This window comes from Vogesella sp. EB (assembly GCF_001037925.1).
Lineage (GTDB): Bacteria > Pseudomonadota > Gammaproteobacteria > Burkholderiales > Chromobacteriaceae > Vogesella > Vogesella indigofera.
Genome location: NZ_LFDT01000024.1, coordinates 1 through 50,075, shown reverse-complemented (window position 1 = coordinate 50,075; position 50,075 = coordinate 1). Strand labels below are relative to the sequence as shown.

Below are 50,075 nucleotides of genomic sequence, written 5' to 3'. Positions count from 1 at the left end.
GAAGACCTATCAGGACAGCCCGGTAGCGGANAACGGCGGACCTGTGCTGGTCGGCGCCCAGTTACCTAGTTGCTGATCGGAAATGGCGCTGGCACGGCTTCGGCTGGGCGGAGCTGCCGGACTGGCTGGTGGCGCGCTACGGCGCCGGGCTGCACGCCTTGCCGGTGGCCGGCTGGCCGCGGCGGCAGCGTATCGACGCGGTGTGGGCGCGGCCGCGGCCGCTGGGCGCCGCCGCGGCGTGGGTGTTGCAGCGTCTGCTCACGCCACCCGCGGCTTGATGCAGTGCGGCCAACCTTGCGGAATGGCGTCCAGCAGCTGGCGGGTGTACGGGTGCTGCGGCGCGGCGTACAGGGTGTCGGCGTCGGCCAGCTCCACGCAGCGGCCGTGCTGCATCACCAGCACCTGGTCGGACAGGTGCTTCACCACCGCCAGATCGTGCGAGATGAACAGGTAGGACAGGCCCAGCTCGTCCTGTAGCGACTGCAGCAGGTTGAGCACCTGCGCCTGCACCGACACGTCCAGCGCCGACACCGACTCGTCGCAGATCAGGATTTCCGGGTGCATGGTCAGGCAGCGGGCGATGGCGATGCGCTGGCGCTGGCCGCCGGAAAACTCGTGCGGATACTTGGCCAGTGCCTTGCGCGGCAGCCCGACGTGTTCCAGCCAGTCGCCGGCCAGCTGCAGCCGCTCCGCCGCATCGCAGCCGATGCCGTGCAGCAGCATCGGCTCGGTCAGGATCTGTGCCACGGAGAAGCGCGGGTTGAGCGAGGCGTACGGGTTCTGGAACACGATCTGGATGCGGCGCTTGTAGTCGCGCAGCTGGCGCGGCGTCAGCGCCAGCATGTCCTCGCCCTCGAACAGCACCCGCCCGGCGCTGGCCTGTTGCAGCCGCATCAGCGCCAGCCCCAGCGTGCTCTTGCCGCAGCCGGATTCGCCGACGATGCCCAGCGTGCGGCCGCGCATCAGCGTGAACGACACCTCGTCCACCGCGCGCTGGCTATGGCGACCGCCAAACCAGCCGTGGCGGCTGTGGTAGTCGACGCAGAGGCCCTGCACCTCGAGGATCACCCGGTCGTCCGCCTGGTAGCCGCGCTGGCGTTGCGGCGGCTCGAAGTAGCAGCTGTCGCCGAGGAAGTCCTTGATCACCGGCAGCCGCGCCGGGCGCTGTGCCAGGTGCGGGCGGCAGCGTAGCAGCGCCTTGGTGTAGGCGTCCTGCGGCGCCTCGAAGATCTGCTGCACCGGCGCGTGTTCGTGGATGCTGCCGTGGTGCATCACCACCACCTCGTCGGCGAACTGGCCGACCAGCTCCAGATCGTGGCTGATGAACAGCACCGCCATGCCGTGCTTTTTCTGCAGCCCGGCCAAGAGCTGCAGGATCTGCTGCTGGATGGTGACGTCCAGCGCGGTGGTCGGCTCATCGGCGATCAGCAGCTTCGGCTCGCAGGCGATGGCCATCGCGATCATCACCCGCTGCTGCTGGCCGCCGGACAGCTGGTGCGGGTAGCTGCTCATCTTGCGGTCCGGCGTCGGCAGGCCGACTTCCTTCAGCAGCGCCACCGCGCGCTGGTACGCCGCCTTGCGGCCAACCCTGGTGTGCAGCATCAGCGTCTCGATGATCTGCTCGCCGATGCTGTACACCGGGTTGAGCGAGCTCATCGGCTCCTGGAACACCATGGCGATGTCGCCGCCGCGCAGGCGGCGCAGCTCGCGGCGGCTGGCGGTGAGCAGGTTGCGGCCGCCGAACAGGATCTCGCTGTCGGGGTCGATGTGGCAGCCGTGCTCCGGCAGCAGCCGGGTGATCGCCATCGCGGTCACCGACTTGCCGGAGCCGGATTCGCCGACCAGCGCCACGGTCTTGCCGGCGGGGATGTCGAAGCTGATGCCTTTCACCGCTTCGGCGCCGTGGCCGTGTTCGTCGCGGAAGCTGACGCGCAGCTTGCGCACGCTGAGCAGGGGCGGGGTGGGGTTCACGATGTCACCTTCGGGGCCTGGTTCACGTTGGGTGCCTGTTCCACTGTCGGGGCTATTTCACTTTTGGATCGAGCGCGTCGCGCAGGCTGTCGCTGAGCAGCGAGAACGCGGTGACCAGCAGCGACATGCACAGGGTGACGGCGAGCATCTGCCACCAGTAGCCCTGCAGCAGCTCGGCTGGCGCCTCGGCCAGCATCGCGCCCCAGCTGACCTGGGTGACGCCGACGCCGAAGCCGAGGAAGGACAGGATCGCTTCGTACTTGATCAGCGCCACGGTGAGCATGGAAAACTGCACCAGCAGCAGGTGGCTGACGTTGGGCAGGATGTGGTGGAACATGCGGCGGCCGTGGCCGGCGCCGATGGCGTCGGCAGCGCGCACGTACTCGCGGCCCTTGTGCTTGATGAATTCGGCGCGCATCAGGCGGAAGGTGCCTGTCCAGCTGGTGAATGCCATCACCAGCACCACGGTGCCGATGCCGCGACCGCTGACCGCGGCAAACGCCAGCAGCAGCAGCATGTCCGGCACCGAGGTGAACACGCTGTAGCCCCACATCAGCAGGTCATCGAGCAGGCCGCCGAAGTAGCCGGACAGCGCGCCGAGCACGGTGCCGATGGTCAGTGCCAGCAGCGCGCCGGCGATGCCGACCTGCAGCGAGGTGGCGCTGCCCTGCAGCAGCTTTTGCAGTACGTCGCGGCCACGCTGGTCGGCGCCCAGCGGCAGGCTGTCGGCCCGGGCCTGCTCGGTGCTGCGGTACTGCGCGGACTGCTGCTGGGCGGCGGCGAGATCGGCCGCCAGCGGGTCCTCGCTGGCGGACAGGCCGGTGGCGCCGCTGCTGTCCAGCGCGGCGGCGCTGGTGGCGCGGCGGTCGGCGGCGTCGATGTCGGCGGCGTTGAGCTCGACATGGTGCGGCGCGGCGCCGGCGAACAGCGTCGGCGGCGCGTAGGGATGGGCGACCTCGTCCTGCCAGTGGCTGGCGACGAGGCCGCTCCAGGCGGCCAGCGCCAGCAGCAGGTAGGCGCCGACGATGCACAGCGCGCTAAAGCCGATGCGGTCGCGGCGCAGGCGGCGCCAGCCGATGCGCGTCAGGCTGTTGTGGTGGTGCTGGGCCGCAGGCGGCGGAGTAGAGGAGTGGGGCATGGTGTCAGTGTAGCTGCACGCGCGGGTCGATCAGCTTGTAAACGATGTCGGTCAGCAGGTTGAACAGCATGGTGGCCAGCGCGATGTAGATGGTGATCGCCTTGATCACCGGAAAATCGCTGCGCTCCACCGCCATCACCACTTCCTTGCCCATGCCGGGGATGCCGAAGAAGGTCTCCAGCAGCATGGCACCCATCATCAGGTAGGGCAGCGACATCATCAGCGAGGTCACCACCGGGATCATCGCGTTGCGCAGCACGTGCTTGAGCATGATCACCGGCTCGGACAGGCCCTTGGCGCGCGCGGTGCGCACGTAGTCGTGACCCAGTTCCTCGACGAAGCAGCTGCGGTAGAAGCGGATGTCCGGCGCCAGGCCGACGATCACCCCCAGCAGCAGCGGCAGCGGCAGGTAGTGCAGCAGGTTGTCGAGCGTGCTGTCGCTCCAGCCCATGATCGGGAACCAGCCGCCCTTGAACGCCAGCCAGTACTGGCCGGCGATGATGTAGACCAGCGCGCTGACCGACATCGCGCAGGTGGCGATCAGCGTCACCAGCCGGTCGGTGACGCTGCCGCGCAGGTAGGCGACCAGCGCGGCGATGCCGATCGCCAGCGCGGTGCCCAGCAGCAGGATGCTGCCGGTGAGCAGCAGCGACGGCCCGATGCGGCTGTGCAGCAGCGCCGACACCGGCTGCTGCGTCGACCACGAGGTGCCGAAGTCCAGCGTCAGCACCTGCCGCACGAAGATCAGGAACTGCTGCGGCAGCGGCAGGTCCAGTCCCAGCTGCTGGCGGATGCCGGCCAGCGCCTCCGCGCTGAGGTTCTTGCCGGCGAGGATGTAGGACGGATCGCCGCCCACCCAGTTGAACAGCACGAACAGCAGCAGCATCACGCCGAACAGCGTCGGCACCATCTGCCACACGCGGCGGACGATATAAGCCAGCATGATTTATCCTCCGGCCGCGCGGCCGTTCATTTCTGCAGGTCCAGGTAGCGCCAGCTGGTGTTCAGCAGCGGGTGCAGCTTCAGTCCCTTCACGTACGAGTGCGCCAGCGTGCTGCGCATGCGGATGTCGCCGAAGATCCACGGCTGCTGCGCCACCACGATCTTGTTCATCGCGTCGTACAGCTGGTTGCGCTCTGCGCCGTGCGGCAGCTTCAGCGACGCTTCGAACAGGCGGTCGTAGTCGGCATTCTTGAAGTCGGCGGCGTTGGAGTCGCCGGCATTCCTGCCGTACAGCAGCTGCATGAAGTTCTCGCCGTCCGGGTAGTCGGCGCCCCAGGCCATGCCCCACATCTGCAGTTTGCCTTGGTGGTTGGCTTTGGACAGCTCGTTCCACTTGCCCTGCCGGAAGCCGAGGCGGATCTTCAGCGTGTCGAAGGTCTTCTGCCAGTATTCGTTCCACTGCTTGTCCAGCGCGCTGGTGCCGCAGGCCAGCTCGATCGCCAGCGGCTTGCCGTCCGGGCGGGTGCGGTAGCCGTCGCTACCCACGCGATAGCCGAAGCGGTCCAGCAGCGCGTTGGCCGCCGCCGGGTCGTACTTCGGTGCGCCACGGAAGGCCGGGTTGTGGCCGGCTACCCCGGGCGGCACGATGTAGTTCATCGGCACCGCCTGGCCGCGGCGGATGCTGGCGATGGCCTCGCTGACCGGGAACGACATCGCGATGGCGCGGCGCAGCGCGATCCTGTCCTTGCTGTCGCCGCCGACCACCGGGTCCTGCATGTTGAAGAAGTGGAAGGTGACCTCCGGCAGCAGCTGGCGCTGCAGCTGGATGCCCTGCCGCGCGTACTGCTCGGCCAGTCGCACCTTGAGCGGGTTTTTCGGGTCGATCACCAGCGCGCTTTGCAGTGCGGCCTGCGGGATGCCGCTGACATCCAGCTGGCGGTTGAGGAAGGACAGCCACAACGGCTGTTCTTCCTCGATGACGGAGATCTCGATGCGGCCAACCTGCGGCAGGGTCTTGCCCTGCAGCGCCTGCACCACCGCCTTGTCTACCGGGTCGTTACCCGGCGTGGCATTGAACACCACCTTGCGAAAGCCCGGGTTGGCCTCCAGCACGATCCTGCTGCCCGGTTTCCACTCCTTCAGCAGGTAGGGGCCGGTGCCGACCGGGTGGGCGTTGGTGTTGTCGCGGTTGGCCTCGATCACCTCGCGTGCCACCGCGCCGAATGCCGGCATAGCCAGGATCGGCAGGTAATTGAAATTGGTGGCGGTCAGCGTCAGCTGCAGCGTGTAGCGGTCGAGCACCTTGATGCCTTCCAGCGGCGCGTCGTAATTCAGCGCGCCCTTGCCGGCGGCCTTCACCAGTTCGTTGCCGCCGACAAAGCGGCCGTCGACCAGGAAGCTCCACGGCGAGTGGATGCTGGGGTCGAGGTGGCGCTTGATGCTGTAGGCGTAGTCGGCGGCGGTCAGCTCGCGCTTCCTGCCCTTGAAGGCCGGATCGGTGGCGAAATGGATGCCGGGCTTGAGGCGGAAGGTGTACACCTTGCCGTCGGCGGAGATGGTGGGCAGCGCGCTGACGGTATTGGGAATCAGCTTCGCCGGCCGCGCCAGGTAGTCGTAGGTGACCAGCGGATCGAAGATGTTCTCGGTGACGGTACTGGAGTACAGGTCGGAGACCTTGGCCGGATCAAAGCCGGTTTCCGGCGCGTTCAGCGCCACGCGCAGCACCTTGTTCATGTCGGCGGCCTGCGCCGGCAGCAGCACCAGGGCGGCCAGGGTGGCCAGCAGGGCGTGTGGTTTCATGTCGGCTCCTCGGGTTTCTTTCTATTCTGGCAACAAATGCCGGCTTTTGCGCGCGCGCTGCCGTCGGGCGGTGCGGTTGCGGCCAAGGGTAAAGCAAACGGCGCGCCGGCGCAGCGTGTCAGCGCGCGGCCGGCGCCAGTCGCGCCAGCATGTCCTGCAGCAGCTCGATCAGCACCCGCACCTTCATCGGCAGGTAGCGCCGCGCCGGGTACACCACGTACACCTCGGCGCTGCGGGTGCGGTAGTCGGCGAGCAGCGGCTGCAGCTGGCCGCGCTGCAGCGCGTCTTCCAGCAGGAAGCGCGGCTGCAGCAGGATGCCCATGCCCGCCACCGCGGCGCTGACCAGCACGTCGCCGTTGTTGCTCTGCAGCGGGCCGTCCACCGCCACCGCGATTTCCTCGTCGCCGTGCCAGAAGCGCCACACCTGCGGCTGGTTGCCTTGCTGGTAGCGCAGGCAGCTGTGGCGGGCGAGGTCGGCCGGCGTCTGCGGCGCAGGGTTGGCCGCAAGGTAGGACGGTGCCGCGCACGGCAGCATGTCGATGCGCCCCAGCGGCCGCGCGATCAGGCCGCCGCCCAAGGGCTGGGTGCTGATGCGCAGCGCGAGGTCGAAGCCGTCCTCCACCAGATCGACCTGGCGGTCGGATAGCTCCAGCTCCACCTGCAGCAGTGGATGGCGGCAGCGCAGCTCGGCCAGCCACTCGCCGAGGTAGCGCATGCCAAACGACAGAGGTGCCGCCAGCCGCAGCGTGCCGCGCGCCTCCACGCTCTGCTGCATCGCGGCGGCGTCGGCTTCTTCCAGCTGCGCCAGCACCAGCGCGGTGCGTCGTGCGTAGTCCAGCCCGGCCTCGGTGAACGCCAGCCGCCGCGTGGTGCGCTGGATCAGGCGGGTGCCCAGCTCCTGTTCCAGCGCGCCGAGGTACTTGCTGACCATGGCGGTGGACATCTCCAGCCGCGCCGCCGCGGCGACGAAGCTGCCGCTGTCGTGAATGCTGTGAAACACCCGTAAGGCCACCAGCTTGTCCATGATTGTTTCTTTTTGGTTATCAATTCATTGCATGAATAGCCGTTTATTCGCTTACTGGCAAGGTGTTTAATGCAGACATCGCCACAGCGCGTGGCATCACCCACCCGAAGGAATCCATCATGATCGACCAACGTACCGCTCCTTACGCCGCCCTGATCCTGCGTCTGGCACTGGGCCTGATGTTTGTTGCGCACGGCGCGCTGAAACTGTTCGTGTTCACCCCGGCTGGCACCGTCGGCTACTTCGCCTCGCTGGGGCTGCCGGCGATCTTCGCCTACCTCACCATCGCCGCCGAGCTGGGTGGCGGCGTGCTGTTGCTGCTGGGGGTAGCCACCCGTCCGGTGGCGCTGGCCCTGATTCCACTGCTGATCGGCGCCGGCGTGCTCGGCCATGGCGGCAACGGCTGGGTGTTCAGCAACCAGGGCGGTGGCTGGGAATATCCGGCCTTCCTGGTGGTGGCGGCCGTGGTGCAGGTGCTGCTCGGTGACGGTGCCGCGGCGCTGAAGCCGGTCGGCTACAAAAAAGGCTGATTCAGCATCTAATAAATGATCCCGATGGCGGTGCCAGTGTGGCGCCGCCCTTGCTACAGGTAACGCACCATGTTCTTCGCTCCCTTGTTTCTGTCCCATGGCGGTCCGGATGTGCTGATCAACGGCTCGCCGGCACCGGCGGTATGGCGTGCTCACGCCGACAGCCTGCCGCGGCCACGCGCCATCCTGATGATGTCGGCGCACTACCTCGCGCTGCAGCCGCTGCTCGGCAGCAGCCCGCGCTGGGGCACGGTGCACGACTTCGGCGGCTTCCCGCGCGAGTTGTACAAATTGCAGTATCCGGCGGCGGGCGACGACAAGGTGCTGGCCGAGGCGATGGCGCTGCTGGCGGCGGCGGGCATCGATGCCTGTCACGACGGCGCCGAGGGGCTGGATCACGGCGCGTGGGTGCCGCTGCTGGCGATGTATCCGCAGGCCGACATCCCGGTGATCACCATCAGTACCCTGCCGCGACAGGACGCGCGCGCGCACTACCAGCTGGGGCTGGCGCTGGCGCAACTGGCCGAGCAGGGGGTGCTGATCATCGGCTCCGGCAGCATGACGCACAATCTGTACGAGCTGTCGCGCGCCGGCGGGCCGGAGCAGCCGTGGGCGAAGGCGTTTGCCGACTGGATGGCGCAGCGCCTGCTGGACAACGATATCGAGGCCTTGCTGGACTGGGAGGCGCGGGTGCCGTTTGCCAAGCAGAACCACCCCAGCGACGAACACCTGCTGCCGTTGTTCTTTGCCCTTGGCGCGGCCAAGGGCAAGGTTGGCCGCAGCCTGCACCGCGGCATCGAGCTGGGTGCGCTGGCGATGGACGCCTGGGCGTTTGACGGTGCGGCGGCCTGAGTTTTAGCGCGTCTGCGCGGTCTCGCGGGTTAGTGCGAGCCCCGCGAAAACGGCCGGGGGAAGCGGCGTTGAGCCGTGCTGAACACGCATTCCTGGATGGTATTTAACAGGTATCAACAAAGCACGGCAGAACAGCGCCGAGTCAGATCGCCTGCTGCAGCCACTGCACCAGTGGCTGCACGCGGCGCAGGTGGCGGTCGTGCGGCGGCAGCACCAGGTAGTAGCCCTTGCCGCTGTGCACGCTGCGCGGGCAGGGAGTGACCAGGCTGCCGTCGCGCAGCGCGTCCTGCACGATCAGCGGATCGACCAGAGCGATGCCCAGCCCGTGCCGCGCCGCCTCGATGCCCATCACGTCGGCGTCGAACAGCAATTCCTTCTGCCCCTTCGGCCACGGTGCCGCCAGCCACAGCTGCCAGTCGTGACGGTCGCGGCTGGTGTGGATCAGCGGATACTGCGCCAGCGCGTCCTCGGCCAGTGTCAGCGCGCCGCCCAGCAGCGACGGCGCCGCCACCGGGGTCAAGACTTCCTGGTGCAGCAGCTGCACGCTGACCCCCGGCCAGTTGCCGTCGCCGTACTGGATCGCCATGTCGAACAGCCCCCAGTCGAAGGCGGGCTTCTCTTCCCACACCGTGCTGACGCTGATGTCGAGATCGGGAAACTGTTCCTTGAAATGCTGCAGCTGCGGCACCAGCCAGCGCACCGCGATCGACGGCGGAGACTTGATGCGGATGCTGTGCTGGCGCTGGTTGAGTTGTTCGCAGGTTTCGCTGATCTTCTGGATCGCCTCGTGCAGGCCGTGCTGCAGCGTGGCGCCCTCCGGCGTCAGCGTGATGCCGCGCTGGCTGCGCACCAGCAGCGGAAAACCGAAGTGTTCTTCCAGGTTGCGCACCTGGTGGCTGACCGCACTTTGCGTCAGGTACAGCGTGTCGGCGGCTTTGGTGAAGCTTTGCAGGCGGGCAACCGCCTCAAAGATACGCAAGGCATTGAGCGGGGGCAGTTTGGTCATCGGGCAGCGGGCGCGGGTGGCTATCCGCCACAATCTGCCGTATCGGCAGCCGGCTCGTCAATGCGCACTGCAATTCTTCGCTGATGGTGCCGCAGCGCCAGGCGATCTCGTCGCAGCTCAGCGCCGGGTCGCCCCACAGCGTGACCTCGTCGCCGATGCCCACCTGCGGCTGCGCGGACAGGTCGATCGCCAGCACGTTCATCGCCACGCGGCCGACCAGCGGCACGCGCTGGCCGTTGACCAGCACCGGGGTGCCGCTGGGTGCCGCGCGCGGGTAGCCGTCGCCGTAGCCGGCACCGACGATGCCGATGCGCATCGGCTTCTCTGCGGTAAACGCGGCGCCGTAGCCGATGCTGTCGCCGGCGGCCAGCTCGCCGATGTGCACGATGCGCGCGGCAAAGCGCATTGCCGGCAGGATGCCCGCCGGCCACAGGCTGGTGTCGGGGTAGAACGGGTTGTTGTTGTACAGCAGACCGCCCAGGCGCACCGCGGCGCCGTGGGTCAGCGGCGCGCGCAGGGTGGCGGCACTGTTGGCCGCGGTAAACGGCAGCCCGGTGGTGGTGACCACCTGCATGAAGCGCTGCCACGGCGCATCCAGCCGGATCGCCAGATCGTCGGCGCAGGCGAAGTGCGTCATCAGCCCTGCTACCTCGCAGATGCCGTCCTGCTGCAATTGCTGCACTACCTCGATCGCGCGCTCCGGCACGAAGCCGAAGCGGTTCATGCCGGTATTGACCTTGACCCACACCCGCAGCGGCAGGCCGCAGGCACGCAGCCACTGCAGCTGGTGCTCGGAGCGCAGCACCACGTCCAGCTGCCAGGCGTGCGCCTCGTCCAGCTCGCGCGCCTCGATGGCGCCTTCCAGCAGCAGGATGGGTGCGTGGATGCCGGCGTGGCGCAGCGCGATGGCGTCGTCGAGGTTGATCAGCGCGAAGCCGTCGGCATCGGGCAGCGCCTGTGCCACGCGCAGCAGGCCGTGGCCGTAGCCGTTGGATTTCACCACCGCCCACACCCGGGTGCCGGGCAGCTGCTGCCTGGCGATGGCGTAGTTGTGGCGCAGGGCGGGGAGGTTGATTTCGGCGTAGGCGGTGCGGGTCATGGCGGGTCTTTCGTGCCGGGGCAGGGCGCCCCGGCGGTCGGTTCAGTAAAAATCATCACGATCTGCTGCGCTTCGTGAAACGCTACGCGGTGAGTACGGCTTCGGCATGCGGTTTATGTCTGGATAAATGCCGCTTCCTCCGCCGTTTTCGCCTTGTCTCGCGTGAGCGCGCCAGATCGTGAACACGCTCTTACTTGAACGGGTAGATGTCGTAGCTGAAGTACTTGTTCTGCACCTGCTTGTAGGTGCCGTTGTCGATGATCTTCTTCAGCGCGGTGTTCACCTTGGCCAGCAGCTCCTTGTTGCCCTTCTGCACCGCGATGCCGGAGCCCATGTAGTACTTCGGATCGTTGTATACCGGGCCGACAAAGGAATAGCCCTTGCCCATCGGTTTCTTCAGGAAGTCCTCGTCGCCGACGTTGGCGTCGAGGTAGACCGCGTCCAGGCGCTGGTTGCTGAGGTCAAGAAAGCTGTCGGTGACCTTGCCGTACAGCTTCAGCTTGACGCCCTTCGGTACCCACTTGGCGGTGGCTTCCTCGCGCTGTACCGAGGTACGCAGCACGCCGATGGTCTTGCCCTTGAACCACTTGTCGTCGATTTTGGTGCCGGACTTGGCGATCAGGCGGCCGGGGATGTTGAAGTACATGTCGCTGAAGTCGACCGCCTTGGCGCGCTCCGGGGTGATGTTCATCGAGGCGATGGCCAGATCGTATTTCTTGGCCTGCACCGCCGGGATGATGCCGTCGAAGTCCATGGTGCTGACTTCGCACTGCAGCTTGGCCTCGGTGCAGATGGCACGGGCGATGTCCGGATCGAAGCCGACGATGCTGCCGTCCGGGTTGACCTTGGAGAACGGCGGGTAGCTGACGTCGGTAACGATGCGCACGGTCTGGGCATTGGCCAGCAGCGGCAGGGAGCACAACAGGGACAGCGCGAGGACTTTGTTGCAGTTCATGGTGATCTCCGATTGTTTCTTGGTTTGGTGTTGGCGGCGGTGCCGGTGCCGTTGAAGTCAGGCTAATGATCTGGCGGCTGCGGAACAAATGATTTATGGCGATCGGTGCATGAGAGAAATTCATGCTGCACTGCGTTTGAGCGCGGTAGCTGCAGCTTGCGGCCAACGTTGGCCGCAGACGGCAAAACACCGGCGCGCGGCCGGTGTTGTCGGGGGGTAGGCGGGGCGGCTTAGTCTTCCAGCAGGCCGTCCAGCTGGTGCTTCTTCAGCAGCGCCGCGTATTCGCCGCTGGCCTTCACCTGGTCGATGGCCTTGTTGAGGCGCTGTTTCAGCTCGCCGTCCTGCTTGCGCAGCGCCACCGCCACGCCTTCGCCGAGGATCTTGTCCTTGCGGCCGTCGAATACCGGGCCGGTAAAGGCAAACGCCTTGCCCGCCGCGGTATCGAGGAAGCCCTTCTGCAGCTGCACGGTGTTGCCGAAGGTGAAGTCGGCGCGGCCGGAAGTCAGCTCCAGCATCGGGTCCTGCGCGTTGACATAGCGTTTCACGCTGGCGGCCTTGAAGTACTGGGTCACGTAGCTGTCCTGTGGCGTGCCGGTCTGCACCGCGATCACCTTGTCCTTGAGATCGGCGGTCAGCTGCGTACCCTTGCGTGCGACAAAGCGGTTCTGCATCAGGTAGTACACCTTGCTGAAGTCCACCACCTGGCGGCGCTTGTCGGTGATGTTCATCGACGACATGATCGCGTCGTACTTCTTCGCCTGCAGGCCGGGAATCAGGCCGTCCCACGGCTGGTTGACCACCTCGCACGGCGTGGCCATCGCCTTGCACAGCGCGTAGGCGAAGTCGACCTCGAAGCCGGCGACCTTGCCGCTGGCGTCGACATACTCGAACGGCGGGTAGGTGGCGTCGGTGGCGATGCGCAGCGGCTCGGCGGCGTGGCTGGCGAACGGGGCCAGCAGGCTGGCAGTCAGGATCAGGTGCTTGAGTTTCATGTTTTCTCCTTGAGACGCTTTGATGGTGCTTATCCAATGAAACGACGGTGTTGCAGCGCCGGCAGGCGGCTGCGCCAGGTCTGTTGCCCGGTGAAATCGAGTGTCGCCAGCGCGATGCCCTCGCCCTCGGCGTGGCAGGCCAGTACCTGCCCCCACGGGTCGACGATCATGCTGTGGCCGAAGGTGCGTTTGCCGCCGGGGTGGACGCCGCCCTGGCCGGGCGCCACCACGAAGGCGAGGTTTTCCACCGCGCGGGCGCGCAGCAGCAGTTCCCAGTGCGCGAGGCCGGTGGTGTGGGTGAACGCCGCCGGCGCGGTGATCAGCACCGGGGCCGGCGCCTGGCGGTACAGCTCGGGGAAGCGCAGGTCGTAACACACCGACAGTCGCGTCGGCCCCCACGGCGTGGCGGCGCTGACGACGCTGTCGCCGGCCTGCATGGTGTCGGCCTCGGCGTAGCGTTCGCGGCCGTCGTCAAAACCGAACAAATGGGTCTTGTCGTAGCGCGCCGCGCACTGCCCCTGCGGACCAAACAGCAGGCTGCTGTTGCAGAAGCGCCCCGGCTGCGTGCCCGCCAGCGGCAGGGTGCCGGCCAGCAGCCAGACGCCGTGGTGGGCGGCGGCGGCGGCCAACCTTTGCTGCAGCGGACCGGCGCCGAACGGCTCGGCAATGCTCAGCCGCGCGCGCTCGTCGGCCGGCATCAGGTAGAAGTACTCCGGCAGCGCGACGAACTGCGCGCCCTGTGCCGCGGCCTCGGCCAGCAGCGCCTCGGCCCGCGCAAGGTTGGCCGCAAGGTCGTCGCCGGACACCATCTGGATGGCGGCGGCGGTCAGTGTCTGCATCGCCATGCTCAGCCTCCGATCCGGCACAGGCGCTCGGCGCCGGCGAGCAGGGTGACGTCGTCCTTGGCGAACGACAGGCGGATCACCTGCTGGTCGGTGCCGTCGCGGTAGAACGCCGACACCGGGATGGTGGCCACGCCGTGCTCGACGATCAGGCGCTGCACGAAGTCGCTGTCGCTGTCGTCCGTCAGGTGGCCGAAGCTGGCCAGCATGAAGAAGCTGCCCTGGCTCGGGATCAGCTTGAGCGGCGAATCCGCCAGCGCCCGGCTCAGCAGGTCGCGCTTGTGCTGATAAAAATCGGACAGGCCGAGGTAGTGCGCCGGCTCCGCCATCAGCCGCGCCAGCGCGTACTGCATCGGGGTGTCGGCGGCGAACATCGCGAACTGGTGCACCTTGCGGATCTCGTCCATCAGCACCCTGGGCGCCAGGCAGTAGCCGACGCGCCAGCCGGTGACGTGGAAGGTCTTGCCAAACGAGGTCACCACCACCGAACGTGCGGCCAAGCTGGGGTGGCGGCTCATGCTGTGGTGCAGCGCGCCGTCAAACACCACGTGCTCGTACACCTCGTCGGACAGGATGATGATGTTGCTACCCTCGGTGAGCGCCTCCAGCCGGGCGATGTCGGCGGCGGAGAGTACGGTGCCGGTCGGGTTGTGCGGGGTGTTGAGCAGGATCATGCGCGTGCGCGGCGTGATGCGGGCGGCGACCTCGTCCCACGGGATGGCGAACTCGGGTGCCGTCAGCTTGATCACCACCGGGGTGGCGCCCTGCAGCTCGATCATCGGGATGTAGCTGTCGAACGCCGGTTCGAACACGATCACCTCGTCGCCGGGATGCACCAGCGCGGCGATGCTGGAGAACAGCGCCTCGCTGGCGCTGGCCATCACCGTCACCTCGTCGTCGACGTCGTAGCGCTGGCCGTACAGCGTCTCCACCTTGGCGGCGATCGCCTCGCGCAGCAGCGGCAGCCCGCTCATCGGTGCGTACTGGTTGTGGCCGGCCTGCATCGCCTCGTGCGCATAGCGCACCAGCTCGGCGCTGCACGGGAAGTTGGGCGCGCCCTGCGACAGGTTGATGGCCTGGTGTTTGGCGGCCAGCTGGCCGATCACGGTGAAGATGGTGGTGCCGACGTGCGGCAGTTTGGAGGGTACGGTGACGGAGTTGTGCATGATCTGTGGGGGCCGGTTGTGGTATCTGGCGTCCATTGAACGCCACTGCCCCTTGTGCGACAAACGATTTATCGGCATGTTATGGCTGAGAATTTTTCAGTCATGGAGGCCGCGATGTCGCGCCGCAATCTGCCGCTGTACGCCTTGTCGCTGTTCGAGGCCGCCGCCCGTCACCAGAGCTTCACCCGCGCCGCCGACGAGCTGTGCCTGACCCAGGGCGCGGTCAGCAAGCAGATGGCGCAGCTGGAGGCGCACCTCGGTTACCCGCTGTTCCACCGCTACGCGCGCAGCCTGAAACTGTCGGTGCAGGGCGAGTGCTTGCTCGGCTACGTGCAGCAGGCGCTGGGCCTGCTCGACAAGGGGGTGGCGGAGGCGGCGGCGGCCAGCGCACCGTTGCGGCTGAAGGCGCCCAGTTGCATTGCGCGCTGGTTATTGCAGCAGTTGCGTGCCTTTGCCGACGAGGCGCCGGAGATCAGCGTACAGCTCAGCGGCGTGCACGCCCACGACATTGACTTTGCCCGCGAAAACTACGATCTGGCCATCGTCTACCGGCCGCTGGTCAGCGCCGGCGAGCGCGGCGTGGTGCTGTTCGCCGAACGGCTGACGCCGGTGCTGGCGCCGTCGCTGCTGGCACAGGTTGGCCGCAAGCTGGACAGCCCGGCGGCGCTGGCCGCCTATCCGCTGCTGCACCCGTCCGCCGACCGCCGCGACTGGCGGCAATGGCTGCAGGCCAACGGCGAGCGGCAGCCGGCGCTGATGGCCGGCACCGTGTTCGACACCCTCGACCAGGCGATGAATGCGGCATTGCAGGGCTTCGGCGTCACCCTCGGCGACGTCACCCTGCTGGCGGATGAGCTGAAAAACGGGCAGGCGATCGCGCCGTTCGCCAGCTGTCTGGACAGTGGCTACGGCTATGTACTGCTGCTGCCGGAACAGGCGCCGGCGGCCGCGGCGCTGCGGCTGCAGCAGTGGTTCCGGCAACGCGTCGCGCCCGTGGCCTGAATCCTCCCCGCTAACGCCGCGATGGCAGCATGGCGCCTGCTGGCGGCCGGCAGACGGCTCAGTGCAGCCAGCGCGCGGCTAGCCAGTGGCAGAAATCCTGCACCATCGCCGCGGTCAGCTGGTGGCCGGCCGGGTACAGCTGCAATTGATGTGGCACGCCCAGCTCGTTCAGCCAGCGTTCGGCTTTTTCTGCCCACGCCAGCGGCAGCTTGTCGTCGAACTCGCCGTGCGAGATGAAGCCGGCCAGCGTCGCCAGGTCCTGCGGCGCCGCCAGCAGCGGCGCGATTTCCGGCAGGATGCGGCCGGACAGCAGGCCGAAGCCGCCGACCAGTTGCGATGAGGTCAGCGCCAGCCCGGCGCTCATGATGCCGCCCTGGCTGAAGCCGGCGATGACCGTCTGCGCGGCGCCCAGCCTGCATTCCGCCTGCAGGCTGGCCACCAGCCGCTGCAGCTGCTGGCGGCTGGCTTCCGCCTGCGCCGGGTTGATCGTCGGCCCTTGCGCGCCAAAGCTGACCTGGAACCAGCCGAACTGGCCGGGACCGAAAGCCAGCGGCGCCTGCACCAGCACCACCCGAACCCGGGCATCCAGCTGTTGCCCGAGCGCGGCCAGCTGTCCCTCGTTGCCACCCACGCCATGCAATAGCAGCAGCAACAGTTGCGGCGCGGTGGCCGTGTCGGCCGACAGCATGCGGTAGTGCAGACCGGAGGCGGCATCCTGGCGTAGTGCCGATGGCTGCTGCGAAGAAAGGGGCTGGTGGGGTGGCTGGCTGTGCATTGGCTTTCCTCGGCTGAACGGCGGCGCCATTGCTGGCGGATGACTCCGATTCTGCGGCCGGACTGGCCAAGGATAAACAGCGATGGACGAAACGGATTATTGCCATACAGGAAAGAATCGAACTGCGGCCGAGTGGCTGCCGCGGGGGAGGGGGCGTGTTCATCGCGTGGCTGGTGCTGTCCGGGCGGCACCGCCGGCTGGTGCTGACCGGCGCGGTGCGGTGGCGGGCAACAAAGAAAAAGGACTTACAGAGTGATCTGTAAGTCCTTGATTTCTTTTGGTGGGCCCTGCGGGGCTCGAACCCGCGACCAAAGGATTATGAGTCCTCTGCTCTAACCAACTGAGCTAAAGGCCCAAACGGCGGCCATTATAGCAGGATATTGGCTTACTGGTTGCCCGGCTCGTTGTCGAGGAAGCTGCGCAGGCGCTCGGAACGGGTCGGGTGGCGCAGCTTGCGCAGCGCCTTGGCTTCGATCTGGCGAATCCGCTCGCGCGTCACGTCAAACTGCTTGCCGACTTCTTCCAGCGTGTGGTCGGTATTCATGTCGATACCGAAACGCATGCGCAGGACCTTGGCTTCACGCGGGGTCAGCGAGTCCAGCACTTCCTTGGTCGCATCGCGCAGGCTGGAGTACATCGCCGCTTCCGCCGGTGCCACGGTCACCGAATCCTCGATGAAGTCGCCCAGATGGGAGTCGTCATCGTCACCAATCGGGGTTTCCATCGAGATCGGCTCTTTGGAAATCTTCATGATCTTGCGGATCTTGTCTTCCGGCATTTCCATCTTCTCTGCCAGTTCGGCCGGGTCGGGTTCGCGACCGGTTTCCTGCAGGATCTGACGGCTGATACGATTCATCTTGTTGATGGTTTCGATCATGTGTACCGGAATGCGGATGGTACGTGCCTGGTCGGCGATGGAGCGGGTAATCGCCTGACGGATCCACCAGGTGGCGTAGGTCGAGAACTTGTAGCCGCGACGGTATTCGAACTTGTCCACCGCCTTCATCAGGCCGATGTTGCCTTCCTGGATCAGGTCGAGGAACTGCAGGCCGCGGTTGGTGTACTTCTTGGCGATGGAGATCACCAGACGCAGGTTGGCCTCGATCATTTCGCGCTTGGCGAGGCGAGCTTTGGTCTCGCCGGACGACATCTGGCGATTGATTTCCTTCAGCTCGTTGATGGTCAGCATCGACAGCGTTTGCAGCTCGGCAATCTTGCTCTGCTTCTCGATGATCGCGTACTTGAAGCGCGACAGCACGTCGGACCAGGGCTTGCCGGCCGCGATTTCGCGCTCGACCCAGTCCAGGTTGCACTCGTTGCCCGGGAACTGGCTGACGAAGTGCTTGCGGTCCATGCGCACACGGCTGACACAGATGTCGAGGATTTCGCGTTCCAGCTTGCGGATGTCGTTGACGCTGCTGCGCAGGCTCTCGCACAGGCTCTCGATCTGGCGGGTGGAGAAGCGCACCAGCATGAACTGCGCGGAAATCGCGTCCTGCACCTCGTTGTACTGTTTGCTGCCAAAGCCGTGCTTGGCCAGCGTTTTCAGCAGCTGGTCGTAGAGGGTGCGGACTTCGGCGAAGTGGGCCAGTGCCTGCTGCTTCAACTCTTCCAGATTGGCTTCGTTGATGCGTGCCTGGTTGGCTTCTTCGTCCTCTTCGCTTTCTTCCTCTTCATCCTCGTCCAGTTCCTCGTCGGAGGCCGGCTCGGCGAACGGGACTTCTTCGGTAGCTTCTTCGGCGTTCGGGTCGATGATGCCTTCGATGATCTCGTCGATGCGCATCTCGCCGGCTTCAACCTTGGCGATCAGGCCGAGTACCTGCGCCACGGAGCCCGGGCATGCCGAGATGGCCTGAATCATGTTCTTCAGGCCTTCTTCGATACGCTTGGCGATGACGATCTCGCCCTCGCGCGTCAGCAGCTCGACCGAACCCATTTCGCGCATGTACATGCGTACCGGGTCGGTGGTGCGGCCGAATTCGGCATCCACGGACGACAGCGCGGCTTCCGCTTCTTCCACCGCGTCTTCATCGGCCACCGCCGGCGTCGAGTCGGACATCAGCAGGGTTTCTGCGTCCGGTGCCTCGTCATAGACCTGGATGCCCAGGCCGCCAATCATGGTGACGATGTTCTCGATCTGCTCGGTGTCGGAGACGTCCTCGGGCAGGTGGTCGTTGATCTCGGCGTAGGTGAGATAGCCACGCTCTTTGCCCAAGGCAATGAGCATACGAAGCCGCTTGCGCTGTTCTTCGATGCTCATTGGCTCGGTTGCCGGTTCGTTATTCTGTTTCTTGATGTCGGGAGAAGCCGCCATTTGGTTTCCTGCTCAAAAAAAGCCGAAAAAAACAATTGATTATATCACAACCCGGTATCACCCGTTGCGGGGGGCCGCGCCGGAGGGCGCCAGCTTCCTTGCAAGCAGGGTACGCAGCAGTTGTAACTCCTCGCTGCTCAGGTGTTCGTAGCCTTTGGCCGACAGGCCGGAAATCAGGTCGTCATCGTAACGGTCGGTCAGGCGGATAAAGCCCAGCCGGAAGTTTTCGCGGTCGTTCTGATCCGGGTTGGAGAATTCTTCCGGTTCGCGCATGGTGTCCAACAGGACGGAGTCGATCGTGAGCTCGTGTGGGCTGTGCCGGAAAAATTCTGCCAGTCGTGCTGTCGTCAGTTCGCTGTCACTGGCCTGTATTGCTTCCACGATGGCCACCAGGGTGGCCATCTCGTTTTCGTAGGGCCGATTGTCACTTACTAGGACATCGTGCGCCCACGCGGGGTTCATCAATAGCCACTTGATCTGCTTGCGCACCATCGAGCTGCTGCCGGGGCGGTTCGACTGTTCAGGTAGCTGGTAATCGCGTCGCCCCTTGCGCTCCGGACGGCTGTGTCCGGTGAGCATGTCAAATTCGTCGACATCCATGCCGGCCAGTTCGGCCAGCCTTTTTTTAATGATATAGCCCAAGGTGGGGGCGGCAATCTGTTCCAACAGGGGCTTGGCCTGACGGACCAGGTCGGCACGCCCTTCCGGGGTACTCATGTCGACGCGGGAGGTCAGCTCCTGGGTGAAATACGCCGACAGCGGCACGCTTTGTTCTTTCAGCGCGGCCTCGAAGGCCTCGCGGCCGAACTCGCGGATGTAGCTGTCGGGGTCGTGCTCTTGCGGCAGGAACAGGAAGTGCAGCGCCTTGCCGTCGACCAGCTGCGGCAGGCTGTTTTCCAGCGCCCGCCACGCCGCCTTTTGCCCGGCCTTGTCGCCGTCAAAGCAGAAGTAGACGTGGTCGGCGTGGCGCAGCAGCTTGCGCACGTGCTCGCCGGTGGTGGCGGTGCCGAGGGTGGCCACCGCGTACGCCACGCCGTACTGTGCCAGCGCCACTACGTCCATATAGCCTTCCACCACCAGCACGGCATTCGCGTCGCGGATGGCCTGGCGCGCCTCGTACAGGCCATACAGCTCGCGTCCCTTTTCGAACAGCGGCGTTTCCGGCGAGTTCAGGTACTTCGGCGCATTGGGCGCCTTGTCTTTCGACAGGATGCGGCCGCCGAAACCGATGATGCCGCCGCGCTGGTTGCGGATCGGGAACATCACCCGTTCGCGGAAGCGGTCATAGCGGCGGCCGCCGTCTTCGGCATCGATGACCAGCCCGCACTCGGCCAGCACCGGGCTCAGGTATTCGGGAAACACGCTGGCCAGGTTCTGCCGGTTGTCCGGGGCGTAGCCCAAGGCAAAGCGGGCGGCGACTTCGCCGGTCAGGCCGCGGCCCTTCAGGTAGTCGATGGCGACCGGCGCCTGTTTCAGCTGCTGCTTGTAGTAGCGGGCGGCCTGTTCCAGCGTGTCTTCCAGCGACAGCTTCTTTTCGCGCGCCGCGCGGCTGGCCTCGGGGTTGGCCGCACGTTCTTCCGGCACCGGCAGGCCGATGCCTTCGGCCAGCATCTTCACCGCGTCGACAAATGGCAGCCCCTGGTACTCCATCACGAAGCCGATGGCGGAGCCGTGCGCGCCGCAGCCGAAGCAGTGGTAGAACTGCTTGCTGGGGCTGACGGTGAAGGACGGCGATTTTTCCTTGTGGAACGGGCAGCAGGCCATGTAGTTCTGGCCTGCCTTTTTCAGCGGGACGTAACGATCCACCACGTCGACGATGTCGACGCGGGACAGCAACTGGTCTATGAAATCCTGCGGGATCATCCGGCGGGGATCAGCCTGCCAGCTTTGCCTTGATGCGGGCGGAGACGGCGGCCATGTCGGCACGGCCGGCCATGTGCGGCTTCAGCAGCGCCATCACCTTGCCCATGTCCTGCATGCCGGCGGCACCGCTGCTGAGGATGGCGCCTTCGATCATGGTGTCGATCTCGGCCTCGCTCAGCTGCTGCGGCAGGTAGGCCATCAGCACCGCCATTTCCGCCTTTTCCTTGTCGGCCAGGTCCTGGCGCTGGGCGGCTTCGTACTGGCTGATCGAGTCACGGCGCTGTTTCAGCATCTTGTCGACCACAGCGGTGATGGCGGCGTCGTCCAGCTCGATACGCTCGTCGACTTCCTTTTGCTTGATCGCGGCCATCAGCAGGCGGATGGCGGCCAGGCGTTCGGTTTCGCGGGCTTTCATCGCCGATTTCATGTCGTCTTGGATGCGTGCTTTCAGGCTCATGATCGTGTCCGTACTTGAGGGGGAAACGTTGGCCGCATGCGGCCAACGTATAAATGGCAAAACCGCAGGACAGGCCTGCGGTCTTCATGCGTACAACCGGGAAGCTTAGTACAGCTTCGGTGGCAGCATCTGGCTGCGGATGCGCTTGTAGTGGCGCTTAACGGCAGCCGCTTTCTTGCGCTTGCGTTCTGCAGTTGGCTTTTCGTAGAACTCACGAGCACGCAGTTCGGTCAGCAGACCGGTTTTTTCGATCGCGCGCTTGAAGCGACGCATGGCAACTTCGAACGGCTCGTTCTCTTTAACGCGAATATTCGGCATTTAGCGAAGGTCCTTAAAATCTTGGCTTGAGGCGTAAAACCGCCCCGAGGAAAATGAGTATTGTAAACAACGTCGTAGCTTTTGTAAAAGCCTGATGCAGGGCAAAGGGTATTTGTGTGCCTGAATGCATCATCCCTTGCGGGAAGAAATCACCCCCTCGAGTGGCGAAGACGGAGTCGCCGAATAAAAGCGTCGAGGCATGCGGCCCGCCAGATGGGCTTCGCGGCCTGCTTCGACAGCAAGTTTCATTGCCCGTGCCATACGCACGGGGTCTTGTGCTGCGGCGATGGCGGTGTTCATCAACACACCGTCACAGCCTAATTCCATACCGATGGCGGCATCGGATGCGGTGCCGACGCCGGCATCGACCAGAACGGGCACATTGGCCTGTTCGATGATCAGTTGCAGGTTCCACGGATTGAGGATGCCCATGCCGGAGCCGATCAGGCTGGCCAGCGGCATGATGGCGCAGCAGCCGATCTGTTCCAGCTCGCGTGCGGCAATCGGATCATCCGAGGTGTACACCATGACATCGAAACCTTCCTTCACCAGCGTTTCCGCGGCTTTCAGGGTTTCGCGCATATTGGGATACAGATTGTTCGGGTCGCCCAGCACTTCCAGCTTCACCAGACGGTGGTCGTCCAGCAGTTCGCGCGCCAGGCGCAGCGTGCGCACGGCATCGTCTGCCGAGTAGCAGCCCGCCGTGTTGGGCAGCAGTGTATACCGGTTTTTCGGCAGAAAGTCCAGCAGGTTCGGTTCGCCGGCAGTCTGTCCCAGGTTGACGCGGCGGATGGCGACGGTGACGATTTCGCAGCCGGAGGCATCCAGAGCGTCGGCGGTCTGCTGGAAATCCCGGTATTTGCCGGTGCCTACCAGCAGTCGCGATTGATAGGATTTTCCTGCAATGGTCAGAGCGTCCTGCACGGTATCTTTCTCCTTGGGGGTAGGTTAGCCGCCGCCAACGGCAACGACGACTTCCAGCGTGTCGCCATCGCTCAGCCGGGTGTGCGCATGCTGGCTGCGCGGCACGATTTCGCCATTGTGTTCGATGGCGATGCGCTTGCCGCGCAGGGCGAGGGTGTCGATCAGCGCGTCCAGCGTGCCGATCTCGTCAAACTGGCGCGTCTCGCCATTGATGATGAGCGTGGTCATGGTTATTGGCGTCGTTCGGCCTGCTGCACGACATTGACCTGCTGGATCGCGGTCAGCACGTTTTCCAGATGGATCAGGTTGTCGACCTGCAGGCGGAAGTGGATGTGGATGAAGCCGTCGCCACCGTGGTTTTCCTGGGTGTCGACCGTTTCGATGTTGGCCGAGGCCTGCGAGATGGCGGCGGCGATTTCGGCCAGCGCACCGCGCTGGTTGTGCGCCAGCACGCTGATGTTGACGCCGAACATGCGATCCTTCTGCGGCTCCCAGTTCACTTCCAGCAGCTTTTCCGGGTCGATGCGCGCTGCATTGCCGCAGCCCTTGCGGTGTACCAGCAGTCCCTGGCCCTTGCTGATCGCGCCGATGATGGCGTCGCCGGGGATCGGGTTGCAGCAGCTGGACAGTTGCACCGCGCCGCCCTCGTTGCCGCGGATGGTGACCGGGCCGACGTCCGGGGTCTGCCCCAGCTGTTCGCCGGACAGCTCGAACAGCTTGCGCGCGATCACGATCGCCAGCTGTTTGCCGGTGCCGATGTCGGCCAGCAGGTCGTTGAAGCTGCGCTGGCGTTCGCCCAGCGCGTGCAGCAGGCTGTCTTCCAGCTTCGGCGAGATGTCCAGCGGCGTCGGCGACAGCGCGCTGGCCGCCTGGCGCAGCAGCTTTTCGCCCAGCTGCACCGCATCCTTCTGCTGCAGCGTTTTCAGGTAGTTGCGGATGCCGGAACGGGCGCGGCCGCTCTGCACAAAGTTGAGCCACGACGGGTTGGGCTTGGCCTGGGTCGAGGTGATGATCTCGACGGTGTCGCCGTTGCGCAGCACGGTGCGCAGCGGTACCAGGTTGAAGTTGACGCGGCCGGCGATGCAGCGGTGGCCGATGTCGGTGTGTACCGCGTAGGCAAAGTCGACCGGGGTGGAGCCTTGCGGCAGCACCATGATCTTGCCCTTCGGGGTGAAGACGTAGACTTCGTCCGGGAACAGGTCGATCTTGATGTGTTCCAGGAATTCGATCGCGTCTTCGCTTTCTTCCTGCATGTCGAGGATGCTCTGCAGCCACTGGTGGGTGCGCTGCTTGGCGGCATCGATGCTGGCGTCGCCGGACTTGTACATCCAGTGCGAGGCGACGCCGGCCTCGGCGACCGCGTTCATCTCCTGGGTGCGGATCTGCATCTCCACCGGTGTGCCGTAAGGGCCGAACAGGGTGGTGTGCAGGCTCTGGTAGCCGTTGCCCTTGGGGATGGCGATGTAGTCCTTGAACTTGCCGGGAATCGGCTTGTACAGGCTGTGCAGCGCGCCCAGCGTCAGGTAGCAGCTGGCGTTGTCCTTGACCACGATGCGGAAGCCGTAGATGTCGAGCACCTCGGAAAACGACAGGTGCTTTTCCTGCATCTTCTTGTAGATGCTGTACAGGTTCTTCTCGCGGCCCTTGATGGTGGCCTCGATATTGGCCTCGCCCAGTTTCTGGGTGACGGCCTGCAGAATCTTGTTGACCACTTCGCGGCGGTTGCCGCGCGCGGCGCGTACCGCCTTGGACAGCACGCTGTAGCGGTGCGGGTGCAGGTGCTTGAACGCCAGGTCCTGCAGTTCGCGATAGACCTTGTTCAGACCGATGCGGTTGGCGATCGGCGCATAGATTTCCAGCGTTTCCAGCGCAATGCGCTGGCGCTTGTCCTCGCGCATCGCGTCGAGGGTGCGCATATTGTGCAGCCGGTCGGCCAGCTTGACGATGATGACGCGGATGTCGCGTGCCATCGCCAGCACCATTTTGCGGAAGTTCTCCGCCTGCGCCGATTCCTTGGTCTGGTATTCCAGCCGTTCCAGCTTGGACAGGCCGTCGACCAGGTCGGCGATGGTGCGGCCGAACTTCTCGCTCAGCGTCGGCTTGCTGACGCCGGTGTCTTCCAGCACGTCGTGCATCAGTGCTGCAGCCAAGCCCTGCGCATCGAGACGCCAGTCGGTGAGCATTGCCGCCACCGCCAGCGGGTGGGTGATGTAGGGCTCGCCGCTCTTGCGGGTCTGGCCCTCGTGCGCCTCGCGCGCGGTGGCGAACGCCTGCCGCAGCAGCTGCACGTCTTCCGGGCGCAGGTACTGGTTGGCCGCGTCGAACAGGGCCGCCGCCTCGGCGTCAACGAGGGCGTTGTAGTCGATGTGTTCGGCGGCGCTGTCCTGGCTCATGTTGCGGCTTACGACTTGTTGCGGGTCAGGATCTCGCGGCCGATGTGGCCGGCGGCGATTTCGCGCAGCGCGACCACGGTCGGCTTGTTGCGGCCCTGTTCCACGAAGGTGGTGGCGCCGGAGGCAACCTGGCGGGCGCGGTAGGATGCGGCCAGGGTCAGGTCAAAGCGGTTCTGGATACGGTCCAGGCAGTCGTCAACAGTAATGCGGGCCATGAATGGGTGTCTCCCTGGTGAGGTGGTGCAAAAAATAATGGGGTTGTGGCAGCGGATCTGCAAGTATCAGGCCGGCGTCTGCATCGCGGCAATCGCTGCCTGATGGTGACGGCATTGCCGCTCGCCGCGCAAGCGCTGGCTGCGAATGACGCTGATCAGGTCGAGGCGTGCCTGTTCGAAATCATCGTTGACGATCAGGTAGTCGTACTCGGCGACCTGGTCGATCTCGGCACGCGCTTCGGACAGGCGGCGGGCGATGACCTCCTCGCTGTCGGTGGCGCGGCCGCGCAGGCGGGCTTCCAGTACCGCGATCGACGGCGGCAGGATGAATACCGACACCGCGTCCGGGAACACCTCGCGCACCTGGCGCGCGCCCTGCCAGTCGATCTCCAGCAGGATGTCGCGGCCTGCGGCCAACCTTTCGCGCAGCCAGCGCTTGCTGGTGCCGTAGTAGTTGCCGTAGACCTCGGCGTACTCGAGGAAATCACCGGTTGCGATCATGTTTTCGAACGTGGCGCGATCGCTAAAGTGGTAGTGCTTGCCGTTTTCTTCACCCTGGCGCGGGGCGCGGGTGGTATAGGACACGGAGAGTTCGACACTGGGTTCAGCTTGCAGCAGCGCGCTGACCAGCGAGGTTTTGCCGGCTCCGGACGGGGCGACCACGATGAAAATCGTGCCGTTTGTTTGCGACATGGGGCTTCCTGCCAACGATCGGAAATAATATTTCAGGATACCACAAGGGCCATTGTTGGTTAAGTGCCGCGCAGCCGTGTATCTCGCCGAGCGTGAAACAACCGTTTCAGTTAAAATCGCGCGTTTTGTCAGAAACTTATCTGCGTAATTTGAGGGAGAACAAGATGCTGCTGGAAAGCTTTTTCAAGCTGAAAGAGCACGGCACCGACGTGAGAACGGAGGTCATCGCCGGCTTTACCACCTTCCTGACCATGGCCTACATCGTCATCGTCAACCCGGCGATTTTGTCGCTCACCGGCATGGATTTCAATGCCGTCTTCGTGGCCACCTGCCTTGCGGCGGCGCTGGGCACCGGCATCATGGCGCTGGTCGCCAACTACCCGATCGCGCTGGCGCCGGGCATGGGCCTGAATGCCTACTTCACCTTCACCGTGGTGCAGGGCATGGGCGTGCCGTGGCAGGCGGCGCTGGGCGCGGTGTTCATCTCCGGCATCGTGTTCCTGGCGGTGAGCCTGTTCAAGGTGCGTGAGGCGATCGTCAACGCCATTCCGCAGTCGCTGAAGTTCGCCATCTCCGCCGGGGTCGGCCTGTTCCTCGCCATCATTGCGCTGAAGAATGCCGGCGTGGTGGCCGATCATCCGGCCACGCTGGTGACGCTGGGCAACCTGCACGACCCGAAAGTGCTGCTCGCCATCCTCGGCTTCTTCATCATCGTGGCGCTGGAATACCGCCGCGTGCCAGGCTCCATCATCATCGGCATCCTGGCGGTGACGGTGCTGTCGGTGACACTGGGGCTGTCCAATTTCGAAGGCCTGTTCGCGCCGGTGCCGAGCATGGCGCCGACCTTCATGCAGATGGATCTGGAGGGCGCGCTGTCCGCCGGCCTGCTGGGCGTGATCTTCGTGTTCTTCTTTGTCGATCTGTTCGATACCACCGGCACCCTGGTCGGCGTGTCGCACCGTGCCGGCCTGCTGGACAAGGATGGCAAGCTGCCGCGGCTGAAGCGCGCGCTGATGGCCGACTCGATCGCCATTACCGCCGGCGCGGCGATGGGCACCTCGTCGACCACCGCCTATATTGAATCTGCAGCCGGCACCGCCGTCGGCGGCCGTACCGGCCTCACCGCGCTGGTGGTGGCGATCCTGTTCCTCGCCTGCCTGTGGATTTCGCCACTGGCGAAGACGGTGCCGGCCTACGCCACCGCGCCGGCGCTGTGCTACGTCGCGGTATTGATGACGCGCGGCCTGGCCGAGATCGACTGGGACGACCTGACCGAATCGGCGCCGGCGGTGATGACCGCGGTGGCGATGCCGTTCACCTTCTCCATTGCCGACGGCATCGCCTTCGGCTTCATCAGCTACGCCGTGATCAAGATCCTGGCCGGCCGCTTTGCCGACCTGAAGCCGGCGGTGCTGGTGATTGCCGGACTGTGGGTCGTGAAACTGGCATTCTTCCACTAAGGCCTTGAATTGATGGAAAACCTGAGCAACCTGGATTACTCCCGCTACCTGAAGGGCTGGATCCGCACCGTACCGAACTGGCCGAGCGAAGGGGTGATGTTCCGCGACATCACGCCGTTGCTGCAGAACCCGAAAACCTTCCGCATGCTGATCGACATCTTCGTGCACCGCTACATGGGTGAGCGCATCGACATGGTGGCCGGGCTGGACGCGCGCGGCTTCATCATCGGCTCGGTGCTGGCCTACGAGCTGAATGTCGGCTTCGTGCCGATCCGCAAGAAGGGCAAGCTGCCGTTCACCACCGTGGCCGAGGAGTACGAGCTGGAGTACGGCAACGCCACGGTGGAGATGCATACCGACGCGGTGAAGCCGGGCGACCGCGTGGTGCTGATCGACGACCTGATCGCCACCGGCGGCACCATGATGGCCGGCTACAAGCTGCTGCAGCGCCTCGGCGCGGAAGTGGTCGAGACCGCCGGCATCATCGAGCTGCCGGAGCTGGGCGGCGGCGAGCTGATGCGCGAGCTGAACATCCCGCTGTTCACGGTGTGCTCGTTCGACGGCCACTGAGCGCCGTTGCGGCCTGGGCCGACAACCGGCAGTCCCTCGCGGGGGACTGCCGGTTTTTTTATGCCCAAGGTTGGCCGCAACGGCTTGCGGCCAACCTTGGCGTGCGATTACAGCTTGAAGCGCTCGATGCGCTGCTGCAGCTCGTCCGCCAGCTGGCGCAGCTGCCCGGTGGCGCGGGTGGCGTGCAGCACCGACTGGTCGGTGCCGTCGATCATGTCGTGGATCTGCGCCACATTGCGCGCGATGTCGTGGCTGGCGCTGGACTGCTGGGCGGTGGCGCTGGCGATGCCGGCCACGGTGCGCATCACCTGCTGATTGTGGTGGTGGATGCCGGAGATGGCAGCGGCGGCGCGTTCCGCCTGCTGCACCCCGGTTTCCACCTGGCGGATGGCGGCGTTCATGCTGTCGTTGGCGTTGCGGGTCTCGTCCTGCACCTGGCGGATGCTGGCGGCGATTTCCACGGTGGCGCCGGCGCTGCGCTCGGCCAGCTTGCGCACCTCGTCGGCAACCACGGCAAAGCCGCGCCCCTGCTCGCCGGCGCGGGCGGCCTCGATCGCCGCATTCAGCGCCAGCAGGTTGGTCTGCTCGGCGATGTCCCTGATCACCTGCACCACGTGGCTGATCTGGCCGGAGCGCTGCTCCAGCCCGGCCAGCACGCTGCTGAGCTGGCGGATGGTGTCGGCGATGCGCGAGATCCCGCTGGCGGTAGCATGCACGCTGTCGGCGACCTGTTCCGCCTCCTGGCCGGCCTCGCGCACGCTGCCTTCGGCGACGCGGGCGGAGTCGGCGATGTGGCTGATGCTGACCGACAGCTGCTCGATGGCGGCGGCCGTGGCGGTGGCGGCCACCGCCTGCTGCTGCGAGCGGGTGCTGATGTCGCCGGTTTCGCCGGCCAGTGCCTGGGTGGCGTGGTGCACGGCGCCGACCCGTTCACGCACTTCCAGCAGCATCTGCCGCAGCGACTGGCTGAAACGGTTGAAGGCGCCGGCGGAGGCGCCGATCTCGTCGCGGCCGCGGATCGCCAGCTCGCGGGTGAGGTCGCCGTCACCAGTGGCCAGCGCGCTCAGCGCCTGCTGCAGCCGTGTCAGCGGGGTGGTCAGCCGCCGCAGCAGCGCGCCGAGCACCAGCAGGATCAGCAGCAGTGCGCCGAGGCTGAACAGGATGGTGTCGCGGGTGGCGGCACGGCTGTCGGCCAGCGCACGCTCCAGCGGAATCGAGATGCGCACCGCCCACGCGTTGCGGATGTTGCCGACGCGCATCGGCTCGATGTAGTGCAGCACCTGCGCGTCGTCGACGTACTGCAGGCTGGCGCCGCTGCGGATCGCGCGCCGCGCCGCCGCCGGCAGCCCCGGGTCCGCCTTGCCGACCAGCGCCTTGTCGCCAGCGCCGAGCACCATGCCCTTGCTGGAGTAGATGGTCATGAAGCCGCTGCCGTAGGGCCTGATCGCGGCGGCGACCGCCTGCAGCTGTGCCAGGCCGAAGTCGATGCCGGCGACGCCGAGAAAGCGGCCGTTATCGAGGATGGGGTAGGACAGTGTCGCCATCAGCACCTTGATGTCGTGGTCCTCGTACGGCTCGGTCAGCACCGGCTGCAGGCTGTGTTTCGGGCCGTCGTAGTACTCGCTGCCGTCGGTGTCCTCCGAACCCCATACCACGTCCTCCTGACCGCCCTTGCGGAACCAGTAGCTGCCGGCGCGGCCGCTGGCGCCGTTTTCCGGCTGCCCGGCCAGCTCGCTGTCGCGGCCGTCCAGCGCGTTCGGCTCCCAGCCGAGGAATACGCCGATGGCCTGCGGGTTGGTCTGCATCAGCAGGCGGGTGTGGGCGCCGGCAAGGGGGCGGGCATTGGCCGGCGCACCGCGCTTGAGCACCAGTGCGTAGGCGGCGAGGTCCTTGGTGGTGGTGTAGGCGCCTTCCAGGCGCTGGTTGAGCTTGGCGGCCTCGTTGGCGGCCAGCAGGCGGGTGGCGGCCAGCACGTGCTGCTCTGCCTGTTGCGCGGAGAGGCGGGCGTTGACGCCGATGATCAGGCTGAAGCCGCCGAGAACGAGCAGGCCGGTGCCGACCAGCAACTTGGCCTTGATGGTGTCGAACATGATCTTCCTTGTCGCTGCAGCGTGGTTGTGGTGGTGCGGGTCGGCTGATGATAGGCGGCGGCAAGGCGGAAGATAAAGCGATGGGTGTTTAATATTTTAAATTAACGTGCGATAAATGACGTTTGTGCAACAGTTTTGTTAAACATTAATAGCCATAAAAAACCGCCGTGGCTGCGATTGCAGCCACGGCGGTGATATCGATGTTTAATATTTAGCTCGCGACGCGGGTGATGTTGGCACCGACGGCATTGAGCTTGGCTTCGATGTGCTCGTAGCCGCGATCAAGATGGTAGATGCGGTCGACGATGGTTTCGCCCTCGGCGGCGAGGCCGGCGATCACCAGGCTGGCGGAGGCGCGCAGGTCGGTGGCCATGACCGTGGCGCCGGACAGCTTCTCCACACCCTTGACGATGGCGGTGTTGCCTTCCACCTCGATGTTGGCGCCCATGCGGTTCAGCTCCGGCACGTGCATGAAGCGGTTTTCGAAGATGGTCTCGGTCATCACCGCCGCACCTTCGGCGATGGTGTTCAGCGTCATCATCTGCGCCTGCATGTCGGTCGGGAACGCCGGATGCGGCAGGGTGCGCACGTTGACCGCTTTCGGACGGCGCTTCATGTCCAGCGAGATCCAGTCGTCGCCGCACTCGATCACGGCGCCGGTTTCGGTCAGCTTGTCGAGGATGACGTCCATGCTGCGCGGTGCGGCATTGCGCAGCACCACGTGGCCCTGGGTCATGGCGCCGGCGACGAGGAAGGTGCCGGCCTCGATGCGGTCCGGCATGATCGCGTGTTCGGCGCCATGCAGGCGCTCGACGCCTTCGATGACCAGCTTGTCGCTGCCGATGCCCTGGATCTTGGCACCCATCGCCACCAGGCAGTGGGCAAGGTCGACCACTTCCGGCTCGCGCGCGGCGTTTTCCAGGATGGTGGTGCCTTCGGCCAGCACCGCCGCCATCATCAGGTTTTCGGTGCCGCCGACGGTGACCATGTCCATCACGATGTGGGCGCCGCGCAGTTTCTTGGCGCGCGCCTTGACGTAGCCGTGCTCGATGGAGATCTCGGCGCCCATGGCAACCATGCCCTTGATGTGCTGTTCCACCGGGCGCGAGCCGATGGCGCAGCCGCCTGGCAGCGACACGGTGGCCTCGCCGAAGCGGGCCAGCGTCGGGCCCAGCACCAGGATGGACGCACGCATGGTTTTCACCAGATCGTACGGTGCTACCAGGGTGTCGAGGCTGGCGGCGGTGATCTCGAACTCGTGCACGTTGTCGGTCATCACGCGTACGCCCATGCCCTGCAGCAGCTTTTGCGTGGTGGCCACGTCGCGCAGCATCGGCACATTGGTGAGCTTCAGCGTGTCGGCGGTCAACAGGCCGGCGCACAGGATCGGCAGGGCGGCGTTCTTGGCGCCGGAAACACGGATTTCACCGTTGAGCGGGCCGTTGCCGCCTTGAATGACCAGTTTTTCCATTTTCGTGATTTAGCCTTGTTGCTGCGCCCATTCTTCCGGGCTGAGTGTCTTCATTCCCAATGCATGAATCTCGGCGCGCATGCGGTCGCCGAGGGCCTGGTACACCAACTGGTGGCGCTGGACGCGATTGCGGCCGGAGAATTCCGCGCTGACGATCACGGCGTTGAAGTGGGTGCCGTCATCGCCCTGCACGTCAATGTAGTCACAGGGAAGTCCGGCGAGAATGACTTCCTTGATATAGTCTGCACTTACCATCATGGTTCCTGTCTTTTGTTGTAATGGCGCGGCACGCAAGGTGCCGCTGCTCAATGGCGAAGCTTGTAGCCGCTGGCGATCAGCCGCATCACCCACAGCGACAGCGCGACGAAGCAGCCGCCGACCACCGCCAGCGACAGCCACGGCGAGACGTCGGCCTGGCCGAAGAAACCGTAGCGGAAGCCGTCGATCATGTAGAACACCGGGTTGAGGTGGGAGACGCTGCGCCATAGCGGCGGCAGGCTGTTGATAGAGTAGAACACGCCGGACAAGAACGTCAGCGGCATGATCAGGAAATTCTGGAACGCGGCCAGCTGGTCGAACTTGTCGGCCCAGATGCCGGCCATGATACCCAGCGCGCCGAGCACGCCGCAGCCGAGCACGGCAAAGGCCAGCAGCCACAGCGGCTGCGCCGGCAGGCTGAGGCCGAACCAAGCAGTGACCAGCAGCACGCCGCAGCCGACCACCAGCCCGCGCACGACAGACGCCAGCAGGTAGGCGCCGAAGAACGCCGGCGAGCTGATCGGCGGCAGCAGCAGGAACACGATGTTGCCGGTGATCTTGGACTGGATCAGGCTGGACGAGCTGTTGGCGAACGCATTCTGCGCCATCGACATCATCGCCAGGCCAGGGATCAGGAACGCGGTGTAGCTGACGCCGGGATAGGCCTCGACATGCTGCGACAGCACGTGCGAGAAGATCATCTGGTACAGCAGCGCGGTCAGCACCGGCGCCATCACCGTCTGGAAGCCGACCTTCCAGAAGCGCAGGATTTCCTTCTTGAACAGGGTCAGAAAGCCGTACATCAGAGTTGTCCTCCGTGCATCAGCTTGACGAAGACCTGCTCCAGATCGGTTTCGTGCACCGACAATTCGCGTACTTCCACTGCGGCCAACCTCAGTTCGCTCAATACCTGCTCCAGTTTGGCAATGTCCGGCAGCGCCAGGATGTGGCGGCCGTCCTGTTGACGCAGGCTCAGCGGCTGCAGGCTGGCCGGCAACGGCCCAGACAGCTGCAGCGACACTTCGCGCGCCGCGCTGCGCGACAGCAGGGTGTCCTTGTTTTCCAGCGCGATCAGCCGGCCTTTTTTCATCATCGCGATGCGGCTGCACAGCGCTTCGGCTTCTTCCAGATAGTGGGTGGTCAGCACGATGGTGTGGCCGGCGGCGTTGAGTTCCTTCACGAACGCCCACAGGCTCTGGCGCAGTTCGACGTCGACGCCGGCGGTTGGTTCATCCAGCACGATCACCGGCGGGCGGTGCACCAGCGCCTGCGCCACCATCACCCGCCGTTTCATGCCGCCGGACAGCGCGCGCATGTTGACGTTGGCCTTGTCGGTCAGCCCCAGCTTGTGCAGCAGTTCGTCGATCCAGGCATCGTTGTGGCGGATGCCGAAATAGCCGGACTGGAAGGTCAGCGTCTCGCGCACGGTGAAGAACGGATCGAACACCAGTTCCTGTGGCACCACCCCCAGTTTCATGCGTGCGTCACGCGCCTGCGCCACGGTGTCGTGACCCATGATGCGGATCTGGCCGCTGTCGGCGCGCGACAGGCCGGCCATGGCGGAAATCAGCGTGGTCTTGCCGGCGCCGTTGGGGCCGAGCAGGGCGAAGAACTCGCCGTGTTCTACAGTGAAGCTGATGTGATCCAGTGCCTGCAGCGACGCGAAGCGTTTGCTGACAGCATCGATGCTGATGGCGTGAGTCATGACAGAAGGGCGGAAGGCGTAAAGACGCGGAGTATAACGCTATTCAGCAGCGCATGGCAGGGGTTGCAGCCAGCAGCGCTCCTTGAAAATGCCTTCAAAATAAGGGCTTAACAGCGCGGATAGATTATTGTGAATGGTGCGGTCGTCCTGTGCCAGCAACCAGCTGTGGATCAGGCCGCCGTACAGGCTGTGCAGGCCGATGGCGGCCAGCTTGGGATCGACATCGGCACGCAGCAATTGCTGCTCCTGCGCACAGTGCAGCACCTGCTGCAGCTTGGCCTGTTTTTCCTGGGTCCAGCTGATCTGCTCCAGCAGCAACGGCGCCATTTCGCCGACCTGCTCGCAGCCGAGATGGTGGATGCCGCAGATGCGGCGGATACGCGGATTGTCGTGCAGCAGGGCGAACATGGAATGACCGTGCAGCCACAGCCGCGTCGCCGGGTTGATGCTGCTGTCGAGCAGGCGCGCGTCGAGAATTTCCAGCTCCGGAATGATGCGGTCGCACAGCGCGTTGAACAGGTCGAGCTTGTTGGAAAAGTGCCAGTAGATCGCGCCGCGGGTCAGCCCGGCGGCGGCGGCGATGTCGGCAAGCGAGGTCGCGGCGACACCTTTTTCCCAGAATACCTGTTCGGCGGTATCCAGCAGCAGGTGACGGGTTTGCTCGGCTTCTTCTCTAGTCTTGCGTGCCATGTTCTCGAAAGGGTTATTCAACGCGGCGTAAGGATAGCGTTAAAGCCACCGCTGCGCTGGTTGATTTGTTTACATACATACACGAATGTATGTATTATGGCGCAAATTTGTCGCATTGTCTGTACCGGAATTCAGAAACGCGTCCTGGCAAGCGGCTGTCCAGCACGATTGCATGCTATATAGCCAGTTGGCATTTTTTGACCGGCACGCAGCGCGCAGACAGCTGTTGCCAATGTACGACGCACACATCAAGGAGATCTCTGGTGAGTTCTTTCAATAATCATAAATGGACGCTGGCGCTGTTGCCGCTGGCAGTGATGCTGACCGCTTGCGGGCAGCAGGGCGAGCAGGCTGCCGGTCACGGGGCGATGCCGCCGATGCCGGTCAGCGTGGTGAAGATGGCCGCCGCCGATGTGCCGGTGGTCACCGAGTACGTCGGCCAGGCGGTCGGTTCGCGCGAGGTAGAAGTGCGCGCCCGCGTCTCCGGCATCCTGCAGAAGCGTGCCTACACCGAGGGTGCCAGCGTGCGCGCCGGTGACGTGCTGTTCCAGCTCGACGCCGCACCGTACCAGGCGGCACTGGAGCAGGCGGAGGCGACGCTGAAGCTGGAAGAAGCCAAGCTGATCCGCGCGCAGCAGGACCACGACCGCGTGCTGCCGCTGTTCAAGGAAAATGCCGTCAGCCAGAAGGACCGCGATGACGCGGTGGCCGCGCTGGCCAGTGCCAAGGCCTCGGTCGCCGCCGCCCGCGCCGCGATGAAGTCGGCGCAGATCAATCTCGGCTACACCCGCGTCACCGCGCCGATCTCCGGCGTGACCAGTGCCGAGGCGCGCTCCGAGGGCAGCCTGGTGCAGCCGGGCGATGCTGGCCTGCTGACCAAGATCTCGCAGCTGGACCCGATCTACGTCAAGTTCTCGCTGTCCGACAACGACGTGCTGAAGAACCAGCAAATGGCGGCCAGCGGCAAGCTGCGCCAGCCGGAAGGCGGCCGCTACATCGTGTCGCTGAAACTTCCGGACGGCAGCACCTACGGCCGTGAAGGCCGCATCAACTTTGCCGACCGCGTCATCGATCCGACCACCGGCACCTCGGCGGCGCGCGCCAGCTTCGTCAATCCTGAAGGCACCGTGCGTGCCGGCCAGTTCGTGCGCGTCGAGCTGAAGGGCGCGGTACGCCTCAATGCGCTGGTGGTGCCGCAGAAGGCGGTGCTGACCTCGCAGCAGGGCAAGATGGTGTGGGTAGTCGGCAAGGACAATACCGTCGAGGCCCGTCCGCTGCAGATCAGCGACAGCGCCAATAACGGCTTCATCGTCGAGAGCGGGCTGAAGGCCGGCGACCTGGTGATTACCGACAACCTGATCAAGCTGCGTCCGGGTGCCAAGGTGGTGCCGCAGGCGGCTGCGGCCAACGTTGCCGCCCCGGCAGCAGCCCAAGGCTAAGGCGAGGAATAACACATGTTTTCATCTTTCTTCATCCGCCGGCCGATCTTTGCCAGCGTGCTGTCGATCGTGATCGTGCTGGCCGGTTTCTTCGGCATGCGCGCGCTGCCGATCGAACAGTACCCGCAGATCGTGCCGCCGTCGGTGGCGGTGACCACCGCCTATCCCGGCGCCTCCGCCGAGGTGATCGCCGATACCGTGGCCTCGCCGCTGGAACAGGCGATCAACGGCGTCGACGACATGCTGTACATGCAGTCCAGCAGTGCCAGTAACGGCCGGCTGACCATCAACGTCACCTTCAAGATCGGCACCAATCCGGACCAGGCGTCGATCAACGTCAACAACCGCGTGCAGTCGGTGCTGTCGTCGCTGCCGGAAGAGGTGCGCCGCCAGAGCGTCAACGTGCGCAAGCAGGCGGCCACCTTCCTGCAGGTGATCTCGCTGTACTCCCCGGACAAGCGCTACGACACGTTGTTCATGAGCAACTACGCGCTGCTCAACGTGGTTGACGAGATCAAGCGCATCCCCGGCGTTGGCCAGGTCACCAACTTCGCCGGCAAGGACTACGCGATGCGGGTGTGGCTGCGGCCGGACCGTCTGGCGCAGCTGAAGCTGACGCCCAGCGACGTGGCCACCGCCATCCGCGAGCAGAACGCGCAGTTCGCCGCCGGCAAGATCAGCGCCGAACCGAACGCCGGCAAGCCGGACTTCACCTACACCATCACCACCAAGGGCCGCCTGACCGAGGCCAGCGAGTTCGAGAACATCATCGTGCGCGCGGCCGCCGACGGGGCCAAGGTGCGCCTGAAGGACGTGGCACGGGTGGAGCTGGGTGCGCTGGGCTACGACTTCTACGGCAAGCACAACGGCCGTCCTAGCATCCCGATCGGTATCAACCTGGCGCCGGGCGCCAACCAGCTGGACACCGCCAAGGCGGTACAGGCGAAGATGGACGAGCTGGCGGCGAAATTCCCGGCCGGCCTGTCCTACTCCATCCCCTACGACACCACCCGCTTCGTCGAGGTTTCGATCCAGGAAGTGATCACCACGCTGATGGAAGCGATGGTGCTGGTGTTCGCCGTGGTGTACCTGTTCCTGCAGAACTGGCGCGCGACGCTGATTCCGGGGCTGGCGGTGCCGGTGTCCATCGTCGGTACCTTTGCCGGTATGTACATGTTCGGCTACTCCATCAACACCCTGACGCTATTCGGCATGGTGCTGGCGATCGGTATCGTGGTCGACGATGCCATCGTGGTGCTGGAGAACGTCGAACGCATCATGATGAAAGAGGGCAAGCCGCCGCGCGAAGCCACCATCCAGGCGATGAAGGAAGTCAGCGGCCCGGTGGTCGCCATCGTGCTGGTGTTGTGCTCGGTGTTCATCCCGGTGGCGTTCATGGGCGGTATTGCCGGCCAGATGTACAAGCAGTTCGCCATCACCATCGCGATGTCGGTGACCATCTCCGGCATCGTGGCGCTGACGCTGACCCCGGCCTTGTGCGCGGCGATGCTGAAGTCCGAGCATCAGCACAGCAACGCCTTCTTCGACGGCTTCAACCGCCTGTTTGACCGCATCACCCAGCGCTACAGCAGCGGCGTGGCCTTCCTGATCAAGCGTTCCGTGCTGGCACTGGTGCTGTTCGGGCTGCTGATCGGCGCCTCGGCATGGCTGTTCAAGCTGATTCCGTCGTCGCTGGCGCCGGAAGAAGACCAGGGCTACGTGATCTCCGCCACCATCCTGCCCGACGGCGCGGCGATCAACCGCACCGTGGACGCGATGGACAAGCTGGACGTGGAAATCGCCAAGAACCCGGCGGTGAAGGACGTGATGAGCTTTGCCGGCTTTGACATCCTGTCCGGCTCCAACCGCACCAACACCGGTGTCACCTTCATCACCCTGAAGCCGTGGGACGAGCGCAAGGCGCCGGGTATGTCGGCGCAGGCGGTGGTCGGCGACGTGTTCATGAAGGGGGCCGGCATCAAGGAAGGGCTGGTCCTGGCCTTCAACCCGCCACCGATCTCCGGCATGTCCTCCACCGGCGGCTTCGAAGCCTACGTGCAGAACCGTGCCGGTGCCTCGGCTGCCGAGCTGGCGGCCCAGGCGCAGGCGCTGATGATGGCGGCGGCGAAACGGCCGGAACTGGCCGGCGTGCAGAGCACCTTCTCTGCCAACGTGCCACAGGTCAACGTGCAGCTGGACCGTGAAAAGGCCAAGGCGCTGGGCGTGCCGATCGACGACGTGTTCGACACCATGCAGAGCACCTTCGGCGCGCTGTACGTCAACGACTTCAACAAGTTCGGCCGCATCTTCACCGTGCAGCTGCAGTCGGAGGCCGAGTTCCGCAAGAGCGTCGACAACCTGCGTACCGTGTTCGTGCGGGCGCAGAACGGGCAGATGATTCCGCTGTCCAGCCTGGTGACGGTGGAACAGGCCACCGGTCCGGAAATCGTCGAGCGCTACAACGCCTTCCCGTCGGCCAAGCTGGTCGGCGGCCCGGCACCGGGCTACAGCTCCGGCGAAGCGCTGGCGGTGATGGAACAGCTGGCGAAGGAAACGCTGCCGGACGGCTACACCCTGGCGTGGACCGGCTCCGCCTTCCAGGAGCAATCCACCGGCGGTGCCTCGTCGACGGTATTCGTGATCGCGCTGGTGATGGTGTTCCTGATCCTGGCGGCCCAGTACGAGCGCTGGACGCTGCCGATCGCGGTGCTGACCGCGGTGCCGTTCGCGGTATTCGGCGCGCTGGTGGCCAACTGGCTGCGCGGGCTGGAGAACGACATCTATTTCCAGGTGGCGCTGGTGACGCTGATCGGCCTCGCGGCCAAGAACGCGATCCTGATCGTCGAGTTCGCGGTGCTGAAGATGGAAGAAGGGCGTTCGCTGACCGAGGCGGCGGTGGAGGCGGCCAAGCTGCGTTTCCGCCCGATCGTGATGACCTCGCTGGCCTTCATCCTCGGTTGCGTGCCGCTGGCGATTTCCAGCGGCGCCGGCTCCGCCAGCCGTCACTCGATCGGTACCGGCGTGATCGGGGGCATGTTGGCCGCAACCTTCATCGCGGCGCTGTTCATCCCCCTGTTTTTCAAACTGATTATGCAGTGGAGCCAGCGCAAGCCGGCACCACAAGGAGAACAGCATGATGCTTAAGCAAGCGCTGTTGCCAATCCTGGTCGCCGCCGCGCTGTCGGCGTGCGCGGTCGGCCCCGACTACCAGCGTCCGCAGCTGGACATGCCGCAGGCGGCGGCCAACGTGGCGCCGGTCGCCAGCGACTGGTGGCGCAGTTTCGAGGATCCGGTGCTGGACGCGATGATAGACGAGTCGCTGCGCTACAACCGTGATCTGGTGCAGGCCGCGGCGCGGGTGGAAGAAGCCGCCGCCGCCGCCGGTGTGGCGCGAGCCGGCCTGCTGCCGCAGGTCAGCGCCAGCGCCGGCAGCGGCCGCAGCCAGACCTCGAGCTACAGCAGTGGTGGCGGGGCGCTGCTCGACAGCCGCCAGGCCGGGCTGACCGCTAGCTGGGAGCTGGACCTGTGGGGCAAGCTGCGCCGCGAACGCGAAGCGGCGCTAGCCGACGTCAGCGCCAGCGAGCGCTCGCTGGCCGCGCTCAGGCTGTCGCTGGGCAGCCAGGTGGCCAAGAGCTACTTCCAGCTCGCCAGCTACGACGCCCAGCTCGCCAGCGCCCGCGCCACGCTGCAAAGCCGCGAGCAATCGCTGCAGCTGCGCCAGAAACGCTTCAACGGCGGCATGACCTCCGAGCTGGAGCTGCGCCAGGCCGAGGCCGAGGCCGCCAGTGCGCGCGCCACCGTGCCGCAGCTGGCACAGGCGGTGACGCAGACCGAACACGCGCTGGCGGTGCTGTTGGGCCGTTCGCCGCGTGACATTGCGGCCAACCTTGGCCGCGGCAAGGCCTTGTCGGCGCTGGCCGAGCCGGAGCAGATCCCGTCCGGCCTGCCGTCCGACCTGCTGCTGCGCCGTGCCGACGTGGCGGCGGCGGAAGCCAGCCTGATCGCGGCCAACGCCCGCATCGGCGTCGCCCGCGCCGCCTACTTCCCGAGCATCAGCCTGTCGGCCGGTATCGGCAGCGCCAGCACCGCGCTGACCGACCTGTTCAGCGGCCCGGCGCAGACCTGGAACTTCGCGGCCAACCTGACCGCGCCGATCTTCAACGCCGGCCGTATCGCCGCCGGTGTCGATGCCGCCAACGCGCGCCAGAAGCAGGCGCTGGCGGTGTACGAGAAGACGGTGCAGCAGGCGTTTGCCGATACCCTGGACGCGATGTCGGCGGTCAGCACCACGCGCGCCACCGAACAGGCGCAGCTGCAGCAGCTGGCCTCGCTGCGCGAGGCGCTGCGCCTGGCGCGGTTGCGCTACGACAACGGCTACTCCAGCTATCTGGACGTGCTGGACGCCGAACGCGGCGTGTTCCAGGTGGAGCAGGCGCTGTCCAGCGCTCGCCTCGCGCGGCTGTCGGCGGTGGTGTCGCTGTACGCGGCACTGGGTGGCGGCTGGCAAGCCGGCTGAGCCCGCAACGCACGATGCAAAAAGCCCGGATCGGTCGATCCGGGCTTTTTTATTGCGTCACGCGGCAGGTTTAGCCGGCGCTGTTGGCCTGCGAGCAGCCGGCCACCAGGGCCTTCAGCTCTTCCGGGCGGACCAGCTGGATGTGCTTGTGATCGACCAGGATCCAGCCCTGCTGCTGGAATTTCGACAGCGTGCGGCTGACGGTTTCCAGTTTCAGGCCGAGGAAGCTGCCGATTTCCTCGCGGCTCATGCGCAGGATGAAGTCGTTGGCGGCAAAGCCGCGGCTGGCCAGGCGCTGCGACAGGTTGAGCAGGAAGGCGGCGAGGCGTTCTTCCGCCTTCATATTGCCCAGCAGCAGCATCACCGACTGGTCGCGCACGATTTCGCGGCTCATCAGGCGGAAGAAGTGGTGTTGCAGGCTGGGGATGTCGCGTCCCAGGCTTTCCATGCGGCTGAACGGCAGCTCGCACACCTCGCTGTCCTCCAGCGCGATGGCGTCGCAACCGTGGGTGTTGGAGGAAATGCCGTCCAGCCCCATCAGCTCGCCGGACATGTGGAAACCGGTAACCTGTTCGCGGCCGTCCTGGCTGGAAACGCAGGTCTTGAAATAGCCGGTGCGCACCGCGTATAAAGAACGGAAACCTTCTCCGCTGCGGAACAGGTATTCACCGCGCTTGAAACGGCGGCTCTGACGGATAACGGCATCCAGCTGGGCCATCTCGTCACGGTTTAGCCCCACCGGCAGGCACAATTCACGCAGGCTGCAGTTGGAACAAGTGACTTTCAGCGAATGCAGGGGGGAGGACAGATCGTTCATACCGAGAGTCGATTTCCAGGGACAGATGAGCTTGCTTGATGAGCGTCAATGCAGATCAAGGCGTAATTGCGCAAATTTACCAGTCCCCCACCAGATTTCCAATCAAAATATATGATGGCTGCTCATTCTGCATTTATCCCGACCCAATGTGTTTTCGACCGGACCCTGATCGAAACACTGGAAGGGTCCGGTCCGCGTTACACCTCCTATCCGACTGCCGACCGTTTTCACGCCGGTTTCGGGGTGAATGATTATGAACATTGCCTGGCGCAGCGCGCCATTGGGGCAAACCATCGCGGCATTTCGCTGTACGTACACATCCCGTTCTGCAACACCATCTGCTACTACTGCGGCTGCAACAAGATTATCACCAAGGACAAGAGCCGCGCCGACGCCTACCTCGACTACCTGGAAAAGGAAATCGCGCTGGTGGCGGAAAAACTCGGCTGTCGCGAGAAGGTGATCCAGCTGCATTTCGGCGGCGGCACACCGACCTTCCTCTCCGATGCGCAGCTGGACCGGGTGATGGGCGTCATCAACCGCTACTTCGAGCTGCTGCCGGAAGGCGAGTTCTCGATCGAGATCGACCCGCGCAAGGTTGGCCGCGACACCGTGCTGCACCTGGGCCGTCTCGGCTTCAACCGCATGAGCGTCGGCATCCAGGATTTCGATCCGGCGGTGCAACAGGCAGTGAACCGCATCCAGAGCGAGGCGGAAACCCGGCTGGTGATCGACGCCGCGCGCGAGGCCGGCTTCAAGTCGGTGAGCGTGGACCTGATCTACGGCCTGCCGCTGCAGAGCGCGCACTCGCTGGAAAGCACCGTCAACAAGGTGATCGCGATGTCGCCGGACCGCATCGCGCTGTACAACTACGCGCACCTGCCGACCGTGTTCAAGCCGCAGCGCCGCATCAACGAGGCCGATCTGCCGTCCAGCGCCACCAAGCTCGACATCCTGCAGAACTCGGTACAGCAGCTGAGCGACGCCGGCTACGTGTTCATCGGCATGGACCACTTCGCCAAGCCCGGTGACGAGCTGACGCGCGCGCTGGAGCAGGGCCGCCTGCAGCGCAACTTCCAGGGCTACTCCACCCACGCCGATTGCGACATGATCGGCTTCGGCGTGTCGTCGATCGGCAAGGTCGGCCCCTGTTACTCGCAGAACGAAAAGGACATCGACGCCTACTACGCGGCGCTGGACGCCGGCCACCTGCCGGTGATGCGCGGTATGACGCTGACCCAGGACGACATCCTGCGCCGCAGCGTGATCCAGGCGCTGATGTGCCGCTTCTCGCTGTCGGTGGAGGCGATCGAGCAGACCTTCGCCATCAATTTTGCCGACTACTTCGCCGACGAGCTGCCGAAGATCCGCGAATTCCAGCAGATGGGCCTGCTGCACTTCGACGGCGACTTCCTTATGGTGGAGCCGAAGGGCCGCTTCCTGATCCGCAATATCGCGATGGCGTTCGACCGCCACCTGCGCGAGCGCGAAACCGGCGCGCGCTATTCGAAAACCATCTGACGCGCGCCGCACGGGCGGCGGGACGACAGGCACACAAGGTTGGCCGCAGCGATGCGGCCAACCTTTTTGTTGATGCCGGCGGCGGCGCGGGCGCTAGAGCCTGTCATCCATTTGAGCCGGATGGGGGCAGGGAAGTGCGCCTGGCTTGTTTTTCAAGACTTGGCGGCGTGTTGGTCATGCTCTGGATTGGCTTGTTGTGCCTGGTTGCCGGTTCCGAACGTCAGCGTTCCGATGCCCGAGGCTGAGAACGAGAGTAGCGCCTTGCTGCCAAGGGGAATCTGCCAGGCATTGGGTGGCGTGGGCGTCACCGGACTACCTATCGGCATTGCCATATCCAGGCGAAACACCTCATAGGCGCTGGCTTCCAGCAACACGCTGCTATTGGGGGCCACCGTTACACTACAGCCCCAGTCTATTTCTTCCAACCCCATCCCCAAGCCAATACAGACGCGATATTCTTTATTGTCATAGGGCGGTATTCGCCAGCCACTCTCGTCGTGTGTCAGGGTAATTTCATTATTAAACCGCATCGAGAATTGATCTGCATTGGCGCTGAATGGATAAGCAAGCTGATTCGGGCTGATTTCTCCCGCGGCCAGCACCGAGGCAACCCAGGATAGTGGCAATTGATTGCTAAAATCGATAATTACCTTGGTATGTACAGACTGAATTCCAGCGAGAATATAATCGGTCATCGGAGAGCTGGTGGCATAAAAAGTCAAACCAAGTTTTATATTAAGGTCACTAACGGAAGTAATCGTGATGGCTGTATCTGGCGTAGACGTCAGTAATACCCCAAAACTTTTTATGGGAGGAAAGATAATTGTATTGTTAGCGGATTCCATGCGGGATATTGCTTTCAATAACAGGACACAAACGTTTAACCGGTAAACGCTTGTGTCCCGAGTCAAGTAATGAACGGATTACTTGTGGAATTCCAGTGGTGCGCCGGGCTGGAACAAGTCCTGCACGGCCTTGGCGGAGCGATCGCCGGCGTAATCAAATTCGCACTGGAAGGATCCCTGCTGCGTCGAGCCCTTGATGTTGAAGCGCACGCCGCTAAGCAGGAAGAAGGTGAACCCGGCCATCAGCGCGCTGCCCACCGACAGCCGGCCCTTGAGGAAGGTATTGGCCATGTCGGATCGCACCACGCCGTCCACGGCATTGTCTTGCCACACCACGCTGGATACGGAGTCGAGGAAGGTTGGATCGCCTTCCAGCTGCAGCTGCTGCAGTGGTGCGGATTGCGTCAGGGCAAGCAGGTTCTCGTGTGCCTTGCAGAGCGACTGGTGGCTGTTCACCAGTGCATGCACCACGTCGTCAGCCACGCTGACGGCGGGCTTGCCGGGAGTCACGGTCCAGTCGCCGGTTTCGGTCAGCGTCACGGTGCAGTTGAACTGGCTGAATTTGTCCAGGGTGATTTCGGCCGCCTTGGTCGACACATCGGTCCATTGCGCCAGGGTGTTGTAGTCGAAATCGCCGGTGCTTACGTAGAACGAGAACTTGGGCTGGATGTGGCGGGTAACGCCCGGGTCCGGGGACCAGGTCATGCCGATATAGCCGGCTGCGGTCTGAATGCCGAAGCTCTGGTTGGCAAACCAGCCATGATCTTCATTGCTGGGTTTGTTGAAGTTGTTGGTGACGATGTCGACGAGGCCGCTGGAGCCGGCACCCACTTCCTTGAGCTGTGGTCCCTGGCGCGGTGGGCAGGTGACATAGTCCGCCTCGTACTGCTTGCCCAGAGTGGCAAGCATCGGCACGTTGGAAGTAATGGCTACGTCGAGACCAACGGCCTCGTTGCTGGCCCCTGCCGCAACCGAATATTGCACCGGCACGGTGAACAGGTTGTAACCTTGGGCATTGTTGATAATGCTCAGGCATGCGCTCGAATTCGCGAAAACGCCGGGGTCGGCTTTCATCTGCTCGGGCGGCTGCAGGAACAGCCAGAAGTTACGGGTGCTGCCCGATTTGTTGACCAGGTAGATATTGTACTTTTCAGCCATTTCCAATTCTCCAATCAGTTAGATGTGATGTTGCTGACGAATCAGCCAACTCACTATAACCATTGCATAAAAAGAAAAATGGGTCTGTTGCGGGTCAAGTTGGTATCAATTGGGCATCAGAATGATGCGTGAAAATACTGTAAAAATTTAGATAATGATTATCTGGTATTTGCCGAATAGATTATTCGGAGAATAATAGACTGACCTCGACCCCCAGGGCCTGCGCTAGGTTTTTTGCCGTTCGGTAACGTACCGGTGTCCCCAGTTCGGCCCTTTTGATCGAGGCAGTAGAAACGGGACAGCGGTTGATTCGGGCGTGTTCCGCCAGATCGTCCTGGCTAAAACACTTGTCACGTCTCAACTTCTTGAGCTTGGCAGGATCAAGCATGACTCGTCCATCGGCTACGGTTTGTTCAGACATATTTCTCGGCCCTCAACATGGCATAAGAAATCATACATTAGTCATTATCCGGCCTCTATCAGCAAAACTACCTATGGTCGCCACTTGCCATTCCTGTGCCATGGCGACATTGGCCGCGGTGCGTCATCGCCTTCGGCGAGGACCGACACCTAGGATGGATGGTGCTGGCGGTGGGGCAAGGGCAGACTTGGTCTTGGTTGCGTTGCCATCGTGCGCCGCGGCCGCGCGCAAAAAAAGCCCGCCGGTGGCGGGCTTGCTCGGGACAAGGTTGGCCGCAAGGCTTACCACACGTCCTTGTGGATCTTGGCTTCGATTTCCGGGTACTTCTTCACGTCGAACACCGGCTGCTTCACGCCGGCCTTCAGCTGTTGCTGGTAGTCCTTCAGCAGCACGAACACGTACTTGGACAGCATCACGATGGCGAACAGGTTGATCAGTGCCATCACCCCCATCGCCAGGTCGGCCATGTCCCAGACCAGCATCGAGCTGCCCAGGCAGCCGAAGACCACCATGCCCAGCACGGCCAGACGGAACAGGAAGATCACGGTCTTGTTGTTCTTGATGAACTCGACGTTGCCCTCGGCGTAGGCGTAGTTGCCGATGATGGTGCTGAAGCAGAACAGGAACATGATCACTGCCAGCAGCGTGCCGCCCCAGCTGCCCAGCGTGGCGCTCATCGCCGCCTGGGTCAGTTGTACGCCTTTCAGCTCGGCGCCGGGCACGAAGGCGCCGGACAGCAGCACGATCAGCGCGGTGCAGGTGCACACGATCATGGTGTCGATGAACACGCCGAACATCTGGATCAGGCCCTGCGATGCCGGATGACGGGTGGTGGCGGCGGCGGCGGCGTTCGGTGCCGAGCCCATGCCGGCCTCGTTGGAGAACAGGCCGCGCTTGATACCCAGCATCATCGCCTGGCTGATGGCGTAGCCGGCAAAGCCGCCGGCAGCCTGCTGCATGCCGAAGGCGCTCTTCACGATCAGCGCCAGCACGCCCGGTACTTCACTGGCGTGGGTGATGATCACGTACACGGTCATGCCCAGATACAGCGCGGCCATCACCGGCACCATCCATTCCGCCACCTGGCCGACCTTGCGCATGCCGCCGAAGATGATCGGCGCGGTCAGCAGCACCAGGCCGATGGCGACCAGGTTCTTGTCCCAGCCCAGCGCGCCTTCGGTCGCGGCGACGATGGAGTTGGCCTGCACCGCGTTGAACACCAGGCCGAAGGCGACGATCAGCGAGATCGAGAACGCCATGCCCAGCCAGCGCATGTTCAGGCCCTTCTGGATGTAGTAGGCCGGACCGCCGCGGAAGGTGTTGTCGTGGTGGTTGACCTTGAACAGCTGCGCCAGGCTGGATTCGGCGAAGGCGCTGGCCATGCCCAGCAGCGCGGTCATCCACATCCAGAATACGGCGCCGGGGCCGCCCAGCGCGATGGCGGTGGCGACGCCGGCGACGTTGCCGGTACCGACGCGGCTGGCGAGGCCGGTGGCGAAGGCCTGGAACGAGGAGATGTCGTTACTGCCGGCGACGTGGTTGCGGCCACCCAGCATTTCCTTCACGCCGCGCGGCAGCAGGCGGATCTGCATGAAACCCATGCGCAGGGTGAAGAACAGGCCGATGCCCAGTAACAGGTAGATCAGTAGCTGACCCCAGATCAGGTCATTGCCGGCATTGATCCAGCCGTGAAGTAATTCCATATGTGCTCCTAATGCGTGTCGAGCGCAACGTCGCCGGCAGCACTTGTTGCGGTGCCGGCAACATCAACGGGCTCAGGGTGTTGTTATGGTCAATTGCCGCTTCAGCGGTCTTGTGGTGCCAGGTTTTCAGCGGTGATCGCCGCTGAAGGGGCGGCATGATAGCGTAAATTGCGACGGGGGTGTGTTCGTTTGTGGTGATTCTTGGCGGGAAAAACCCTGTTTTGCGGCGGGTTTCCGGTTGTTTCGATTCGATTTGATTGAAAGTGAACCGAAACGAACGGCGGCCGGGCGGCCGCCGGGTGGCAACGCTGTCAGGGGCCGACGTAGCGCAGCAGCAGGCGGCGCAGGCGCGGCGCCCCGATCAGCACCAGCGGGAAGGCGCAGCTCCACGCCAGCAGCCAGGCGCGCAGCCAGCGGCCGACAAAGCCGGCGTCGAGGCCGGTGTTGACCGCGGTGAGGATGCCCGACATCAGGAAGGCCATGTAGCAGGACATCAGCAGCGCGAATAGCAGGGTGTGTTTGCGGGAAGGAGGGGACATGGTGGTCTCGCTACGGTGGTGGGTAGCGCATTTTATATAATGTAAAGCGACTTGACCAATGTCCGGGGTGCGGCATGCGCCCGCAAGCGCTGCCAGATCGTGCGCTCACGCGCGACAGGGCGACAACGACGGCGGAAGCGGCGTTGACACGGGGTAAAGGTGCAGGCCTGGCGCGTGCTTAAGGCCGTAGCGCCGCATGGCGAGCCGTCGCCGTAGACCTTGAGGTGCTGCTCAGGACAGCGCGCGCGGCGACATGCGGTGCAGGATGGCGATCGCCTGGCTGGTCGGCGTGCGTACCGCATCGGCCAGCGTGTAGCGGTCCAGCGCGCTGAAAAAGGCCTGCAGCGCCTCGTCCAGCATCCCTTTCAGCTGGCAGCTGCCGCGCAGCTGGCATGGCGGCTCGGCGCAGTCGATCAGCTCGGTGATGCCTTCCAGCTGGCGGATCACCTGCCCCAGCGGGTAAAGGTTGGCCGCACGCGCCAGCGCGAGGCCGCCGCCCTTGCCGCGGGTGGTGACCAGCCAGCCCTGCTGCGACATGAAGTGCACCACCTTGACCAGATGGTTGCGCGATACGGCAAAGCGCTCGGCAATCTCGCCGATGGTGACCGGCGTCGCGCGCGGCTCGTCGGTGAGGTACATCAGGACGCGCAGGCCAAGGTCGGTGAAGTGGGTCAGTTGCATGCAGGCAGTATCCGGGTAAAAGCGGGCCGCCGCTGCGGCCCGCTGTGCGCGATTATAGCGCGGTGCCACCGGTGCCGAAGGCCTCGGCATGAATGCGTGCGGCATCGACACCCAGCGCCAGCAGCGAGCGCTGCTGCGCCTGCATGAACGGCAGCGGGCCGCACAGGTAGTAGTCGGCGTCGGCGACGATCATCTCCGCCGTCAGTGTGATGCGGCCGGCGTGATGGTAGTGCACGCCCGGCTGGTCCTCGGCGCGCGGCGCTTCATAGTAGATGGCGCTGTGCAGCTGCGGATACTCGGCCGCCAGATTGGCGACGTGCTGGCGGAAGGCGTGCACGCTGCCGTCGCGGCAGGCGTGCAGGAAGCGGATCTGGCGCGGGCTGTCCTGCTGCAGCAGCTGCTCCAGCATCGCCAGCAGCGGGGTGATGCCGACGCCACCGCTGATCAGCACCACCGGCGTGCTGCGTTCCTGATGCAGGAAGAAGTCGCCCATCGGCGGCGCCAGGTCCAGCAGTGCGCCGGCCTCGATCGCATCATGCAGCACATTGGACACCATGCCCGCCGGGGTGCTGGCGCTGCCGCCCTCACGCTTCACCGAGATGCGCAGCGCCGTGCCGCCGGGTGCCGCCGACAGGCTGTACTGCCGCGGCTGCATCATGCCCAGTTCCGGCACCGCCAGCCGTACCGACACATACTGCCCCGGCAGGTAGTCCGGCAGCGCGCCGCCGTCGGCCGGCTGCAGATAGAAGGAGGTGATTTCCGCACTCTCCGCCACCTTGCGGCCAACCTTGAACGCGCGCCAGCCGCTCCAGCCGCCGCGCTGGGTGGCCGCCTGCTGGTACAGCTTGCTTTCCTCGGCGATCAGGATGTCGGCCAGCTGACCGTAGGCGGCGGCCCAGGCGGCGATCAGCTCGTCGCTGGCGGCGTCGCCCAGCACTTCGCGGATCGAGGCCAGCAGGTGGCCGCCGACGATCGGATAGTGCTCGGCCCGGATGCCGAGGCTGGCGTGCTTGTTGGCCACCAGCGTCAGCACCGGTGCCAGTACCGATGGGTCGTCGATGTGCTCGGCGTAGGCGGCCACCGCCATCGCCAGCGCCTGTTGCTGGCTGCCGGCCTGCTGGTGGCCCTGGTTGAAGATCTGCTTCAGTTCCGGATTGTGCTGGAACATGCGCGCGTAGAAATGGCGGGTGAGGGTGACGCCGTGTTGTTTCAGGATCGGGGCGGTGGCCTTGACCAGTTGACGGGTGTGCTGATCCAGCATCGTGCTTTCCTTTTGTTGTGTAAAAAATACATGTTTTTGTGCGCCAGCGGCGATACGCGGCCAACGTTCGGGCCGGGAATGGACGGTGGCGAACGCGGCGGGACAGGCTGGCTTGAAACATGTACAAATAATACATGTTTAATTTTCTCGTGTCAGCCCCGGAGCCACTCATGTCGCACACCATCGAAACCACCGCCCGCCGCACCGCCGTCACCGCCCTGTTGCTGTTCGGCGGTTGCCTGTATCTGGCCTACCAGGAAAGCGTGCCGCTGGCGCTGGGCTGGGTCATCGCCGCCCACCTGCTGCTGACGCTGTCGGCCGGGGTGTTCAAGCTGTCGGTGGTGGTGGTGATGGCCTGCCGTCACGGCCGCCGCCATGCAATGTGATTTTTCACACTCTGCCGCATTTAAGCCGCGACACCGTGCTGCCGTCTTGTACTGGTGATGGCGCAACAAGCGCTGTTCCAAACTTCCTCAATACGGAGCGATAGATCATGCTGAGCCTTCACACCAACGCCGCATCCCTGTTCACCAAAAGCAACCTGAATACCAGCCAGAACTCGCTGACGACCTCGATGACCCGTCTGGGTACCGGTTATCGCATCAACTCGTCGCAGGACGATGCCGCCGGCCTGCAGATCGCGACCCGTCTGGAAGCGCAAAGCCGTGGCATGACCGTGGCGATGAAGAACGCGCAGAACGGTATCAGCCTGTTGCAGACTGCCGACGGCGCGCTGTCCGAAGTGTCCAACATCATGCTGCGTATGAAAGACCTGGCCACCGAAGCGTCTACCGCTACCGCCACCGCTGCCGACAAGACCGCCATGAAGGCTGAATTCGATGCGCTGGGCGCCGAAATCACCAACATCATGACCAACACCAAGTTCGGTGGCGAAGCGCTGCTGACCGGCGGCAAGCTGGCCGCGGCGATGAAGTTCCAGGTGGGTGCCACTGCGGCCGAAGCCTACACCTTCAACGCCTCCGCCGACCTGACCGCCATCGGTACCGCCAACACCGCGCTGATCGCCGGCGACCTGTCGATTGCCGACCCAAGCGCCGTGATCGCACTGGCTGACACCGCCGTTGCCGCCGTTGGCACCCTTCGTTCCTCCATCGGTGCCGGCGCCAACCGCCTGAACCACATCAGCAACAACCTGGCCAACGTCAACAACAACACCCAGATCGCCAAGTCGCGCATCATGGACACCGACTACGCCAACGAAACCGCCAACATGACTTCGCGCCAGATGCTGATGCAGGCCGGCACCTCGATGCTGAAGCAGTCCGGTTCCATCGGTCAGCTGGCCATGTCGCTGATGCAGTAAGCGTTTTACCCGTTGTACCTTTAATCAGTCTGCAGCCGCCGCGAGGCGGCTGTTGTCATTGGTGCCGCGCTGGCGCCGGGGGAGGGCAGGATGGCGGAAGCGATACGGGCGGTCGGTGCGCCCAGTGCGCCCGGCGTGGTGCAGCCGGTGGCGACGGCGACGTCGCAGCACAAGCTGCAGCCGGGCGACATCCTCACGCTGCGCGTGGCGGCGCTGCTGGCCGACGGCAGCGTGCAGCTGGAAGGCGACGCGCTGCACTGGCTGCTGCGGCAATGGCCGGCGAGCCTGCCGCCGACCAGTGCCGGGCAGCGTGCTGCCGTTCCGGGTGCGTGGCC

General features: G+C 64.6%; 49 protein-coding genes and 1 tRNA gene. 14 read left to right on the top strand and 36 right to left on the bottom strand.

Translation table 11 applies throughout. From position 1 onward, the window contains the following. The first annotated feature begins 128 nt into the window (after positions 1 to 128). The gene (locus tag ACG97_RS17700) at positions 129 to 278 is read left to right on the top strand and encodes a hypothetical protein (RefSeq protein WP_156168046.1); all 150 of its coding nucleotides are present in this window, start codon (positions 129 to 131) and stop codon (positions 276 to 278) included. Here the strand turns inward: ACG97_RS17700 and ACG97_RS13035 are convergent. From ACG97_RS13035 to ACG97_RS13015, 5 genes are all read right to left on the bottom strand, one after another. Beyond that, entirely contained in the window at positions 259 to 1,971 is a 1,713-nt protein-coding gene (locus tag ACG97_RS13035) for an ABC transporter ATP-binding protein (RefSeq protein ID WP_202902780.1), read from the bottom strand. The genes ACG97_RS17700 and ACG97_RS13035 overlap by 20 nt on opposite strands. Before the next feature lie 52 nt (positions 1,972 to 2,023). Then, the gene (locus tag ACG97_RS13030; RefSeq protein WP_053068174.1) at positions 2,024 to 3,109 is read right to left on the bottom strand and encodes an ABC transporter permease; all 1,086 of its coding nucleotides are present in this window, start codon (positions 3,107 to 3,109) and stop codon (positions 2,024 to 2,026) included. A 4-nt stretch (positions 3,110 to 3,113) separates the two neighbouring features. After that, entirely contained in the window at positions 3,114 to 4,052 is a 939-nt protein-coding gene (locus ACG97_RS13025) for an ABC transporter permease (RefSeq protein ID WP_047967800.1), read from the bottom strand. 26 nt (positions 4,053 to 4,078) lie between these two features. Then, positions 4,079 to 5,851, bottom strand: a complete 1,773-nt coding sequence (locus tag ACG97_RS13020; RefSeq protein WP_047967799.1) for an ABC transporter substrate-binding protein — start codon at positions 5,849 to 5,851, stop codon at positions 4,079 to 4,081. Between the two features lie 118 nt (positions 5,852 to 5,969). Next, on the bottom strand, positions 5,970 to 6,875 hold the full coding sequence (locus ACG97_RS13015) for a LysR family transcriptional regulator (protein ID WP_047967798.1): 906 nt from the start codon (positions 6,873 to 6,875) through the stop codon (positions 5,970 to 5,972). A 119-nt stretch (positions 6,876 to 6,994) separates the two neighbouring features. Between ACG97_RS13015 and ACG97_RS13010 the strand changes: the two genes are divergently transcribed. Further along, the gene (locus tag ACG97_RS13010; protein ID WP_047967809.1) at positions 6,995 to 7,405 is read left to right on the top strand and encodes a DoxX family protein; all 411 of its coding nucleotides are present in this window, start codon (positions 6,995 to 6,997) and stop codon (positions 7,403 to 7,405) included. Positions 7,406 to 7,474: 69 nt separating this feature from the next. Then, a complete protein-coding gene (locus ACG97_RS13005) occupies positions 7,475 to 8,257 on the top strand; it encodes a class III extradiol ring-cleavage dioxygenase (protein WP_047967797.1) in 783 nt (260 codons plus the stop codon). Positions 8,258 to 8,399: 142 nt separating this feature from the next. On the opposite strand, the gene ACG97_RS13000 is transcribed toward ACG97_RS13005, so the two are convergent. The 6 genes from ACG97_RS13000 to ACG97_RS12975 form a co-directional block, all read right to left on the bottom strand. After that, a complete protein-coding gene (locus ACG97_RS13000; RefSeq protein WP_047967796.1) occupies positions 8,400 to 9,263 on the bottom strand; it encodes a LysR substrate-binding domain-containing protein in 864 nt (287 codons plus the stop codon). Then, positions 9,223 to 10,362 carry an alanine racemase gene (alr, locus tag ACG97_RS12995; protein ID WP_047967795.1) on the bottom strand — a complete coding sequence of 380 codons (1,140 nt, stop codon included), beginning with the start codon at positions 10,360 to 10,362 and terminating at the stop codon, positions 9,223 to 9,225. The genes ACG97_RS13000 and alr overlap by 41 nt, the downstream gene beginning before the upstream one ends. Before the next feature lie 190 nt (positions 10,363 to 10,552). Next, positions 10,553 to 11,317, bottom strand: a complete 765-nt coding sequence (locus ACG97_RS12990) for a transporter substrate-binding domain-containing protein (protein WP_047967794.1) — start codon at positions 11,315 to 11,317, stop codon at positions 10,553 to 10,555. Positions 11,318 to 11,547: 230 nt separating this feature from the next. Then, a complete protein-coding gene (locus tag ACG97_RS12985) occupies positions 11,548 to 12,309 on the bottom strand; it encodes a transporter substrate-binding domain-containing protein (RefSeq protein ID WP_047967793.1) in 762 nt (253 codons plus the stop codon). 29 nt (positions 12,310 to 12,338) lie between these two features. Continuing rightward, a complete protein-coding gene (locus ACG97_RS12980) occupies positions 12,339 to 13,148 on the bottom strand; it encodes a carbon-nitrogen hydrolase family protein (protein ID WP_156168047.1) in 810 nt (269 codons plus the stop codon). Positions 13,149 to 13,156: 8 nt separating this feature from the next. Continuing rightward, on the bottom strand, positions 13,157 to 14,317 hold the full coding sequence (locus ACG97_RS12975) for a methionine aminotransferase (protein WP_047967808.1): 1,161 nt from the start codon (positions 14,315 to 14,317) through the stop codon (positions 13,157 to 13,159). Positions 14,318 to 14,431: 114 nt separating this feature from the next. Here ACG97_RS12975 and ACG97_RS12970 point away from each other — a divergent pair, with 114 nt between their 5' ends. Then, complete coding sequence (locus ACG97_RS12970) at positions 14,432 to 15,319, top strand: LysR substrate-binding domain-containing protein (protein WP_047967807.1); 888 nt, start codon at positions 14,432 to 14,434, stop codon at positions 15,317 to 15,319. A gap of 58 nt (positions 15,320 to 15,377) precedes the next feature. Here ACG97_RS12970 and ACG97_RS12965 read toward each other — a convergent pair whose 3' ends face one another. Continuing rightward, on the bottom strand, positions 15,378 to 16,094 hold the full coding sequence (locus tag ACG97_RS12965) for an alpha/beta hydrolase (RefSeq protein WP_156168044.1): 717 nt from the start codon (positions 16,092 to 16,094) through the stop codon (positions 15,378 to 15,380). A 29-nt stretch (positions 16,095 to 16,123) separates the two neighbouring features. Between ACG97_RS12965 and ACG97_RS12960 the strand changes: the two genes are divergently transcribed. Continuing rightward, positions 16,124 to 16,357 (top strand): hypothetical protein, encoded by a 234-nt coding sequence (locus tag ACG97_RS12960; RefSeq protein WP_047967790.1) that lies wholly within the window; start codon positions 16,124 to 16,126, stop codon positions 16,355 to 16,357. Positions 16,358 to 16,372: 15 nt separating this feature from the next. Here ACG97_RS12960 and ACG97_RS12955 read toward each other — a convergent pair. From ACG97_RS12955 to gmk, 10 genes are all read right to left on the bottom strand, one after another. Next, a tRNA-Ile gene (locus ACG97_RS12955) sits at positions 16,373 to 16,449 on the bottom strand. A gap of 30 nt (positions 16,450 to 16,479) precedes the next feature. Then, complete coding sequence (gene rpoD, locus ACG97_RS12950) at positions 16,480 to 18,408, bottom strand: RNA polymerase sigma factor RpoD (RefSeq protein ID WP_047967789.1); 1,929 nt, start codon at positions 18,406 to 18,408, stop codon at positions 16,480 to 16,482. Between the two features lie 57 nt (positions 18,409 to 18,465). After that, on the bottom strand, positions 18,466 to 20,271 hold the full coding sequence (gene dnaG / locus ACG97_RS12945; RefSeq protein ID WP_047967788.1) for a DNA primase: 1,806 nt from the start codon (positions 20,269 to 20,271) through the stop codon (positions 18,466 to 18,468). 10 nt (positions 20,272 to 20,281) lie between these two features. Continuing rightward, complete coding sequence (locus ACG97_RS12940; protein WP_047967787.1) at positions 20,282 to 20,728, bottom strand: GatB/YqeY domain-containing protein; 447 nt, start codon at positions 20,726 to 20,728, stop codon at positions 20,282 to 20,284. Between the two features lie 105 nt (positions 20,729 to 20,833). After that, positions 20,834 to 21,046 carry a 30S ribosomal protein S21 gene (rpsU, locus tag ACG97_RS12935; RefSeq protein WP_047967786.1) on the bottom strand — a complete coding sequence of 71 codons (213 nt, stop codon included), beginning with the start codon at positions 21,044 to 21,046 and terminating at the stop codon, positions 20,834 to 20,836. A 129-nt stretch (positions 21,047 to 21,175) separates the two neighbouring features. Continuing rightward, the gene (locus ACG97_RS12930) at positions 21,176 to 21,970 is read right to left on the bottom strand and encodes a thiazole synthase (protein ID WP_047967785.1); all 795 of its coding nucleotides are present in this window, start codon (positions 21,968 to 21,970) and stop codon (positions 21,176 to 21,178) included. Between the two features lie 24 nt (positions 21,971 to 21,994). Beyond that, the gene (thiS, locus tag ACG97_RS12925) at positions 21,995 to 22,198 is read right to left on the bottom strand and encodes a sulfur carrier protein ThiS (protein ID WP_047967784.1); all 204 of its coding nucleotides are present in this window, start codon (positions 22,196 to 22,198) and stop codon (positions 21,995 to 21,997) included. Between the two features lie 2 nt (positions 22,199 to 22,200). After that, on the bottom strand, positions 22,201 to 24,363 hold the full coding sequence (locus tag ACG97_RS12920; RefSeq protein ID WP_047967783.1) for a bifunctional (p)ppGpp synthetase/guanosine-3',5'-bis(diphosphate) 3'-pyrophosphohydrolase: 2,163 nt from the start codon (positions 24,361 to 24,363) through the stop codon (positions 22,201 to 22,203). 8 nt (positions 24,364 to 24,371) lie between these two features. After that, entirely contained in the window at positions 24,372 to 24,578 is a 207-nt protein-coding gene (gene rpoZ / locus ACG97_RS12915; RefSeq protein WP_047967782.1) for a DNA-directed RNA polymerase subunit omega, read from the bottom strand. Positions 24,579 to 24,644: 66 nt separating this feature from the next. Then, positions 24,645 to 25,271, bottom strand: coding sequence for a guanylate kinase (gmk, locus tag ACG97_RS12910; RefSeq protein ID WP_047967781.1), 627 nt, complete (start codon positions 25,269 to 25,271; stop codon positions 24,645 to 24,647). Between the two features lie 164 nt (positions 25,272 to 25,435). On the opposite strand from gmk, the gene ACG97_RS12905 reads away from it, so the two are divergent. Next, positions 25,436 to 26,731, top strand: coding sequence for an NCS2 family permease (locus ACG97_RS12905; protein ID WP_047967780.1), 1,296 nt, complete (start codon positions 25,436 to 25,438; stop codon positions 26,729 to 26,731). Positions 26,732 to 26,743: 12 nt separating this feature from the next. Then, positions 26,744 to 27,301, top strand: a complete 558-nt coding sequence (locus ACG97_RS12900) for an adenine phosphoribosyltransferase (protein WP_047967779.1) — start codon at positions 26,744 to 26,746, stop codon at positions 27,299 to 27,301. A 107-nt stretch (positions 27,302 to 27,408) separates the two neighbouring features. On the opposite strand, the gene ACG97_RS12895 is transcribed toward ACG97_RS12900, so the two are convergent. The 6 genes from ACG97_RS12895 to ACG97_RS12870 form a co-directional block, all read right to left on the bottom strand. Beyond that, positions 27,409 to 29,391 (bottom strand): methyl-accepting chemotaxis protein, encoded by a 1,983-nt coding sequence (locus ACG97_RS12895; RefSeq protein WP_047967778.1) that lies wholly within the window; start codon positions 29,389 to 29,391, stop codon positions 27,409 to 27,411. A 211-nt stretch (positions 29,392 to 29,602) separates the two neighbouring features. Further along, positions 29,603 to 30,862, bottom strand: coding sequence for a UDP-N-acetylglucosamine 1-carboxyvinyltransferase (gene murA / locus ACG97_RS12890; RefSeq protein WP_047967777.1), 1,260 nt, complete (start codon positions 30,860 to 30,862; stop codon positions 29,603 to 29,605). Between the two features lie 9 nt (positions 30,863 to 30,871). Then, positions 30,872 to 31,171 carry a BolA family protein gene (locus ACG97_RS12885; protein ID WP_238377335.1) on the bottom strand — a complete coding sequence of 100 codons (300 nt, stop codon included), beginning with the start codon at positions 31,169 to 31,171 and terminating at the stop codon, positions 30,872 to 30,874. Beyond that, positions 31,168 to 31,923: an ABC transporter permease gene (locus tag ACG97_RS12880; RefSeq protein ID WP_047967776.1), complete on the bottom strand. Its 756-nt coding sequence runs from the start codon at positions 31,921 to 31,923 to the stop codon at positions 31,168 to 31,170. Before ACG97_RS12880 ends, ACG97_RS12885 begins: the two co-directional genes overlap by 4 nt. Beyond that, entirely contained in the window at positions 31,923 to 32,825 is a 903-nt protein-coding gene (locus ACG97_RS12875) for an ABC transporter ATP-binding protein (protein WP_047967775.1), read from the bottom strand. The genes ACG97_RS12880 and ACG97_RS12875 overlap by 1 nt, the downstream gene beginning before the upstream one ends. A gap of 39 nt (positions 32,826 to 32,864) precedes the next feature. Beyond that, on the bottom strand, positions 32,865 to 33,536 hold the full coding sequence (locus ACG97_RS12870; protein WP_156168043.1) for a TetR family transcriptional regulator: 672 nt from the start codon (positions 33,534 to 33,536) through the stop codon (positions 32,865 to 32,867). A gap of 242 nt (positions 33,537 to 33,778) precedes the next feature. On the opposite strand from ACG97_RS12870, the gene ACG97_RS12865 reads away from it, so the two are divergent. Genes ACG97_RS12865 through ACG97_RS12855 form a run of 3 tightly spaced genes read left to right on the top strand, consistent with a single transcriptional unit; the run spans position 33,779 to position 39,470 of the window. Further along, on the top strand, positions 33,779 to 34,954 hold the full coding sequence (locus ACG97_RS12865) for an efflux RND transporter periplasmic adaptor subunit (protein ID WP_238377334.1): 1,176 nt from the start codon (positions 33,779 to 33,781) through the stop codon (positions 34,952 to 34,954). 15 nt (positions 34,955 to 34,969) lie between these two features. Next, on the top strand, positions 34,970 to 38,098 hold the full coding sequence (locus tag ACG97_RS12860; protein WP_047967773.1) for an efflux RND transporter permease subunit: 3,129 nt from the start codon (positions 34,970 to 34,972) through the stop codon (positions 38,096 to 38,098). Next, complete coding sequence (locus ACG97_RS12855) at positions 38,088 to 39,470, top strand: efflux transporter outer membrane subunit (RefSeq protein ID WP_053068173.1); 1,383 nt, start codon at positions 38,088 to 38,090, stop codon at positions 39,468 to 39,470. Before ACG97_RS12860 ends, ACG97_RS12855 begins: the two co-directional genes overlap by 11 nt. Before the next feature lie 70 nt (positions 39,471 to 39,540). Here ACG97_RS12855 and fnr read toward each other — a convergent pair whose 3' ends face one another. Beyond that, complete coding sequence (fnr, locus tag ACG97_RS12850; RefSeq protein WP_047967772.1) at positions 39,541 to 40,287, bottom strand: fumarate/nitrate reduction transcriptional regulator Fnr; 747 nt, start codon at positions 40,285 to 40,287, stop codon at positions 39,541 to 39,543. A 111-nt stretch (positions 40,288 to 40,398) separates the two neighbouring features. Here fnr and hemN point away from each other — a divergent pair, with 111 nt between their 5' ends. Then, positions 40,399 to 41,808 carry an oxygen-independent coproporphyrinogen III oxidase gene (hemN, locus tag ACG97_RS12845; protein WP_047967771.1) on the top strand — a complete coding sequence of 470 codons (1,410 nt, stop codon included), beginning with the start codon at positions 40,399 to 40,401 and terminating at the stop codon, positions 41,806 to 41,808. Positions 41,809 to 41,960: 152 nt separating this feature from the next. On the opposite strand, the gene ACG97_RS12840 is transcribed toward hemN, so the two are convergent. The 7 genes from ACG97_RS12840 to hmpA all read right to left on the bottom strand — a co-directional run bounded on the left by ACG97_RS12840 (position 41,961) and on the right by hmpA (position 48,470). Next, positions 41,961 to 42,653: a hypothetical protein gene (locus ACG97_RS12840; protein ID WP_156168042.1), complete on the bottom strand. Its 693-nt coding sequence runs from the start codon at positions 42,651 to 42,653 to the stop codon at positions 41,961 to 41,963. A gap of 78 nt (positions 42,654 to 42,731) precedes the next feature. Then, positions 42,732 to 43,811: a hypothetical protein gene (locus ACG97_RS17875; RefSeq protein ID WP_047967802.1), complete on the bottom strand. Its 1,080-nt coding sequence runs from the start codon at positions 43,809 to 43,811 to the stop codon at positions 42,732 to 42,734. A 181-nt stretch (positions 43,812 to 43,992) separates the two neighbouring features. Beyond that, positions 43,993 to 44,199, bottom strand: a complete 207-nt coding sequence (locus ACG97_RS17695) for a helix-turn-helix domain-containing protein (RefSeq protein ID WP_156168041.1) — start codon at positions 44,197 to 44,199, stop codon at positions 43,993 to 43,995. A gap of 314 nt (positions 44,200 to 44,513) precedes the next feature. Continuing rightward, positions 44,514 to 45,935, bottom strand: a complete 1,422-nt coding sequence (locus tag ACG97_RS12830) for a sodium:alanine symporter family protein (RefSeq protein WP_047967770.1) — start codon at positions 45,933 to 45,935, stop codon at positions 44,514 to 44,516. Positions 45,936 to 46,246: 311 nt separating this feature from the next. Beyond that, positions 46,247 to 46,474, bottom strand: a complete 228-nt coding sequence (locus tag ACG97_RS12825; RefSeq protein ID WP_047967769.1) for a DUF2798 domain-containing protein — start codon at positions 46,472 to 46,474, stop codon at positions 46,247 to 46,249. Between the two features lie 231 nt (positions 46,475 to 46,705). After that, positions 46,706 to 47,155 carry an Rrf2 family transcriptional regulator gene (locus ACG97_RS12820; RefSeq protein WP_047967768.1) on the bottom strand — a complete coding sequence of 150 codons (450 nt, stop codon included), beginning with the start codon at positions 47,153 to 47,155 and terminating at the stop codon, positions 46,706 to 46,708. Between the two features lie 52 nt (positions 47,156 to 47,207). Next, the gene (hmpA, locus tag ACG97_RS12815; protein WP_255348035.1) at positions 47,208 to 48,470 is read right to left on the bottom strand and encodes an NO-inducible flavohemoprotein; all 1,263 of its coding nucleotides are present in this window, start codon (positions 48,468 to 48,470) and stop codon (positions 47,208 to 47,210) included. 116 nt (positions 48,471 to 48,586) lie between these two features. Here hmpA and ACG97_RS12810 point away from each other — a divergent pair, with 116 nt between their 5' ends. From ACG97_RS12810 to ACG97_RS12800, 3 genes are all read left to right on the top strand, one after another. Beyond that, positions 48,587 to 48,802: a hypothetical protein gene (locus ACG97_RS12810; RefSeq protein WP_047967766.1), complete on the top strand. Its 216-nt coding sequence runs from the start codon at positions 48,587 to 48,589 to the stop codon at positions 48,800 to 48,802. Positions 48,803 to 48,909: 107 nt separating this feature from the next. Then, the gene (locus ACG97_RS12805; RefSeq protein ID WP_047967765.1) at positions 48,910 to 49,740 is read left to right on the top strand and encodes a flagellin; all 831 of its coding nucleotides are present in this window, start codon (positions 48,910 to 48,912) and stop codon (positions 49,738 to 49,740) included. Positions 49,741 to 49,830: 90 nt separating this feature from the next. Continuing rightward, positions 49,831 to 50,075 (top strand): hypothetical protein (locus ACG97_RS12800; protein WP_047967764.1); only part of this gene is annotated, 245 nt, incomplete at its 3' end.

Bases quoted from the DNA above. Each gene is read 5' to 3' on its own strand.
- ACG97_RS13030 (WP_053068174.1), bottom strand. From the start codon at position 3,109: ATGCCCCACTCCTCTACTCCGCCGCCTGCGGCCCAGCACCACCACAAC.
- ACG97_RS13025 (WP_047967800.1), bottom strand. From the start codon at position 4,052: ATGCTGGCTTATATCGTCCGCCGCGTGTGGCAGATGGTGCCGACGCTG.
- ACG97_RS13020 (WP_047967799.1), bottom strand. From the start codon at position 5,851: ATGAAACCACACGCCCTGCTGGCCACCCTGGCCGCCCTGGTGCTGCTG.
- ACG97_RS13015 (WP_047967798.1), bottom strand. From the start codon at position 6,875: ATGGACAAGCTGGTGGCCTTACGGGTGTTTCACAGCATTCACGACAGC.
- ACG97_RS13010 (WP_047967809.1), top strand. From the start codon at position 6,995: ATGATCGACCAACGTACCGCTCCTTACGCCGCCCTGATCCTGCGTCTG.
- ACG97_RS13005 (WP_047967797.1), top strand. From the start codon at position 7,475: ATGTTCTTCGCTCCCTTGTTTCTGTCCCATGGCGGTCCGGATGTGCTG.
- ACG97_RS13000 (WP_047967796.1), bottom strand. From the start codon at position 9,263: ATGACCAAACTGCCCCCGCTCAATGCCTTGCGTATCTTTGAGGCGGTT.
- alr (WP_047967795.1), bottom strand. From the start codon at position 10,362: ATGACCCGCACCGCCTACGCCGAAATCAACCTCCCCGCCCTGCGCCAC.
- ACG97_RS12990 (WP_047967794.1), bottom strand. From the start codon at position 11,317: ATGAACTGCAACAAAGTCCTCGCGCTGTCCCTGTTGTGCTCCCTGCCG.
- ACG97_RS12985 (WP_047967793.1), bottom strand. From the start codon at position 12,309: ATGAAACTCAAGCACCTGATCCTGACTGCCAGCCTGCTGGCCCCGTTC.
- ACG97_RS12980 (WP_156168047.1), bottom strand. From the start codon at position 13,148: ATGCAGACACTGACCGCCGCCGCCATCCAGATGGTGTCCGGCGACGAC.
- ACG97_RS12975 (WP_047967808.1), bottom strand. From the start codon at position 14,317: ATGCACAACTCCGTCACCGTACCCTCCAAACTGCCGCACGTCGGCACC.
- ACG97_RS12970 (WP_047967807.1), top strand. From the start codon at position 14,432: ATGTCGCGCCGCAATCTGCCGCTGTACGCCTTGTCGCTGTTCGAGGCC.
- ACG97_RS12965 (WP_156168044.1), bottom strand. From the start codon at position 16,094: ATGCACAGCCAGCCACCCCACCAGCCCCTTTCTTCGCAGCAGCCATCG.
- rpoD (WP_047967789.1), bottom strand. From the start codon at position 18,408: ATGGCGGCTTCTCCCGACATCAAGAAACAGAATAACGAACCGGCAACC.
- dnaG (WP_047967788.1), bottom strand. From the start codon at position 20,271: ATGATCCCGCAGGATTTCATAGACCAGTTGCTGTCCCGCGTCGACATC.
- ACG97_RS12940 (WP_047967787.1), bottom strand. From the start codon at position 20,728: ATGAGCCTGAAAGCACGCATCCAAGACGACATGAAATCGGCGATGAAA.
- rpsU (WP_047967786.1), bottom strand. From the start codon at position 21,046: ATGCCGAATATTCGCGTTAAAGAGAACGAGCCGTTCGAAGTTGCCATG.
- thiS (WP_047967784.1), bottom strand. From the start codon at position 22,198: ATGACCACGCTCATCATCAATGGCGAGACGCGCCAGTTTGACGAGATC.
- ACG97_RS12920 (WP_047967783.1), bottom strand. From the start codon at position 24,363: ATGAGCCAGGACAGCGCCGCCGAACACATCGACTACAACGCCCTCGTT.
- rpoZ (WP_047967782.1), bottom strand. From the start codon at position 24,578: ATGGCCCGCATTACTGTTGACGACTGCCTGGACCGTATCCAGAACCGC.
- gmk (WP_047967781.1), bottom strand. From the start codon at position 25,271: ATGTCGCAAACAAACGGCACGATTTTCATCGTGGTCGCCCCGTCCGGA.
- ACG97_RS12905 (WP_047967780.1), top strand. From the start codon at position 25,436: ATGCTGCTGGAAAGCTTTTTCAAGCTGAAAGAGCACGGCACCGACGTG.
- ACG97_RS12900 (WP_047967779.1), top strand. From the start codon at position 26,744: ATGGAAAACCTGAGCAACCTGGATTACTCCCGCTACCTGAAGGGCTGG.
- ACG97_RS12895 (WP_047967778.1), bottom strand. From the start codon at position 29,391: ATGTTCGACACCATCAAGGCCAAGTTGCTGGTCGGCACCGGCCTGCTC.
- murA (WP_047967777.1), bottom strand. From the start codon at position 30,862: ATGGAAAAACTGGTCATTCAAGGCGGCAACGGCCCGCTCAACGGTGAA.
- ACG97_RS12880 (WP_047967776.1), bottom strand. From the start codon at position 31,923: ATGTACGGCTTTCTGACCCTGTTCAAGAAGGAAATCCTGCGCTTCTGG.
- ACG97_RS12875 (WP_047967775.1), bottom strand. From the start codon at position 32,825: ATGACTCACGCCATCAGCATCGATGCTGTCAGCAAACGCTTCGCGTCG.
- ACG97_RS12860 (WP_047967773.1), top strand. From the start codon at position 34,970: ATGTTTTCATCTTTCTTCATCCGCCGGCCGATCTTTGCCAGCGTGCTG.
- ACG97_RS12855 (WP_053068173.1), top strand. From the start codon at position 38,088: ATGATGCTTAAGCAAGCGCTGTTGCCAATCCTGGTCGCCGCCGCGCTG.
- fnr (WP_047967772.1), bottom strand. From the start codon at position 40,287: ATGAACGATCTGTCCTCCCCCCTGCATTCGCTGAAAGTCACTTGTTCC.
- hemN (WP_047967771.1), top strand. From the start codon at position 40,399: ATGATGGCTGCTCATTCTGCATTTATCCCGACCCAATGTGTTTTCGAC.
- ACG97_RS12840 (WP_156168042.1), bottom strand. From the start codon at position 42,653: ATGGAATCCGCTAACAATACAATTATCTTTCCTCCCATAAAAAGTTTT.
- ACG97_RS17875 (WP_047967802.1), bottom strand. From the start codon at position 43,811: ATGGCTGAAAAGTACAATATCTACCTGGTCAACAAATCGGGCAGCACC.
- ACG97_RS17695 (WP_156168041.1), bottom strand. From the start codon at position 44,199: ATGCTTGATCCTGCCAAGCTCAAGAAGTTGAGACGTGACAAGTGTTTT.
- ACG97_RS12830 (WP_047967770.1), bottom strand. From the start codon at position 45,935: ATGGAATTACTTCACGGCTGGATCAATGCCGGCAATGACCTGATCTGG.
- ACG97_RS12825 (WP_047967769.1), bottom strand. From the start codon at position 46,474: ATGTCCCCTCCTTCCCGCAAACACACCCTGCTATTCGCGCTGCTGATG.
- ACG97_RS12820 (WP_047967768.1), bottom strand. From the start codon at position 47,155: ATGCAACTGACCCACTTCACCGACCTTGGCCTGCGCGTCCTGATGTAC.
- ACG97_RS12810 (WP_047967766.1), top strand. From the start codon at position 48,587: ATGTCGCACACCATCGAAACCACCGCCCGCCGCACCGCCGTCACCGCC.
- ACG97_RS12805 (WP_047967765.1), top strand. From the start codon at position 48,910: ATGCTGAGCCTTCACACCAACGCCGCATCCCTGTTCACCAAAAGCAAC.